This is a genomic window from Bacillus cereus (assembly GCF_002567495.1).
Lineage (GTDB): Bacteria > Bacillota > Bacilli > Bacillales > Bacillaceae_G > Bacillus_A > Bacillus_A cereus_AQ.
Window position 1 is genome coordinate 1 of sequence record NZ_NVAP01000025.1, and the last position, 56,642, is coordinate 56,642.

Below are 56,642 nucleotides of genomic sequence, written 5' to 3' on the forward strand. Positions count from 1 at the left end.
AGCAAGAGAAATCCGGAAAATTAACACGTGAACAAGCGCAAGAGGAATTAACAAAGTTAGGCGTGAAAATGCCAGAGAAGGGTAAGCATAAAGACATACTTGCTAACTTAGATGAAGCAACAAAGGAAAAAGTAAAGTCTATTTTTGAACAAGAAAAGTCCGGAAAATTAACACATGAGCAAGCAAAAGAAGAATTAACAAAACTAGGTGTGAAACTTCCAGAGAAAGAGAAACATGAGGACATCTTTGCGGGATTAGATGAGGCAACAAAAACAAAAGCAAAAGCGATTTTAGACAATGAAAAGAAACAATTAGAGGAATTGAATGTGGACCTTCCGCATCATAAGTTTTTTATGAAAAAAGAAGATAAATAATTGATCTATGTATCTTTCGTGGGGCAACCGGAAGGTACATATGTGAGGAGGCTTTCTTTTTGGAAGTCTCCTCTTACTTATTGTCATTTTTTGTTGGTAAATCGATATATTTTGAAAATCGCTCATATAATTTTTTACCGCTACACTGCTCCAAAGGTACGAGGAAATTAGAGAAGTGTTGTATCTTCTGTTATAATATAAGAAGAGGAATATTTCCTATGTTATATAAAAAAATATATTGATTTTTTCTAACAATTCAATATAATGAACAATAACTACAGAATTCGACATCAAGAAGTGATGATGAGGACATGATCAATTTTTTACGATTCTCAGAGAGGGAGGCCTTTGGCTGTGAGCTTCCTAATACGGAAAAATAGATTACCACCTCTGAACTGCAGCAGTGAAAGGATACCTAGTAATTGCTTGCCGGCAAAAACCGTTATCTAGACTTGAGAAATTGGTGAAGTGTGTCACTTTACGAATTGAAACAAGGGTGGAACCACGAATACGACACTCGTCCCTTTTTTAGGGAGGAGTGTTTTTTTATTTCATTTTTGCATCACACTAGGATTGGAAGGAGGATACGCAGCATGCATCATGATGAGAAGAACAAAATTGGTTTAACAGTGGCACTTTCTATCGTAGTAGGAACGATTATCGGGTCTGGTGTATTTATGAAACCAGGAAGCGTATTAGATTACTCAGGGAGTTCTAATATGGCCATTCTTGCTTGGGTAATTGGTGGTCTGTTGACGTTAGCGAGTGGTTTAACAGTAGCTGAAATTGGAGCGCAAATCCCGAAAAATGGTGGGTTGTATACGTATTTAGAGGAGATTTACGGAAGTTTTTGGGGATATTTATCGGGCTGGATGCAAACAATTGTTTATGGACCAGCTATTATCGGAACATTAGGTTTATACTTTAGTTCTTTAATGATTAATTTTTTCTATTTAGATAAAGTGTGGAATTTACCAATCGCAATCGGAACAGTTGTGTTCCTTGGCTTTGTAAATAGTATGGGAACAAAATACGGAGGTATCGTTCAAACGATCACGACAATTGGGAAAATGATTCCGATTGTATTAATTGTCGTGTTAGGTTTTTGGAAAGGAAACAGTGATATTTTTAACGTAGTAGTGCCGATATCAGAAAATCAAAGTATCGGTATGGCAATTTTAGCAACTTTATTTGCGTATGATGGATGGATTCTACTTGCTTCGATTGGCGGAGAAATGAAGAATCCAACAAAGTTATTACCGAAAGCAATGACAGTTGGGATTTTAATTGTAACTGCTGCTTACGTATTAATTAACTTAGCGTTATTAAATGTATTACCAGCAGCGAAAATTGTAGACCTTGGAGAAAATGCAACAGCGACAGCTGCGGGCATGTTACTTGGGGAATACGGCGGAAAAATTATTAGTATAGGTATTATCGTTTCTATTTTCGGTTGTTTAAATGGAAAAATTTTAACGTTCCCACGTATTCCAATGTCGATGGCAGAGCGTGGACAACTTCCATTTTCTAAGTTTATTGCAAAGGAAAGTCCGAGATTTAAAACACCAGCAAATGCGATTACTGTTGAGATCATTTTAGGAATTATTCTAATGATTATTAGTGATCCGAATAAGCTATCTGAGATTTCCGTATTCATTATTTATATTTTCTATGTAATGACGTTTATTGGTGTCTTCATTTTAAGAAAACGTAATAAGAATAAAGAGCGTGCGTATAGTGTACCGTTATTCCCAATTGTACCAATCGTTGCGATTTTAGGTTCGTTCTTTGTAATCGGTAGTGCGATTATTAATGATCCGGTAAGTTGTTTCTTATCAATTGGAATTGTATTTACGGGGCTCCCGGTGTATTGGTATTTAAATAAGAAGAACAAAAATGAAGTGTCATGATTGAAAGGTAGGCGTATAATACGCCTACCTTTTTTACTGTAAAAAAATTGTACTTGCTTCCACTTTCTATTTTGGTTACTNNAGTAACCAAAATAGAAAGTGTGGGGAAAGACTTGAATTTTCGTGTTTATATTTTAGCTATCGCGGCTTTTGTAGTCGGAACGGTTGAGCTAATTATAGGAGGAACGCTCGATCTAGTTGCCAATGATTTAGGTGTATCTATTAGTGCAGCTGGTCAGCTCATAACAATATTTTCAGTAGTATTTGCTTTATCAGGTCCGGTTTTATTAGCGTTAACAGGGAAGATTGAAAGGAAAAAATTGTATGTTGGGGCCTTATCAATTTTCTTAATTGGAAATATTATTTCAGCATTTAGTTTAAATTACGGGATGTTAATGTTCTCAAGGGTTGTTTGTGCAGCGAGTGGTTCGCTTATTATTGCACTGTCAGTAACACTTGCTTCTAGCGTTGTAGAACCGCATTTCCGTGCGCGTGCAATTGGAATTATTTTCATGGGTATTAGTGGATCGCTCGTACTTGGAGTACCACTCGGTCTTGTACTCGGCAATGCATACGGATGGCGTGCACCATTTGTATTAATTTCGGTATTAACAGTTATGGCAATCGCTTGTATTTCATTATTCTTAACGAAAGTACCACCGATATCGGTGGTATCAATAAGAGAACAAATTGCTACGTTAAAAGATAAAAAAATTGTGAGTGCACAGTTAACGTCATTTTTATTTTTAACAGGTCATTTAACACTATATGCATATTTAACGCCTTTCTTAAAAGATGTGATGCATGTTGAAGCGAATTGGATTAGTGTATTTTACTTCATTTTCGGGATCGCAGCAGTAATTGGTGGCGGCTTAGGTGGCTGGCTTGCGGATAAATGGGGATCAAAGAAAAGTATTATCTCAATTATTATCGTATTTGCGTGTGCTATCTTCATATTGCCGATGATGACATTCTCATTCCCACTGTTCATTATTATGATGGTACTTTGGAGTATGCTGAGCTGGGCTATTTCACCAGCGCAACAAAACTATTTAATTGAAATTGCACCAGAATCAGCTGGTATTCAACAAAGTTTAAATAACTCAGCCCTTCATTTAGGAATTGCGCTCGGTTCAACAGTAGGCGGAGTTGTTATTGAAAAATCATCTGTTATATATAACGCTTGGGTAGGCGGTGGCTTTATTATATTAGCACTGCTTTGCGCGATTTTCTCGATTACGAGAGGACGTTCTACTCAGCTTGCAAAAAAAGAATCTATCGTTTGATAGGTTCTTTTTTCATTTGTAAAAAATTGAAGGTATTGGTAGAAAAATGGAGAAGGTGTATGTAGCGAGGTGATGGAAAATGATGTCTAATTACTCGGTATTCGGCATGATAATGGCACTACTGCCGATATTGATAGTTATTTTTATATTAAGATGGATTCGTTTCATCTATCAAAATTCAGAGAAACAAGTGGAGCAAAATGAGAAAATTATTGAGCTTTTGACGGATATAAAGGAACAGAATGAAAAGGAGTCTAGGTGAAAAACTAGACTCCTTTTTATTATTTAATTAGTACCTCAACTTCATCAATAAACTTTTAATTTCCTCATCTTCCATAAAAAGATCATGGTGTTTCTGGGTAATTTTTGCAAGTGCAACGTCGTGATAGAAGAATTCTGTAAAGAACTTTACGAAAGGTTGTGACATTGTTTTCATCGCTTGCCATGACTCTTGTTCTACGCCAGCAAATAAAATTTCACGATCGTCAACGATGAGTAGTAAGTAGCGCTCTAATGCATTAGGCTCTTCAGCTGGGATTAGAAAATGCATGTTTTCTAAGTCTGTTTCTACTTCTCCAACAATAAGAGATTCAATTTGAACACCTTGTTTTGCTTTTTGTTCTAGTAAAGGAAGATATTCTAAAAGAGTATCATTCCAAGCTGAAATACGGATTGATTCTTTTGCACTTTCAACGAGTTCTTTACTTTGAACTCGAATAGAAGATTGCATCTTTAAGCTCCACACACGGTCATCTGTAAATGATTTTTTTGATATGTTTGTTTCCAGTTCTTTAATATTTGATTGGAATTCTGTCGTTAATTTTTCAATTGCTAGCTTTAGTGGTAATGCTGTATACAGTTTTTTCTTTTCTGAAACAGAATCCATTACCATTCCTTTATCGATTAGGCGTGCTAGCACTTCATATATTTTTGCTTTTGGAACACCTGAATGCTTCACAATTGTTGTAGCATCTAATGGTTCATTGCTTGATACGACAACTTCATAAGCTTGGCTTTCATATTGTGAGAAACCGAATTTTTGTAACATAGTTCCCTCCGAACGAATGAGATTATATTTTAAGGATAATGAACTATTTGTTTTTGCACAAGTGGTAGTCCGTTTTCTAATTGTATTAAGGAGAGAATTAATTTCAATTTTTTAATTTTATCTATTATACTTAATATAATGATTAATAAGTTTTTAATTTAATGCGAAGGGATGCTAGGGGGAAGATGTTAAGAAGTTTACGTTTAAAAATTGCGGTAGTGTTTTCAGTTCTTATTTCTATGATGTTCGTAATATTGGGTACAGCTGTGTATCAATTACAGAAAGAAAAGGAAGTGCGTTCCTTAGACGAGTATTCTCAAAATGCGATGGATCTTGTGACAGAGCAACTTACGACATTTGTTCAAAGAACGGATGAAGATATGGGGTATTATGCGAACAGCGAGATGATTCGTAATGTGCTTCAAGATGGGGTTACTCCAGAAGAGGAAGCGTTTTTAACGAAAGAGTTTGCGGAGTATAAAAAGAATCATCCTGGTATTTTAGATTTATATATTGGTACGAAAGATAAAAAAACATTAAGTGCCAATCTTGCTGAAGGTGGACAAGTGCCAGAAGGGTATGACCCAACGACAAGAGCATGGTATAAAGATTCAGAGGCTAATGTAAAAAAGGTTCATTGGGGACAACCTTCTTATGAAATTGCGACAGGCAAGCTAAGTGTAGGGGTTTCTAAAGCAATTACAGCTCAAGATGGATCTGTATTAGGCGTTGTTGCGATGGATGTATCGCTTGGGACGATTCAGAAGTTGCTTCACAATATTCAATACAATAATGACGGAGAAATGTTTATTATAAATGATAAAAATATGGCTCTTGTTTATCCAGAAAAGATAGGGAAAGATGTTTCTAAAGAGCCACTTATGAAGAGCTTAAATAAAGAGGTAACAAAATATGCTGTCACTACATTAAAAGGTGAAGATGTAGTTGTTTATAGTGATTCATTTGATGCGATGAAATGGAAGATAGGAATCTTTTATCCGAAAGAAACAATCGATGGGCTATTAAATAGTACGAGAAATACAGTCATTATGATGGCATGTATTAGTTTATTAGTTGGAATCGTAGCTTCCTACTTGTTCTCAAGAAGATTAGCAAGACCACTGCAATTATTAACGAATCACGTTCAAAAAGTAGCAGAAGGTGATTTAACGCTGCAAATGAAAGTGACAAGTAAAGATGAAGTTGGAGAGTTGACGAAGCACTTTAATGATATGGTTGAACAAATGAATGAAATGGTAAGTAAAATTAAAAATAGCGTATCAACGGTGCAACAATCAACGAATAGTTTACTTTATTTAACGAACGAAACAGTAGCGGCTAGTAGAGAAGTTTCAGGTGCAATGGATGATGTGAGCGGAGGAGCTTCTACACTTGCGAATAGTGTAGATGAAGTTTCAGCTCAGCTCGAGAATATGGCGGAGTCAGTGGAACAAATGAATAGCTCTGTTGATGAAATAAAAGGAGTGGCTGGCAAAGCGGAAGAGGCATCTAAGCAAGGATTAAATACAATGAGGAATTTAGTACGTACGAGGGGACAATCATCGTCGATTGTCGTTCATACAGAAGAAGCATCGGGTAAGTTAGAACAAAGAGTTGGATCGATTCAAAGTGTTGTTGAGCTTATAAAAGGCATTTCGGATCAAACAAATTTACTTGCTTTAAATGCATCGATTGAAGCTGCCCGTGCAGGTGAGCAAGGTAAGGGATTTGCGGTTGTTGCTGAAGAGGTTCGGAAATTAGCGGAACAATCAAAAGAGGCAACCGGAGAAATCACAACGATGATTGGTGATGTACAATTAGAAGTAAAAAGGGTTGTAGAAGTTGTAAGTAAATTGAAAGACATTGCAGATGTGCAAAATAAAGTGACGACAGAGGCGGAAATGGAGTTCCGCACAATTATGTCAGTTGTAAATACGATTAGTACTTCAGTTGAAAAAATTGTAGAAGAGGTACATAACATAGGTTACGAGCAAGGGGAAATTACAGCGGTAATGCATACAATTGCTGGTACGAGTCAAGAAAGTGCAGCTGTTTCTGAAGAGGTACATGCTGCAACGGAATCACAGGTGAATCATTTAGAAAAGGTAGCTCACACGATGGAAAGTTTGACAGAGCATATGAGAGATTTAGAAAGATTAGTCGAGCAGTTTAAAGTGGAAGAGTAACATATTAGTAAAATGATGAGGATTTCGGTAAAATAGACAATGGATATATAAGAAACGATTATAGGAGGAAGACTACTATGGCAATTGTTGACGTGTCGATTATTCCAGTAGGAACAGGTAATCCAAGTGTTAGTGAATATGTAGCAGAAGTACAAAAGGTGCTCGAGAAAAATGCGGATCGCGTGAAGTATCAATTAACACCGATGAATACAGTTATTGAAGGAGATCTTCCTGTTATTCTAGAAGTAATTCAACAAATGCATGAAGTGCCTTATACGAAAGGTGCACAGCGTGTTGCAACAACAATTCGTATTGATGATCGTCGTGATAAAGTAAGCACAATGGAGAAAAAATTAAACTCTGTTCGATCAAAATTATAAGAAAAAGCAGCGATCTTCGCTGCTTTTTTCATATAGGAGGTAAATGAAATGAGTGAAAAGTTTAACGAGCAGTTTGACGGGTTACTAGAGAAATACACTGAGCTGTTACTTGGAGAGAGTAGTGAAGAGCGAAAAGAACAGGTGCAGAAGTGGGCGCTTTATTCTTACATAGCGAAGACGATGCCAGCTTTAGTGAAGCATTGGAATGAGACATATCCAGATGCGAAAGAAGAGATGGTGCAGTTAATTACGGATATTAAAAAGCTGAATGAAGAGAAGCGAAATGAGCAGTGAGAAAATTTGAGGTGAATGTTACCTCAAGTTTTCTTTATTAATATCCTTATATAATTTACATGGAATATAAAGGGTTTTATAGGCATGTCGAATATTTTCGATATGCCTATTTTTGCCCTAGTAAACCCGTTTTTTCTAAATGTCGAAAAATATTTCCTTCATATTTACATGCGAGAATATAGGGTTTTAAATGTTTTTATAGTATTTTGTAAATTATCTAAATAATTATTTGTATCCAATAATTTTAAACAGTGATATAATTTTGAAGAGGGGTAAAAAACAGATAAATCACAGTCATAGGGGTGAATTACATGGAACAATTAATGCGAAATTCGTTTCTTTTCTTATCTAAAAATAAAGCGCTAACAAAACTGGCTAAAAAGTACGGTTTACGCTTTGGTGCAGGTCGCTTCGTCGCAGGGGAGACGATTGAATTAGCGACAGCTGCCATTCAGGCATTAAATAAGCAAGGACTTTGTGTAACAATCGATTATTTAGGTGAATTCGTTGATAATGAAGCGGAAGCAAATGAAATGGCTAACCAATCGATTGAAGCGATCCGTGCAATTGGAAGAGAAGGTCTGGATTCGCAGCTTTCTTTAAAGATGACTTCTATGGGATTAGATATCTCTGATGAAATCGTAATGAACAATATGCGCCGTATTTTAGAAGCTGCAAAAGAAAATGGTGTGTTCGTTACAATTGATATGGAAGACTATACACGCTGCGGGAAAACAATTGATATCTTTAAACAATTAAAATCTGAATACGATAATATTGGTACTGTTATTCAAGCTTACCTATATCGTACAGAAAAAGATATTGAAGACTTAAACGCTTATAATCCTAATTTACGTCTTGTAAAAGGGGCTTATAAAGAACCTGAAGAAGTGGCGTTCCCGGACAAGAAAGATGTAGATGACAATTATAAAAAAATTATTAAAATGCACTTATTAAATGGGAATTATACTGCAATTGCTTCACATGACGAAGCGATTATTGAATATACAAAAAAACTTGCCGAAGAACACAATATTCCAAGGGATCAATTTGAATTCCAAATGTTATATGGTATTCGTAATGAGCGTCAACTTGAGCTAGTCAAAGAAGGCTACAAAATGCGTGTTTACGTACCTTATGGAAATGACTGGTATGGATATTTCATGCGCCGTCTAGCAGAGCGCCCAGCAAACGTTGCGTTCGTATTAAAAGGTATGGTTAAAAAATAACCAAGGAGAAAATACTCCTTGGTTATTTTAATTGCTGAAATGCGTAATGCGCCATTTTTTTCGTATCAGGATATAGTTGCGTGCGAGTAGAAGATAATACGACGTTAATGACGCGTTTACCGTCTTTTTTATCCACTGTTACGACCGTATATTTACCGAGTGCGGATAGACCGCTTTTACTTCCAATCGCATATCGATCGTCATATAGTTCTTCTCGCCCGTAGTTTGCGATCTTTGGAGAGCGCTCTGAAGTATGTAGAGTTGTATGTGTTGTATTCATATATTCTAAAACAACTGGATACTTTAATGCTTCTTTCGTAATAATAGCAATGTCATATGGTGATACTTTATTTCCAAGTGCATCAGCGCCACTTGCATTCTTGAAAGTCGCATGCTTTGTACCGAGTTCCTTCGCTCTAGCATTCATCATTTTCACAAATTCATTTTTTGATCCTGCGATATGTTCTGCAATTGATTCAGCTATTGGGTCTGCACTAATGATAAGCATAAGTTTTAATGCCTCATCACGCTTTAATTTTTCCCCAGCACGAAGTTTAATTTTCTTACTTTGACTTTCTGTTTTAATTGCGTTTTCTGTAATTGTAATTTCTTCATCCTCTTTTACATTCTCTAGTAAAAGAAGGGTTGTCATCATTTTGGCTATACTAGCCGGATAAGAGCGTTCATCTTCGCGTTTTCCATACAAAACTTCACCTGTGTCTGCATCGATTGTAATTCCGTATTGCCCAGTAATATTAGGTTGATCAGCTCTTACAGCTTGTTGTCTGTGTGCATAAGAGAAGAAAATCATCCCTGTAAATAGTGTGGCAATCATTACAATCATAACTATTGTTCGTTTCATCATCGTTCCCTCTTTTGTTTTCCATATGTACAAATAAATTGGGCAGAAAAAGCAGCCATTACCCATTATGCCACGTTCTCTGCCCAAAAATATAGCGTTATTTTTCGCCCATATTATGCTTCTTATATTGTTGGTTATTACCTTGACGTCCTTTTTCCATGCCATGGTTATGCGGACCTGCGTTTCCACTTACACTAGCTGCACTAATTCCAGCCTTTGAAGGGTTCTTCTTAAGTTTTGCCATATATATTCCTCCAGTTTCGTCAGATTATAAAAAGGAAAAGTGTATTTAAACGAAGAAAATACACATGTATAGCATAGCCAAATGAAAGAAAAATATTTATTTCAGAAAATTTTATCAATAAATATATTGCGAAAATTTAAACAGTATCATATATTTATTAGTAGAGGCTCACTCATTGATTGCGACTTATGTCGAAAAATTGAATGAGCATTCATTCAAGAATAGGGGGAGAATTGGATGTTCCAAATTAAAAAGGCTGCTGTTCTAGGTTCAGGCGTAATGGGTTCGGGAATTGCGGCACACTTAGCTAATATTGGTATTCCGACATTATTGCTTGATATTGTACCACCTGCGCTTACGAAAGAAGAGGAAGCGAAGGGACTTACATTAGAACATAAAAGTGTGAGAAATCGTTTTAGTAATACGGCTGTACAGAAACTATTGAAGCAAAAACCAGCTCCTCTGACAGTGAAAGGAAACCTAGCACTGATTGAAGCAGGTAACTTAGAAGATGATCTTGAGCTTCTTGCTGATGTAGATTGGATTATTGAAGTAGTAGTTGAAAACTTAGATATTAAAAAGAAACTATTTGAAAAAGTAGATGCTGTTCGTAAACCGGGTTCTATTGTAAGCTCGAATACGTCAGGCATTTCAGTAGAAAAAATGGCAGAAGGTCGTTCAGACGACTTCCAGAAACACTTCTTAGGCACACACTTTTTTAACCCACCACGATATTTAAAACTTCTAGAGGTAATACCGACGAAAGAAACAGATCCACAAGTATTAAGTTTCATGAAACTATTTGGCGAAGACGTTCTTGGAAAAGGCGTTGTTATCGCAAAAGATACACCAAACTTTATTGGAAACCGCATCGGTACGTACGGTTTACTTGTTACTCTTCAAGAGATGGTAAAACGCGGCTATAGCATTGGGGAAGTTGATTCTGTAACAGGCCCACTTATTGGTCGTCCGAAGAGCGCAACGTTCCGTACATTAGATGTTGTCGGCTTAGATACATTCGTACACGTTGCAAATAACGTATATGAAAATGTACAAGAAGAAGAGCGTGATGTATTTAAAGTACCAGCTTTCATGCATGACATGCTTGAGAAAAAATGGCTTGGAAGTAAAACAGGCCAAGGCTTCTTCTTAAAACAAGGAAAAGAAATTTTAGAATTAAATCCTGAAACGATGGAATACGAAGCGCGTAAAAAATTAAAAGCTGCATCCGTAGAGTTAAGTAAACAAGAAAAAGGATTAGCGAATAAATTGAAAGCGCTTGTATACGCGAAAGACCGTGCAGGAGAGTTGTTATGGAACATCATTACACCAACTCTTTTATACTCTGCAAAACTTCATAAAGAAATTGCTGACGATATCGTTGCAATTGACCAAGCGATGAAGTGGGGCTTCGGCTGGGAGCAAGGACCGTTCGAAGTTTGGGATGCAATCGGCGTTGAAAAGTCCGTTCAAAAGATGGAAGAAAACGGCGTAGTTGTTCCGACTTGGGTGAGAGAAATGTTAGAGAAAGGTTTCACTACTTTCTATAAACATGATAACGGCGATAGCTACTATTACGATAATGGCGAATATAAGCTAATCGAACGTAATAAAAAAGCAATTTCTCTTAAGCAATTAAAAGCGAAAAATGGCGTATTAAAGAAAAATAGTGGAGCGAGCTTAATTGACTTAGGCGACGGTATCCTTTGTTTAGAATTCCATTCGAAGAGTAATGCAATCGGTATGGATATTACACAAATGATTAATTACGCTGTTGATGAAGTAGAGAAAAATTATAAAGGTCTTGTTATCGGTAACCAATCGAAGAACTTCTGCGTTGGTGCGAACCTTGCAATGATCTTAATGGAAGCACAAGATGACAACTACTTTGAAATTGAGTGGGTTGTGAAAAACTTCCAAGATGCAATGACGAAAATTAAGTATTCTTCTAAGCCAGTTGTAGCAGCACCATATGGTATGACGCTTGGCGGAGGTACAGAAGTTTGCTTACCAGCTGCTAGCATTCAAGCTTCTAGTGAAACGTATATGGGCTTAGTAGAAGTTGGTGTTGGCTTAATCCCTGGCGGAGGCGGTAATAAAGAGCTATACATTAAACACTTAAATAAAATGGCAAACGGTGTAGAGTTTGACCTACAAAAGGTTGCGAATAAAGTGTTCGAAACAGTAGCAATGGCGAAAGTTTCAACTTCAGGACAAGAAGCAGTTTCTCATAACTTCTTAGGTGATAAAGACGGTATTAGTGTAAATGGTGATCACTTACTATACGATGCGAAACAGAAAGCACTTGCTTTATATGAAGCTGGTTATAAAGCGCCAATCCGCAAAAAGATACCGGTTGTTGGTGAAACGGGATATGCAACTCTTGCACTTGGTGTAGAAGCAATGCATTTATCTGGTTACATTTCAGAGTACGATCTTCACATTGCGAAGAAACTTGCATATGTCATTGCGGGCGGAAAAGTGCCGTACGGAACAGAAGTTGATGAGCAGTATTTATTAGATGTAGAACGTGAAGCATTTATTAGCTTAGTAAGTGAGATGAAATCACAAGCAAGAATGCAGCACATGCTTGTAAAAGGAAAGCCATTACGTAACTAATAACGAGGGGAGATATCGTTCATGAGAGAAGCTGTCATTGTTGCGGGAGCAAGAACACCAATTGGAAAAGCAAAGAGGGGTTCATTAAAAACAGTTCGTCCTGACGATCTAGGGGCGTTAGTAGTAAAGGAAACGTTAAAGCGTGCAAATTATGAAGGACCAATCGATGATTTAATTTTCGGTTGTGCGATGCCAGAAGCAGAACAAGGTTTAAATATGGCTCGTAATATCGGCGGACTAGCAGGACTTTCTTACGATGTTCCAGCTATTACAATTAATCGTTACTGTTCTTCTGGTTTACAAAGTATCGCTTATGGAGCAGAGCGCATTATGCTCGGTCACTCTGAAGCTGTATTATCAGGCGGAGCGGAATCAATGAGTTTAGTTCCAATGATGGGACACGTGGTTCGTCCGAATAGTCGCCTTGTAGAAGCGGCTCCAGAATATTATATGGGCATGGGACATACAGCAGAGCAAGTTGCTGTGAAATATGGAATTTCTCGTGAAGAGCAAGATGCATTCGCAGTAAGAAGTCACCAACGTGCAGCGAAAGCATTAGCTGCAGGTAACTTTGCTGATGAAACAGTATCTGTAGATGTAACATTACGTACTGTTGGATCAAATAACAAACTGCAAGAAGAAACAATCATTTTCGCACAAGACGAAGGTGTAAGAGCAGAAACGACGCTAGATATTTTAGGTAAGTTACGTCCAGCATTTAACGTTCGTGGTTCTGTAACAGCTGGTAACTCTTCACAAATGAGTGACGGTGCAGCATCGGTACTATTAATGGATCGTGAAAAAGCAGTGAGCGATGGCATGAAGCCACTTGCGAAATTCCGTTCATTCGCAGTAGCGGGTGTACCACCAGAAGTAATGGGAATCGGCCCAATCGCTGCAATTCCAAAAGCGTTAAAATTAGCTGGCTTAGAGCTATCTGATATCGGCCTATTCGAACTAAATGAAGCATTCGCTTCTCAATCGATCCAAGTTATTCGTGAACTTGGTTTAGATGAAGAAAAGGTAAACGTAAACGGCGGTGCAATCGCACTTGGACATCCACTTGGCTGTACAGGAGCAAAACTAACACTATCTCTTATTCACGAAATGAAACGCCGCAACCAACAATTCGGTATCGTAACAATGTGTATCGGCGGCGGAATGGGAGCAGCGGGAGTGTTTGAATTACTATAAAAAGTGCAGGTGGATCGCTCAGAACAGGAGGGCGTTGGAAGCCCTGACGAAGAGGCGCTTTTTGCCTCACAGGAAGGGGTGAAACGACCGACTGTTCTAGCCACCGGAACTGGATTATGAAAAAAAGTGGAAGCGGCTCGCTCAGAATGTGAGGGGGATGGAGCTTCAGACGTAGAGGCGCTCTTTGCCTCGCAGGAAGAAGAGAAGCCACCGAACATTCTAGCCGCTGGAACTGGATTATAAAAAAGAATGGAAGCAACAAAGGTTTATAAAAAATAAACGGGAGAGCCAGCTTCTTTCAAAAAGAGAGAAGCTGCTCATGAAAATATGAAGGAGGAAATTTTCATGGAAAAAACAGTAGGAAATGCGGTTAAAGGCGGTAGCTTTTTAGTAGATGAGATTACAATTGATCAAGTGTTTACGCCAGAAGATTTTTCATCTGAGCATAAAATGATTGCAAAAACGACAGAGGACTTTATCGTAAATGAAGTTCTTCCAGAGCTTGAATATTTAGAGCAACATGAGTTTGATCGTTCTGTTCGTCTTTTAAAAGAAGCTGGGGAACTTGGTTTATTAGGCGCTGACGTACCAGAAGAGTACGGCGGAATTGGCCTTGATAAAGTAAGCTCAGCGTTAATCGCAGAGAAATTCTCTCGCGCTGGTGGTTTTGCAATTACTCACGGTGCTCACGTAGGTATCGGATCTTTACCAATCGTATTATTCGGTAACGAAGAGCAAAAGAAAAAGTATTTACCATTACTTGCAACTGGTGAAAAATTAGCTGCATACGCATTAACAGAGCCAGGTTCAGGATCTGATGCATTAGGTGCAAAAACAACGGCACGTTTAAATGCAGAAGGTACACATTACGTATTAAATGGTGAAAAGCAATGGATTACAAACTCTGCATTCGCTGACGTATTTATCGTATACGCAAAAATTGATGGAGAGCACTTCTCAGCATTTATCGTAGAGAAAGAATATGCTGGTGTATCTACAAGCCCAGAAGAAAAGAAAATGGGTATTAAATGTTCATCAACTCGTACGTTAATTTTAGAAGATGCATTAGTACCGAAAGAAAACTTACTTGGTGAAATTGGTAAAGGTCATATTATCGCGTTCAACATTTTAAATATCGGCCGTTATAAATTAGGTGTTGGTACAGTTGGATCTGCGAAACGTGCAGTAGAAATTTCAGCACAATATGCAAACCAACGTCAACAGTTCAAACAACCAATCGCTCGCTTCCCGTTAATTCAAGAGAAACTTGCGAATATGGCAGCAAAAACATATGCAGCTGAAAGTTCTGTATATCGTACAGTAGGTCTATTCGAAAGCCGCATGAGCACATTATCTGAAGAAGAAGTAAAAGACGGTAAAGCAGTAGCAGCTTCTATCGCTGAATATGCAATCGAGTGCTCTTTAAACAAAGTATTCGGTTCTGAAGTACTAGACTATACAGTAGATGAAGGTGTACAAATTCACGGTGGTTACGGATTTATGGCAGAGTACGAGATTGAAAGAATGTACCGCGATTCTCGTATTAACCGTATTTTCGAAGGAACGAACGAAATTAACCGCCTAATCGTACCAGGTACGTTCTTACGTAAAGCGATGAAAGGTGAATTACCACTTCTTCAAAAAGCACAAAAATTACAAGAAGAGTTAATGATGATGATGCCAGAAGAAGTAGGCGATGAGCCATTAGCACTTCAAAAATATTTAGTAACTAACGCGAAGAAAATCGGCTTAATGGTAGCTGGATTAGCTGCTCAAAAATACGGTAAAGCATTAGATAAAGAGCAAGAAATTCTTGTAAATATTGCTGACATCGTAAGCAACCTATATGCAATGGAGTCAGCTGTTCTTCGTACAGAAAAAGCAATTAAAACAACTGGTCTTGAAAAGAATAAACAAAAAGTGTTATACACTGAAGTATTCTGCCAAGAAGCATTCAACGAAATCGAAGCAGATGCGAAAGAAACACTTATCGCAGTTGAAAACGGCGACATGCTGCGCATGATGTTATCATCGTTACGTAAATTAACTCGCCACACACCACTTAACGTAATTCCGAAGAAACGTGAAATTGCTGCGAAAATTTTAGAAGATGAGCGTTACACAGTTTAATAGCTGTAAAGAAAAGTAGTCGTATAAACGGCTACTTTTCTTTTTTTTTGTAAAAATGAAATTTTTAGTGACATAAAACTAATGTCATTAGTATAATAAAACTAATAGTATTAGTTTTTGTGAAAAGGGAGATGGAAATATGAGAATGATACATGAAAAAACGGTATATCAATTGTCATTTTTGCCAAGAGTGTTTCCTGTGAATTGTTACTTTGTGGAGGAAGAAGATGGTTTAACTTTAATTGATGCTGCTTTGCCATACAGTGCAAAAGGAATCTTGCAGGCGGCTGAGAAAATAGGGAAACCAATTACGAATATTGTATTAACGCATGCTCATGATGATCACATCGGTGCGTTAGACGCATTAAAGGAAGTACTTCCTAATGTTCCAGTCTATATTTCTAAGCGGGACGCAAAGCTGTTAGAAGGAGATACGACGTTACAAAAGGGTGAACCGAATATACCGATAAAAGGCGGTGTACCTAAAAAAGTAAAAACGGTACCTGATGTGTTATTGGAAGATGGCGACCGAGTTGGATCGCTTCTTGCGATTATGACACCGGGACATACGCCAGGCTCCATGTCGTTTCTTGATGTACGGAATAAAGCTCTTATTGTCGGGGATGCATTCCAAACAAGAGGAGGTATGGCTGTTTCGGGACAAATGAAATTTTGGTTTCCGTTTCCTGCGATGGCAACGTGGAGCAAAGAAATATCATTACAAAGTGCAGAGAAGTTAAGCGCATATGAGCCTTCTTTACTTGTGGCAGGACATGGGAAAATGATAAAGGATCCAGGCGCTATTATAGAGCTTGCTATTAAGGAAGCTAAGCAGAATATAGAAAGTAGAAAAGAGGGTTAATTTATGTCACCGAGAATCGGACTTACATTACAGAAAATTGTAGAAACAGCGGCAGAAATTGCAGATATAAATGGAATACAAGAAGTAACGTTAGCTTCATTAGCACAAAGATTAGGGGTACGTTCGCCCTCGCTATACAATCATGTGAAAGGTTTACAAGATGTACGGAAAAATCTTGGTATTTACGGAATCAAACAGCTGCATAGCAGGCTGGAAGAAGCGGCTGAGGGTAAATATATGGATGAAGCAATTCATTCTTTAGGAAAAGCGTATGTAGCATTCGTACGCAAACATCCTGGACTGTATGAAGCAACTTTTTTACGAGATGAAGAAGTAAGAAAAGCAGGTGACGGAATTGTAAAGCTTTGTCTTCAGGTTTTACAACAGTACGGCTTAGAAGGAGAGAATGCACTTCATGCAACACGTGGATTCAGAAGTATTTGTCATGGATTTGCGTCGATTGAACAGCAGGGTGGATTTGGTATGCCACTAGATTTAGATATAAGTTTACATGTATTATTGGAAACGTTTATTAAAGGATTACATGTGATGCGCAAGTGAATAGGAAGCGAGACAACCAAAAACCTTAGAAGCAATTCTAAGGTTTTTTTGTGCATATGATTCGAAAAGAATGGTAGGCTTTTTCTCATGAAATGATATCATTTTGCAGGTTTGAAAAATGTATATATCGCTAAGAAAAAGCAAACGAAACTGAATGCGATGGGATCTTGATATGGACTAGGTTCAGAGCCCTTCTGGATTTCTGTAAGGAAGTCATGTGTTTTCATGTTCATTGCTCCTTTAACTAATAAGTTTTATATGATACGAGGGTTATGGTGGATAGAAGGTGTTTTTTGAAAATTCATATAATAATCATTGTATAGTAATTTGATTCCAAAAACTATATAATACAAAGCTTTCATGATATGTAAAATTGCATATTATTCTTTTTGAAAAATTTGTTATATTATCTATATATTTGTATTAAAGGGTTTTTATTAAGGTAATGAAAACAAATGGAGGAATAGTATGAGAAAAACAGTATTAGACGCGTATAATGCAAAAAGAGAAGTAGATAACATAACATATAAAAATCTAGTTGTAACGATTGCAAGCATTCTAGGGTTCTCACTCTTAGGGGGATTATTCCTTGCTTTAGCCCTTGGAATTTTTGGAGAAGAGGTATTACGTGCTAATTTAGAGGGATATTATTTACTTCTATTTGATGCAGCTGTTGTTACTATTGTTTTATTTGCTTATAAACCAGTGCTTCATTTTATTAAGAACATATGGGATGTATCTGTTTTAAAAAATGGGAAAACCTACTTGTATTTATTAATAGGTTTTATCATCATTGCATTAACTCAGTATGTAATGTTAGAGTTGTTTAGCTTTGAAAGTGCAGAGCAGCAACGAGATCAATTAGGGAGCTTAGGACTTCAAAATAGTCTACAAAGTATTATATATGTGTTAAGTGTTGCTATAATTACACCAATTAAAGAAGAAATTTTATATAGAGGTATTTTGTATCGATTTTTTGAAAAGAAATATAGTTTTCTAGTTGGTATCATTATTTCTTCCTTTATCTTTGGGATTCTTCATGGTGGTTTTCCGGTTACGGCAATGATTATGGGGATTGTATTTGCTATGTTATATAAGAAAACACAATCTATTGTACCTAGTATCATTTTACATATTGTATGGAACCTACTTGTGAGTATAAGTATGATTGTTTCTTTATAAAATTGAATGAATATTTAGCAGAAAAGATGAATGGCCTAGCTATTCATCTTTTATTTTGTTTATATGTGGGAAAAGTTGATGAATACAATCCAAAAAGAACTAAATACTAATGATGAATGAACAAAGAAAGGCGGGTATGTTATATGCAAAATTTAACAGAGCTTGAAGTAGAAAACTTACGTCATTTAATTGGTGGACACGCAACAATTATTAACAAGTTGGAGCAGTATGCACAGACGTGTACAGATCCACAACTGAAACAAATGTTACAAAAGGATGCGCAAGATGCACGAAATACGAAACAGCAATTAATGACTTTCCTAGGATAGGAGGAAGCGACAGATGAATGAAAAAGATATGGTAAATGATTATTTAGCAGGATTGAATGCAAGTTTAACAAGTTATGCAAATTATATTTCTCAGTCTGATAATGAACAGTTACACCAAACATTAATCCAAATTCGTAATCAAGATGAGACGCGTCAACGTAATGTGTATGAGTACGCAAAGCAAAAGAGTTATTATAAACCAGCAGCACCTGCTAATCCGATGATTGTGCAGCAATTAAAGAGCCAATTAAGTGCAGAGTAGTGTGCAGAAAAAACGAGCGAATGAAGTCGCTCGTTTTTTTGTTTTGTACATGTCAATCAATATATAATAAATATTTTTCCAGTTGTAACAAATATGACGAAAATGGAATATAACAATTCACAAAAAGGACATAAACTTTGCTCAATATTTCACAAAGTATCCATGGTTTCTATCGTGAGAACCTCTATAATTAGGAGTGTAAAGAACAAAAGAAATAGATTATATGATCAATTAGGAGAGATTGCTATGAAACGAAATACAAGAAAAATTGCAATTATCGGTACTGGATTAGTTGGATCAAGTTGTGCGTATTCTATTGTGAATCAAGGAATTTGCGAAGAGCTATTATTAATTGATATAAATCATGAACGTGCAGTTGGGGAAGCAATGGATTTATCACATTGCATTAACTTTACAAATACAAGAACAAAAGTATATGCAGGAAGCTATGGAGACTGCAAAGATATGGACATCGTTATTATTACAGCAGGACCAGCACCAAAGCCTGGACAAAGTCGCTTAGATACTTTAGGAGCGAGTGCTAAGATTATGGAAAGTGTTGTTGGCGGCGTAATGGAAAGTGGATTTGATGGTATTTTCTTACTTGCCTCGAACCCAGTTGATATTATTACATATGAAGTGTGGAAATTATCTGGATTGCCTAGAAATCGTGTGATCGGTACTGGTACATCATTAGATTCTTCTCGCTTAAGAACAATTTTATCTGAAATGTTACATGTAGATCCTCGTAGTATCCATGGGTATTCATTAGGAGAACATGGTGATTCTCAAATGGTTGCTTGGTCACACGTAACTGTTGGTGGAAAACCAATTCTGCAAATTTTAGAAGAGAAAAAAGAGCAATTTGGTGAAATAGATTTAGATGAGATCGTCGAGAAGACTGCAAAAGCCGGATGGGAAATTTATAAACGAAAAGGTACTACTTATTACGGAATCGGAAATTCTCTAGCATATATTGCAAGCTCAATCTTTAATGATGATCACCGTGTAATTGCTGTATCGGCTATTTTAGATGGTGAGTATGGTGAATATGATATTTGCACAGGAGTACCAGCTATTATTACTAGAGACGGTATAAGAGAAGTTGTAGAACTAAATTTAACAGAGGATGAAGAATCTCGATTTGCAAAATCAAACGATATTTTACGTGATTATATGAAAACAATTGGTTACTAACTTATAGGAGAAGGTGAAACAAATGAAGGAATATATAATGTCTCGTGTATTTAAAGCATCAGCTGGAATCGCACAAGGTATTTTCGTATCCCTTGGAATTGGTTTACTGATCGAAAATATAGGAAGAATTGTTGATATTCCATTACTTATTACAATCGGAGTTGTTGCAAAATCACTTATGGCACCGGCGATTGGTGCCGGAATCGCTTTTATGCTCGGTGCAAACGGTCTTGTTATCTTTTCGGCGATGGTAGCTGGAGCGATTGGTGCCGGATCTATTTCAATGACTGAAGCGGGTCTAATCATTAAAACAGGGGAGCCAATCGGTGCATTATTAACAGCAACTTTAGCTGTATATATTGGTAAACGTTTAAGCGGAAAAACTGCTTTAGATATGATGCTCGTTCCATTTGCAGCAATATTAGGTTCTGGTTTAGTAGGTATTTGGTTATCCCATAATATTACTCCCGTATTAAATGCAGTTGGAGCGTTCATTAAAGATAGCTCAGCTGGTAGCCCGTTCATCGCTTCTATCGTTATTGCAGTAGTTTGGGGACTATTACTTATATCTCCAGCTTCATCAGCTGCGTTAGCGATCGCACTTAGCTTAGATGGTGTTGCAGGTGGTGCTGCTCTTGCAGGCTGCGTTGCTCAGTTTATCGGATTCTCTGTCATCTCAGCGAAAGAAAATAATTTAGGTGGCATATTAGCTCAGGCGCTTTGTACTCCGAAAGTACAGTTACCGAACATTACTAAAAATCCAATGATTCTTGTCCCAACTGTCGTCGCCAGTGCTATAGTTGGTCCGGTATCTGCATTAATTTTCCAACTAGAAGCAGGAAAAGAAATTGCAGGTCTTGGATTAAGTTCTCTCATCGCACCAATTAATTTAATTTCCAGCCAAGGATGGGAAGTTCTCCCGGCGATGGTAATTACTTATATCGTCATTCCAGTAGCTGTTTCTTATATACTTTACATTGCTCTTAAAAAATCCGGTCGTATTCATTCTGGTGATATGACTGTACCGCAATCCTAAATTGAAAATCTCCTTACTAATAGATAAAAGCAGACTGAAGCCACAGTCTGCTTTTTTGTTATGCTACATTCTATGATTTTGTTTTACTGGAACTCTTATTGGTTCTTTGGCTAATAAGAGCTGAACGCCGAAGTATAGTATGCTTGCAAGCGTCATTCCAGAAACGGCATCTACAAAGGCATGCTGCTTCGTAAATAGCGTTGATAAAATAATAAGTGTACCGAAGAAAGTAAGGATGTAATATTCAAAAGCATGCTGTTCTCTACGTTTAAAAGCGGCTAACATAATTACAAATGTAGTAAGAACGTGAATGCTAGGGAAACAGTTTACTGGTTGATCGATACTATAAATATAGCGAACTAGTTCAGAAAATACATCTGTTCCAACGACAGTCGGACGCGGTACAGTTGTTTGCCAAAAATAATAAATAGAAAAACAAGCAAGCTTTCCAAAAATAACACTACTTAAAGTGACGTAATATTGCTTTCGGTCAGCAAAGCAGTAATAAATAAGTGCGCCGTATAAGTATGGAAACCAAAGTAAATAAGGAATAATAAATGCTTTTACAAATGGAATCCAATCATCTACTACAGTTGTAACGTCTACTGCGTGAACAGTTGTTTTATTTAATACATCGTAAAGGGGACTTACGAGTACGAGTAGAAGTATATAACTTAACGGAAGAAAAGATGAAAGTTTAAATTTCTTCATGTTGATCTCCTATGTTTAGTAATGTAAGTAAATTCAATTGATTATAATATAGAAACGTGAATTGGGCTATCGATTTTACTTACATTTTCTTGAATTCACCTTACGTTTTTGTCACTTGACTAAAAAGAAGGGGAGGGTGCTAAATGAAGCGTTTATCGTATTTCTTATTTTTTATATTGATATGCCTAGTGAGTGCTGGGTGTGCAAAGGATAAAGAAGGAGAGAAATTAGAATATAACGGAAGAGCACTCGTAATTGGAGTTGTTGGAGAGAAACCGAAAGATACGTTTAGAAATGTAAAGTTTGAAAGTATAAAGTTAGAAGAAATGCAGGAGAAATCAGCAAAAGTTGATGGTTTTTTCGTTATGAAAGAATACTTTAAAGAGGCATCAAAGGAGCAGTATACGGACTTATTTTTATCGTTAAAGAAGCCGGTATTTTTTATTGGTTTGCAAGATAGACCGTATTTAATTTTTACTAACAAGGATTTAGATTATGATAATACCCCGAAGGATAAAACGATGACGTATACGCAAGGGTTTGTAAATATGGGGAACCCTGAAGGTCAATATTGGGGTATGGGATTATATAATGATACTGTTTCCGATCGAAATATTCATAATATGTATATAGTAGTGTTTCAAACCATTTCGGATTACTTAAGTCGATGATGAAGGAGCCTGTAAAAAAGGCTTCTTATTTTTTTATAAACGTTTATGTAAGGTATATGTTCGCTAGGAAAGAATTAATGTAGCTCAAAGGCTAACAGAAGAAAATAAGAAATTAATCAAACGTTTGTTTAAGATGTATGTTCGGTAGGAAGAAACCATTGTAATTCAAAGGCTAACATAGAAAATAGCAAATTAATCAAACGTTTGTTTAAGATGTATGTTCGGTAGGAAGAAACTCATGTAGTTCAAAGGGTAACATAGAAAAATAAGAAATTAATCAAACGCTTGTTTAAGATATATGTTTGGTGCAGAATCTAAAAAAATTTATATATTTATTTTTTCTTAGAAAATGGCGGAAAAATAAGAAAAATTGGCAGGATTATTAAAATTTATCACGAAATAAGTAAAAGTTTAGCGAATAATCGTTTGAAATAATAAAATGTTTTCTATATGATAAAGGTAAAGGTTAGTAAAAAAGTAGGTGAATTTATGACAGTAACATTTTATTCATATCCAAAGTGTGGCACATGTCAAAAGGCAAAGAAATGGTTTGAGGCAAACGATGTAGCATATGAGATGATTCATATTGTTGAAAATCCACCATCAAAAGAAGACTTACGTAATTTACATGAAAAAAGTGAATTACCATTAAAAAAATTCTTTAATACAAGTGGAATGCGTTACCGTGAACTTGGTCTGAAAGATAAGTTGAAAGATGCAAGCGAAGACGAAATGTATGAGCTTTTAGCATCTGATGGCATGTTGATTAAACGTCCAATTGTAACAAATGGAACGAATGTAACACTTGGTTTTAACGAAGAGCAGTTTGAAAGTGTGTGGAAAAAGTACCAATAAGGTATTTTTACATAATTAATACATTCACTGGAGGTACAGTCATGAGCATTCCAAATAATTTACGTTACTCTGAAGAACACGAATGGGTAAAAACTGAAGGTAATGAAGTTGTTATCGGTATTACTCACTTTGCACAAGGTGAGCTAGGCGATATCGTATTCGTTGAACTTCCTGAAGTAGGCGCAACAATCGAAGCTGACGAGCCATTCGGAAGCGTAGAATCTGTTAAAACAGTTTCTGAGTTATACGCACCTGTAAGCGGTAAAGTTGTAGCAGTAAACGAAGAATTAAGTGACCAACCAGAACTTGTTAACGAATCTCCATACGAGGGTGCATGGATGGTTAAAGTTGAACTTTCTGATGCAAGCCAAGTTGAGAAGTTATTAACTGCAGAAAAATATGCAGAAATGACAAACCAAGACTAATTATAGTCGACTAAAGGACAGCCTTTGTGCTGTCCTTTTTTATTTTTTGTTAAATAATGAATGTAGAATCATATACTAATTATCGTGTAGGAGAACGTTTTTTGAAAAAACTTTTCCGTTTAATCTTTATGCAGGTCTAGCCGCTTTTGCTTTTCATTGTATAGATTTTCATGTCTAAGAACCTTCCGCACGAGAAGACAAAAAGCGTCTTCTGTACGGAAGAATCTTAGCCAACAGGGCTAAACAGTCGGTTCCGCTTTTCTTTATTGTCCAGCTCCAGCGGCTAGAACAGTCGGTCATTTCACTCCTTCACTTGAGGCAAAAGGCGCCTCTAGTTCAGGAGTTCCAATGCCCTCCTGTTCTGAACGAGCCGTTTCCGCTTTTCTTTTTGCAAAAATAAACAGGAAACAACATGAAAATAACGAATATACTATATACTAAGTTCAAGGTTGTATAGTATATGGTGATCGGGTGATGACATATGATTTATGTAGAAAAAGTCATTATTGTAGAAGGTACATCAGATAGAAGAAAGATTGAATCTATTATTCGTGAACCGGTGGAAATTGTTTGTACAAATGGTACAATTGGTTTGTCGAAAATGGATGAGCTCGTTGATCAGTTTTTTGATAAGGAAGTGTATGTGCTAGTGGATGCTGATGATGCTGGAGAAAAGTTAAGAAAACAATTTCGAAAAGAATTTCCGCAAGCAGAGCATATCTATATTGATCGCTCGTACCGAGAGGTGGCAACTGCGCCATCTACACACTTAGCAAATGTATTATGGGGAGCCGACATTGACGTTTATACAGAATATTTACGGTAAGGAATGATAGAAGTGATTGACTGGACAGGAACCGAAGCTACAGCCCTAATAGAGAACGAAGAAAAAACAGTATTATATGTATATACTCCAATGTGTGGAACATGCCAATTAGCAAAAAAGATGTTAACAGTCGTTGAGATGACCATTGAAGGCCTCAAAATTGGGATGTTAGATTTAAATTATGCTCCGCATTTAGCGAAAGAGTATGGAATCGAAAGTGTACCGTGTTTACTTGTTTTTGAAAATGGGACACTCATGAAGAAGATATATGCATTTCATTCGGTTGAATATTTATATATGGAATTAAAGTAGGCGGCAAAGTTTTTGCCGCCTCGACATATTTCTCGGGAAATATGTCGAGATGCAGGATGGATACAGTATTTGTCGAGCGAAAATAACAGGATTGCTCTTTAGTGAGAGGGAATGATATGTAATAGAAAGTGATATGAAGGATGTGATTTAGGATGAAATTATATTCTTTGCTGCAATCATTTGTAAATTACGCTAATGGTCAATATCATTTAGAACCGCTTTTAAGACAAGAAGAAAAAACTGTTAATTTCCGCTTTGGAGATGAAAGTTGTTCGTTACAAATTTCAAGAGATTATATAGAGCTGCTACATGAGGAAAGAGGAACGGAACAAATCATTTGTTTAGATGAAAAGGATATAGAACAATTGGTGAATGGCAATGTAAGATTGCAAATGTTAATGAATGATGGACGTGTACAATATTCGGGAACGTATCGAACGATGCTATTAGTTGAATCAATGTTTCATATATGTAAACCGATGTCAGTAGGTGCTTAAAATTCTGAAGTTTCATTTTTTACGAAAATTTCTGTTGACATGGTGAGTGTATATTGATACAATTCAATTCATAAAATATAGACAATTTCATAAATTACAAATCAGACGAAAATGTAATCTGATTTCTCTTATCAAGAGAGGTGGAGGGACTGTGCCCTGTGAAGCCCGGCAACCGTCAACTTATGTTGAAATGGTGCCAATTCCTGCAAAGCAAATGCTTTGAGAGATGAGAGAGAGGGATAATGTTGTTATATACGCATATAAACCTTTCTGCTTCTCTAAAGCGGAAAGGTTTTTTTATTGTTTGAATGTGGAGGACATTCAAATAATAAAAGTAGTGATAACGGTGGACTACACGCATCAAAAATAAAAATTGCGGAGTCGATCTAAACAAAAAAGGGGTGATACACCATGATTCTATTAGAGAATGTAAAGAAAATATATAAAGCAAAAAGCGGTGATGTCACTGCTGTAGATAACGCCAACTTAAAAATAGAAAAAGGCGAAATATTTGGTGTTATCGGATATAGCGGCGCTGGGAAAAGTTCTTTAATCAGATTGTTTAATCAGTTAGAGAAACCGACTTCTGGCCAAATTACAATTGCGAATCGTGTCATTTCAGCCATTACAGGAAGTGAACTTCGTAAGGCAAGGCAAGAAATCGGAATGATTTTTCAACACTTTAACCTACTTTGGTCACGAACTGTACGTGAAAATATCGAGTTTCCACTTGAAATTGCAGGTGTTGATAAAGCGAAGAGAAGAAAACGTGTTGATGAATTAATTCATCTTGTTGGATTAGAAGGAAGAGGAGACGCGTATCCGTCTCAGTTAAGTGGTGGACAAAAGCAACGTGTTGGTATTGCAAGAGCATTAGCTAACAATCCACAAGTGCTTTTATGTGATGAAGCAACGTCAGCTCTTGATCCAGAAACGACAGATCAAATTTTGGATTTACTATTAGACATTAATAAGCGTCTTGGTTTAACAATTGTACTCATTACACATGAGATGCACGTAATTCGAAAGATTTGTAACCGAGTGGCGGTAATGGAGAGAGGAAAGATTGTAGAAACGGGTCCAGTACTTGATGTATTCCGTAATCCGAAGCAAGACATTACAAAGCGATTTGTACAGCAGTTAACAGATTCTGAAGATACAAATGAAACGATTGAAAGTTTAATTGAAAAATATCCAGATGGAAAAGTAATTCGCTTGCAGTTTGTCGGCGAAGCTGTAGAAAGACCAGTGCTTCAAAGATTGATGCAACGCAATGATATAGAAGTTAGCATTTTGCAAGGAAATATCGCACAAACGAATAACGGTTCTTACGGTAGTTTAGTTGTTCATTTAAATGGTGAGGAAACAGCAATCCAGCAAGCAATAGAAGGAATTCATCAAGATCAAGTAGAGCTGGAGGTGATTGCACATGGATAAGTTACTCGCAAATGTTGATTGGAATCAAATGTTAGAAGCAACTGGTGAAACGTTATATATGACGGCAATCGCAGCTCTTGCGACATTTGTTTTAGGACTAATTTTAGGATTGTTACTTTTCATGACAGCAAAAGATAATTTATGGGAAAACAAATCGATTAATACGGTGATTGGAGCATTCGTAAACATATTCCGTTCTATACCATTCATCATTTTAATCATTTTATTAATCCCATTTACAAAGATTCTTCTTGGAACCATTCTTGGAGCGAGTGCAGCGCTGCCGGCTTTAATTATTGGAGCGGCACCATTCTACGCGAGAATGGTTGAAATTGCACTTCGCGAAATTGATAAAGGTGTAATTGAAGCTTCCAAAGCAATGGGGGCAAAAACGAGCACAATTATTTTGAAAGTGCTAATTCCAGAATCGTTACCCGCATTAGTGTCTGGTATTACGGTTACGACAATCGCTTTAGTAGGTTATACAGCAATGGCGGGAGTTGTTGGTGCTGGTGGCCTTGGGACACTTGCTTATTTAGAAGGATTCCAGCGAGGAAATAACGATGTAACAATCGTTGCGACAATTTGTGTATTACTAGTTGTATTTTTAATTCAGTGGATTGGTGATAGCTTAACGACTCGAATAGATAAAAGATAATGAAAAACGGGAGGGTATTTACAATGAAAAAATTATTACTTACAGCACTTATTTCAACTTCAATTTTTGGGTTAGCTGCTTGTGGCGGGAAAGATAAAGATGAAAAGAAACTTGTTGTTGGTGCTTCTAACGTACCGCACGCTGTTATTTTAGAAAAGGCAAAACCGTTACTTGAGAAAAAAGGAATTGAATTAGAAGTGAAAAAATTCCAAGATTATGTTTTGCCAAATAAAGCATTAGCGGATAAAGAAATTGATGCGAACTACTTCCAGCACATTCCGTATTTAGAAAAAGAAATGAAAGATAAAAAATATGATTTTGAAGTAGCAGGGAAAATTCATTTAGAACCGATTGGTGTATACTCTCAAAAATATAAGAGCTTAAAAGAGCTTCCAGATGGAGCGACAATCATTATGAGTAATTCTGTTGCTGATCATGGACGTGGTTTAGCAATTTTACAAAAAGAAGGCATTTTAAAAATTAAAGACGGTGTAGATCCAGTTAAAGCAACTCCAAAAGATATTGCAGATAATCCGAAAAACTTAAAATTCAAAACGGATATCGAGCCTGGTTTATTGCCACAAGTGTATAACAATAAAGAAGGCGATGCTGTTCTAATTAACTCTAACTATGCAATTGATGCGAAATTAAACCCAGAAAAAGATGCAATTGCAATTGAAGGAAATGATTCACCGTACGCAAACGTAGTAGTTGTTCGTAAAGGCGATAAAGATAAGAAAGAGATTAAGGCTCTTGTGGAAGTATTGCATTCTAAAGAAATTGAAGACTTCATTAAAAAAGAATATAAAGGGACAGTTGTTCCTGTAAAAGAATAATTTTACAAAGAGGGCTGGTCTGATGCCAGCTCTTTTTCATAACTACATAACTATTGGGGAGAAGGGGACATCATATGAAAAAGATTATACTGTCAGTTGTTACAGCACTATCTGTATTTACGTTAGCTGCCTGCGGGGGGAAAGATGAGAATAAGCTTGTTGTTGGAGCTTCTAACGTGCCGCACGCTGTTATTTTAGAGAAAGCACAGCCGATATTAGAGAAAAAAGGTATTAAATTAGAGATTAAAAAATTCCAGGATTATGTCCTACCAAATAAAGCATTAGCGGATAAAGAAATTGATGCGAACTATTTCCAGCACATTCCGTATTTAGATAAAGAAATTCAAGAAAAAGGATACAAAATTGTAAACGCAGGAAAAATCCATTTAGAGCCAATGGGTATTTATTCTAAGAAATATAAAAGCTTAAAAGACTTACCAGATGGTGGAACGGTGATTATGAGTAATAACGTGGCTGAACGTGGACGTATGTTAGCGTTGTTACAAAAAGGTGGCGTGATTAAGCTTAAAGATGGTGTAGATGTGGTTAAGGCGACAGTAAAAGATGTAGTCGAAAATCCGAAAAACTTAAAATTTAAAACAGATGTTGAACCTGGACTTTCACCGAAATTGTATGAAAACAATGAGGGAGACGCTTTATTCATTAATTCGAACTATGCGATTGATGCAAAATTAAATCCAACAAAGGATGCAATTGCGATTGAAGGAGCAGATTCTCCATATGCAAACATCATTGCAGTTCGTAAAGGTGATGAGAAGAAAAAAGAAATTAAAGAACTAGTAGAAGTGTTACATTCAAAAGAAATTCAAGATTTTATTAATAAAGAATATAAAGGTGCTGTACTTCCAGTAAGTGAATAAATATAAGGAAAGGACTGGGAATTTACCAGTCCTTTTTTCTTTATATAAATAAGAAGAAAGGTGTATCATAGAAGGATGTAAAGGAAATACTTATATACATTTGTGAAAAAACGGTTACTTTTTTTCGCCGTTTGCGATATCATTTTATTTGATATAAAATTAGAATGAGAATAAAATGAGAATATGAACGTTTTAGGAATTTTTAAAATGTATATATAGGATTAATGGAGGTATTGAGATGGCTGGTTCTACATTAACGGTTAAAGACTTACACGTATCAATTGACGGCAAAGAAATTTTAAAGGGTGTAAACCTTGAAGTAAAAGGTGGAGAAATCCACGCAATTATGGGACCTAACGGAACAGGTAAATCAACTTTATCTTCTGCAATTATGGGTCACCCAAAGTATGAAGTAACAGAAGGTAGCATCATCATCGACGGTGAAGATGTATTAGAAATGGAAGTAGATGAGCGCGCACAAGCGGGTCTATTCTTAGCAATGCAATATCCAAGTGAAATTAGCGGAGTAACAAACGCTGACTTCTTACGTTCTGCAATTAACGCACGTCGTGAAGAAGGCGATGAAATTTCTCTTATGAAATTTATCCGTACATTAGATAAAAACATGGAATTCCTAGAAATGGATCCAGAAATGGCACAACGTTACTTAAACGAAGGTTTCTCTGGTGGAGAGAAAAAACGTAACGAAATTCTTCAATTAATGATGATTGAGCCAAAAATCGCAATCTTAGACGAAATCGACTCAGGTCTTGATATCGATGCATTAAAAGTTGTATCTAAAGGTATTAACCAAATGCGCGGCGAAGAGTTCGGTTGCCTAATGATTACGCATTACCAACGTTTATTAAACTACATCACTCCAGACTTCGTTCACGTTATGATGAACGGTCGTATCGTTAAATCTGGTGGCCCTGAGCTTGCACAACGTCTAGAAGCTGAAGGTTACGACTGGATTAAAAAAGAATTAGGTATTGAAGACGAAACAACAGAGCAAGAAGCGTAAGAGAGGAGCATAAACATGACAATCGGTACATTACCTTTCGATCAAGAAACAATCCGTCAACGCGCAAGCGAAGTAAACGAAGCTGCTTGGTTGACTGAGTTCCGCTTACAAGCTCTTGCACAAGCAACTGAACTTCCAATGCCAACGCCTGATAAAACGAAAATTGAAAAATGGGACTTTATCGGAAAAGGCGACGCTGCTAAGCAAGAGCCTGTAAGTTCTTTAACAGAGCTTCCAGAAGCAGTGAAAAACTTAATCGATGAAAATAACAGCGTATTAGTACAACGTACTGGTACAACTGCGTTCGTTTCTTTAGCAGACGAAGCAAAAGACAAAGGTGTTATTTTCACAGATATCGTAACAGCTGCAACAGAGCATGCTGAACTATTACAAAAGTATTTAATGAAAGACGGCGTGAAAGTAGACGAGCATCGTTTAACTGCACTTCATGCTGCATTAATCAACGGCGGTGCATTCGTATATGTTCCAAAAAACGTTGTTCTTGAAACTCCACTTCAAGCTGTATTCTTAGTAGACGGCGAAGAAGCTAACGTATATAACCACGTATTATTCGTAGCTGATGCGAACAGTACTGCAACTTATGTAGAAAACTACGTTGCAAATGAAAATGCTAAAGGTATTGCAAATATCGTAGCAGAAGTAATTGTGGAACAAGGCGCACAAGTGAAATTCGGTGCGGTTGATCTACTAGCAAAAGATGTAACAACTTACGTTAACCGCCGCGGTGTTGTAGGACGCGACGGCCGCATTGATTGGGCTCTAGGCCTTATGAATGACGGAAACACAATTTCAGAGAACGTTACAAACTTAATGGGCGACGGTTCATATGCTGATACGAAAACAGTAACAATTGGCCGTGGTAACCAAACACAAAACTTTACAACTAAAGTTGTTCACTTCGGTAAACACTCTGAAGGTTGGATTTTAAAACACGGTGTACAAAAAGATAGTGCAACATCTATCTTTAACGGAATTGGTAAGATTGAACACGGTGCATCTAAATCAAATGCACAACAATCTTCTCGCGTTCTTATGTTAGATGAAAAAGCTCGTGGGGATGCAAACCCAATTCTTTTAATCGACGAAGATGATGTAATGGCAGGTCACGCAGCTTCAGTAGGTCGCGTAGATCCGTACCAATTATACTACTTGATGAGCCGTGGTATTCCAAAACGCGAAGCAGAACGTTTAGTCATCCATGGATTCTTAGCACCTGTAGTAAATGAGCTTCCAATTGAAGGAGTAAAAGCACAGCTTGTTGAGGTAATTGAAAGGAAAGTTCGCTAATGAATATTCATGAAATACGCAAACAGTTTCCAATTCTTGATCAAAAAGTGAACGGCAAACAACTTGTATATTTCGATAGTGCAGCAACTTCTCAAAAACCAATTCAAGTCATTGAAACGTTAGAACGTTACTATAAAGAATATAATTCTAACGTGCATCGCGGTGTTCATACGCTCGGTACGAAAGCTACCGACGCGTATGAAGGTGCACGCGAGAAAGTTCGCAAGTTTATTAACGCGAAATCAATGGAAGAGATTATTTTCACGCGCGGAACGACAACTGCATTAAATACAGTAGCGGCTAGCTATGGCCTTGAAAATGTAAAAGAAGGCGATGAAATCGTTATTTCTTACATGGAGCACCATAGTAACATCATTCCGTGGCAACAAGTTGCGAAGAAAACTGGCGCAACTTTGAAATACCTTCCGCTTCAACCAGACGGTACAATTTCTTTAGAAGATGTTCGTCAAACTGTTACACCGAATACAAAAATCGTTTCTATTATGCAAGTATCAAACGTACTTGGAACGATTAACCCTGTAAAAGAAATCGGAGCAATCGCACACGAAAACGGTGCAATTATGGTCGTTGACGGTGCACAAAGTACACCTCATATGAAAGTAGATGTACAAGATTTAAACTGTGATTTCTACGCATTATCTGCTCATAAGATGTGCGGACCTACAGGTATCGGCGTATTATATGGTAAGAAAGAATTGCTAAACAATATGGAGCCAATTGAATTTGGTGGTGAAATGATTGATTTCGTAGATTTACAAGAATCTACTTGGAAAGAGCTTCCGTGGAAGTTTGAAGCAGGTACACCGATTATCGGTAATGCAATCGGACTTGGTGCGGCAATTGATTTCCTAGAAGAAATCGGTCTTGATAATATTGAAAAGCATGAGCATGAATTAGCGCAATACGCTTTAGAAAGACTATCAGAAGTAGATGGCGTTACAATTTATGGTCCAAAGCATCGCGCTGGTCTTGTTACATTTAATATTGAAGACGTACATCCTCACGATGTAGCGACTGTATTAGATGTAGAAGGCATTGCAGTTCGCGCAGGACATCACTGTGCACAACCGCTTATGAAGTGGCTAAAAGCTTCTTCAACAGCACGTGCGAGCTTCTATTTATATAATACAAAAGAAGAAATTGATACATTTGTTGAATCGCTAATCAAGACAAAGGAGTATTTCACAAATGTCATTTAATAATTTAGATACGTTATATCGTCAAGTTATTATGGATCATTACAAAAATCCTCGTAACCATGGCGTGTTAGAAGATAGTGTTACCGTTAACTTGAACAACCCAACTTGCGGCGATCGTATTCAACTTACGATGAAAGTAGAAGAGGGTATTGTACAAGAAGCGAAGTTTGAAGGAGAAGGATGTTCTATTTCAATGTCTTCAGCTTCAATGATGACACAAGCAGTAAAAGGTAAGAAAATTGAAGAGGCACTTCAGCTTTCTAAAATTTTCTCTGACATGATGCTAGGAAAAGAGTACGATGACAGCATCGATTTAGGAGATATTGAAGCATTACAAGGCGTATGCAAGTTCCCTGCACGTATTAAATGTGCAACATTAGCGTGGAAAGCGTTAGAAAAGGGCTTAAACGAAGATAAGTAATGTTAAAGGTTCCTAAAAACGAGGTTATCTAAGGAGGGACACACCAACATGGCGAAGCAACTGCCAGATATCGGCGATTACAAATATGGTTTCAAAGACAAAGACGTTTCGATTTTCCGTGCTGGACGCGGTTTAACAAAAGAGATCGTTGAAGAGATTTCACGTATGAAAGAAGAACCACAGTGGATGTTAGACTTCCGTTTAAAATCACTGGATAAGTTCTATGAAATGCCAATGCCACAATGGGGCGGCGACTTAAACGACTTAGATTTCGATGAAATTACGTACTACGTAAAACCATCTGAGAAATCTGAGAAGTCTTGGGATGAAGTACCTGATGAAATTAAAGCGACATTTGATAAATTAGGTATTCCAGAAGCTGAGCAAAAATATTTAGCTGGTGTATCTGCACAGTACGAATCTGAAGTTGTATACCACAACATGAAAGAAGACCTAGAAGCTCTAGGAATCGTCTTCAAAGATACAGATAGCGCATTAAAAGAGAACGAAGATATTTTCCGTGAGCATTTCGGAAAAGTAATCCCACCAACAGACAACAAATTCTCTGCATTAAACTCTGCAGTTTGGTCTGGTGGATCATTCATCTACGTTCCAAAAGGTATTAAAGTTGATACACCACTTCAAGCGTATTTCCGTATTAACTCTGAAAATATGGGACAATTCGAGCGTACGCTTATCATCGTAGACGAAGGCGCACACGTACACTACGTAGAAGGTTGTACAGCACCTGTTTACACTACTAACTCACTTCACAGTGCAGTAGTAGAAATCATCATTAAGAAAGATGCTTATTGCCGTTATACAACAATCCAAAACTGGGCGAACAACGTATACAACCTAGTTACAAAACGTGCGGTTTGTGAAGAAAACGCAACGATGGAATGGATTGACGGTAACATCGGATCTAAATTAACGATGAAATACCCAGCAGTTATCTTAAAAGGCGAAGGCGCTCGTGGTTTAACATTATCTATCGCGATTGCTGGTAAAGGCCAACACCAAGATGCTGGTGCGAAAATGATTCACTTAGCACCAAACACGTCTTCAACAATCGTTTCTAAATCGATTGCGAAGCATGGTGGTAAAGTAACTTACCGTGGTATCGTACACTTCGGACCAAAAGCGAAAAACTCTCGCTCTAACATCGAGTGTGACACGTTAATCATGGATAACCAATCTACATCTGATACAATTCCTTACAACGAAATCAAAAACGATTACGTTTCACTTGAGCACGAAGCGAAAGTATCGAAAGTATCAGAAGAACAATTATTCTACCTAATGAGCCGTGGTATTTCTGAGCAAGAAGCTACAGAAATGATCGTAATGGGCTTCATCGAGCCATTCACTCGCGAACTTCCAATGGAATACGCAGTTGAAATGAACCGCCTAATCAAGTTTGAGATGGAAGGTTCTATTGGTTAAATAGAAATGCGGAGCCGACTGTCCAGACCCGTTGGCTAAGGTTCTTTCGCACAGAAGATGCTTTATATCTTCTCGTGCGGAAGGTTCTTAGACATGAGGGTCTAGGAGGCGAAGCTGGACAATATTTAAAGTGGAAGCGGCTCGTTCAGAATGTGAGGGGGATGGAGCTTCTGACGTAGAGGCGATTTTTGCCTCATAGGAAGAAGCGAAGCCACCGAACATTTTAGCCGCTGGAACTGGATAATAGATAAAGTAGAAGCGCCCTGCACAGCAGGGCGCTTTTTTATGTTGTGTGTCTGGGACGGGGATACCCAAGTGGTGTTCAGCTAAATATATCGACTTATCAACAAATTAGTACGTGAAGAGAGGGGGATATACCCCGAACCTAAATCGTATCCACCTTATCCACAGACTTAACACGTTCCCAAATATACTTCATCCCAACAAAAGAACTATACCCAATTAAAGCACCTAACATATTCAGTATGATGTCATCAATATCGAAAACACCAGTAAAAGTAAGGAGTTGTAATGATTCAATTAATAAAATAAACTTAATAAAAATTTTGGATGCCATTTTAACGTTGTTTATTTGTTTAAATAATAAAGGTAGCAGGAATCCGAATGGGATGAATATGATGACGTTTCCTAATGTATTCATAAGTACGATATCTATATTATAAGGGTCTAGTAAATGAGTAGGATCGAATCCACTTAAATAGCGGATTGTACTTTTGAGCGGAATTAAGTTTATTAACCCACCGTGTATAGAATGCCAGTCACCTGTTTCAAAGAAGTACTTCAAATTATAAAAGTAAACGGGTGACCTTCCGAGCAACAATTTAAATAACAAAACAAATGAATACGGTAAAAACAATCCCCAGCCAATCCACTGTACATATTTTTGCGTAGAAGATTGCATCGCTTTTTCAATTTCAGTTCCTAAAGTAGAGGCTTCTCCAAAATTTTGAATGGCTAATGTTGTAGCTTCTTCTTCAGATTTTCCTTGATCGAGAAATTCTTGTTTTAAACTTGTAAGGTGATCGTAAATTTCGAAGTATAGCTCGTCTCTATCAGATTGCGATAGGTTTGTTTTTTGAACAATACTCTTTATGTATTTTTCAATCGTCATTAACTTAAAGCTCCTTTCTGACAAGTTTTAATAAGAGCAGTAACTGAATCCCATGCTGTTAGTTTTTCTTCTAATATCTTTTTTCCGTTTGTAGTAATACGATAAAATTTTCGTTTCATACCAGTTTCAGATTCACCCCAGTAGGAACTGATTAAATCCTTTTGTTCCAAACGTTTGAGTGCGGGATAGAGGGTGCCTTGGCTCATCGTGTATAAATCATTGCTGTTTTCTTTTAGCTTTTGAATCATTTCATATCCGTACGTATCGTGTTGTTTAATGATGGAGAGAAGTAAAATATCAATACTTCCTTTTAATATCTCTTTATCCATTTTATGGTTCACCACCTTATAACGAGATTGTAACACGACATATGTCGTGTTACAAGGTATATATGCAGAATCATCCGCCATATAGGCGTTGGTAAAACACTCTTCGGCAAGTCGCCCGGCAAACTTCCTGACAAATATTTCCCTTCTGACTAATCCACAGATTTGAAAAAATAAAGTTTCTTATATGAAAAGGACAATCTTTTGCTTTTTCTCACAATGCGAGTACAATGTAAAATAGCAAGAAAAGACGAAAAGTATTTACAGGATTATTGTGTGCGCATAGCGTAAATGGCAGTAAGGAACTGAGAGGAGGTTTTTTCTCTGAATACAAATAAAGAAACAATCATCCACCTTTATCATACAAACGATATACATAGTCATTTTGAAAATTGGCCGCAAATTTCTCGGTTTGTTCTAGGGGAGAAAAAGCGAAGACAGGAAGCGGGAGAGACTGTTTTGACGGTTGATATCGGCGATCATGTGGATCGTTTTCATAGTATTTCGGAAGCGACAAATGGGCTTGGGAATACGAAGCTTTTAAATGAGGCGTTATATGATTATGTAACGATTGGAAATAATGAAGGCATTACGTTAGCGAAGGAGCATTTAAATCGTCTATATGATGATGCTGGATTTGAAGTGCTTGTCGCAAATCTATTTGAAAAAGAAGGTGTACGTCCATCATGGGCAAGGCCTTATAAATTGCATACAACGACGGATGGGGTTACGATCGCTTTTATCGGATTGACGGTAGCTTATCCAGAGTTTTATCATATGCTCGATTGGCATATTGAAGATCCGCTTATTCATTTAGAATCCATTTTAGAAGAAGTGAAAGATGAGGCACATATTACAGTTGTCCTATCTCACCTTGGGAAAAGTATGGATGAGTATATGGCGGAGCATTATGATATAGATGTGATTTTAGGTGCGCATACGCATCATTTATTTGAGCGTGGTGTTCTAATGAATAATACTTTACTTTGTTGTTGTGAAAAGTGGGGACGTTACGTTGGGCACGTACAGCTTACTGTGGATAAAGAGACGAAGAAGTTATTGAAAAAGGACGGTAGAGCGATTAAGACAGAACGTTTAGGCGCTTATAGTAAGCCGTTATCCACAATTGAAATGCTGCAGGAAGAAAGTAAACAGATCATGGAAGAGCCTGTTGTTCATTTAAAGGAATCATTACCGGTTGATTGGTTTCATGAGACGACATTTTCGCACATGTTAGCAAATGCGCTGAAAACGTGGTGTGGTACCGAGATTGGAATGGTGAACGCTGGTGTACTTCTTGAAGGATTAGAAGAGGGTGTTGTAACGCGCGGAGATATTCACAGAATTTGTCCACATCCAATTAATCCGTGTGCTTTGAAAGTTCCAGGAAAGATATTAAGAGAAGTTATTTTGAAAGCACGTAAGCCGAATATGGAGAATCTTGAGGTGAAAGGATTCGGATTTCGGGGGAAAGTGATGGGGAAAATGATTTATGCTGGTGTTGAAGTAATTCCAGATACGGTTCCTGGGAATAAAATTTTACTAGAAGATGTATTGATTAACGGCGAATCGCTGGAGTTAGACCGTATATATACAGTAGGAACGATTGATATGTTTACGTTTGGATACTTATACCCAGAGCTATCCACACTTTCGGATAAACAATATTATATGCCAGAACTACTTAGAGATGTGTTAACAGATATGTTAATAACTCATACATCTTCCGTTAAACTATAGGCTAGTTAACCTGTAACACTCATTTTTCTCTTGTCATACAGATAAGAAAGAGAGGAGTGTGAACTATGGTTAATGTGGAGCCAATTATAATTGATAACTATACGTTTATTGCGGTTAGCGTCAAACTTCCAAAGACGAATTTGCTAGCTGTAATGAGCGATAAAGGATATATTATGTGTGGTGCATTAGATGTAGGTCTTTTAAATGAAAAGTTAGGTGATCGAGGAATTATTGCTGGCCGTGCGGTTGGTGTAAGAACGATTGAACAACTTCTTGAAGCGCCACTAGAATCGGTAACGACTGGAGCAGAAGCGTTAGGTATTCCAGTAGGAACGATTGGAAAAGAAGCATTATTAAAAATGAGATAAGCATATATCGTCCCTCCTTCTTGCATAGAAATGATATAAGAAGGAGGTTTTTTTATGAGTATATTTCGCTCGAAAAATTCGCGGTTTCGAAGGGGACCTATTGCCTTTCGGTATATACTGCTTATGTCGTTTATTCTTTTTGTGATATTACTTACGCAAGGGTTGTGGATTGTGAATAATAGTATTCAGCCGACCTTAATTAAATATGGGGAAGCAGAGACGCATAAAATGGCGATGGCAATTATGACGAAGGCGGTAAAGGATCAAATTAATGAAGGATTCGATGTCGATTCATTAATGAAAGTACAGAATGATAAAAATGGGAAAGTATCCACAATTAATTTAAATACAAAGCAAGTAAATGAAATCGTAACGTCAACGACCACGTACATAGAAAAATATTTGCAGCAAGTAGAACAAGGGAATTTGAAAGAGCTAGGTATTTCTGAAAAAAACGGGGCGACTATGGCAGTGCCTTTTGGGCGTGTAACTGATAATGCGCTTCTTGGTAATATAGGACCAGATATTCCGATTCATTTCACGCCAATTGGGCATGTGAATACAGATATTAAACAAAAAATTGAGCCGCATGGGATCAACACTACAGCAATTCAAATTGTTATGGAAATGGAAGTAACGTTGCAAGTGATTATTCCATTTCATACGAAAGAGATAACGGTGAAACAAAATGTTCCGATTGCGACACGTATCGTTCAAGGGGAAGTGCCTACGTATTATGGAAGCGGAAGTGTTGCTGTACCTGATAAAAAGAAAACAGATAGTTAGTTGTATATAAAGTGAAACTTGAATCGGTCGGGATTCTTCATCTACAACTGATTATTAGCCCTCACCAATCAGGCTTTTACTGGATAAAAAATAACCGTAGCGATGCGCTACGGTTATTTTTTTGTACTTGCTCGTTCTTTTCGTTCCCAAAGGCTTAAATGCATGTATGGATCGAAGGCCCATTCTGTATAGCCATTGTCTTTATATATGCCAAAATGTAAGTGGGGTGGAAATTTTCCAGCTGTGCCAGGAGGCCCATAGCCGGTGCTACCAACAAATCCGATTACTTTTCCTGGCTCAACAATTTGTCCAAGCTGTATTTCTTTTGAGAACCCGCCTAAATGAGCGTAATAATGGTAATTGTTATGAAGGTCACGAATACCAATACGCCATCCACCAAGGCGGTTCCAACCTTTCGTTTCAATAATGCCATAGCAAGTGGATCTTACAGGCACGCCATATCTTGCAAAAATATCGGTTCCTTCATGAACCCGTCTGCCCCCAAAACTTCTTCCAGCACCGAAAGTACTACGGTAGCTATGGTCACTGTGAATTGGGAGAGGAAAAGCATTTCCTTCTAAATTAATACGTCCATAATGTTTATAAATTTGGGCATATTCGCTAATCAAATCAACTGTTTTTGCACGTCTATAATATTCCCAAAGCATAATTTTAATACGGTCTTCTGACGTTCCTTGTTTCCTTAAAATAGTCGCTGCGGTATGCAGAAGATCACGGTCGCTATTTGCATTTGCAAATCCATCTTTGTCACCATCTAAACCTATTCCACCAAATAGAGAAATCGTATGGGGGAGAGTATCGTTACTATTAACAGGTCCAGCCCATATTTCTGGTTTGAAATAAAGGGAAATGATGGCATCTGGTTTTTTCGGAATATCTTTTCTTACGCTCCGTATATTTCTTTCATATTGATCCATTGCAGCTAAGTAATACCACGGAATGCCTGAAGACTGCTCGGTTTCTTTATATAGTGCCATGCGCTTTTCGTATATGCTTTGCTGATTATCTTCACCGTAAGCGATGTTTTGGTGGAGAAGAAAGCAAATTGAAAGCAAAAGAGAAATTTTTCGAAGCATGAAATAGACTCCTTTCACAACATCACTCTTTTTAGTGTGGGATATACGGAGTATTTCATTATAGGGAACGATTGGAAAAAATCTTAGAATCTTCATTTGAGCAAATCGCTTTCATACGTTAGAATAGATATGTTACATTGAAAGAAGCGAACACGGTAAACTATTTCATATTGTGCGGAGTTGATAACCATGACAAAACAAACAGAATATAAGCGCAAGCCCGAATGGTTGAAAATTAAGTTAAACACGAATGAAAACTATACAGGCTTAAAGAAAATGATGCGTTCTAAAAATCTTCATACGGTTTGTGAAGAGGCAAAATGTCCGAATATTCATGAATGCTGGGCTGTAAGAAAAACAGCAACATTTATGATATTAGGTGCGGTTTGTACACGTGCTTGTCGTTTTTGTGCGGTTAAAACAGGCTTACCAACTGAGCTTGATTTACAAGAACCAGAACGCGTAGCAGATTCAGTAGTACAAATGGGCTTAAAGCACGTTGTTATAACAGCGGTTGCACGTGATGATTTAAAGGACGGCGGAGCAGCTGTTTTTGCTGAAACAGTACGAGCAGTACGTCGTAAAAACCCATTCACATCTATCGAAGTATTACCATCTGATATGGCTGGGGTAGAAGAAAACTTAAAAATGTTAATGGATGCAAAACCAGATATTTTAAACCATAACATTGAAACAGTACGTCGATTATCTAACCGAGTTCGCGCTAGAGCAAAATATGATCGTTCATTAGAGTTTTTACGTCGAGCAAAAGAAATGCAGCCTGATATTCCAACTAAATCGAGCATTATGCTGGGCTTAGGTGAAACAAGAGAAGATTTAATTGAAGCAATGGATGACCTACGTGCAAACAATGTAGATATTTTAACTCTTGGACAATATCTACAACCATCTAAGAAGCATTTACCAGTTATTAAATATTATCCACCAGCAGAATTTGCAGAGCTTAAAGAAATTGCACTTAGCAAAGGATTTAGCCACTGTGAAGCTGGACCACTTGTGCGTTCTTCTTACCATGCGGACGAGCAAGTACGTTCTGCAAAAGAAAAAACAGCAGAAGCGAAATAATGAAAAAAGAGAGCTAGCGATTAGCTCTCTTTTTGTTTGTACTCTAAAACGGTATTTGGACATGTTAATAAAATCTTTTTTAATTCTTCTGTGGATAATTCAATTGTGAATTCAGGTACACCAGGTGTAATTAAAATTTTATTGTACGTATAAACGGAGCTGTCCACAATAATTGTTACATCTTGTGAATAACCAAAAGGAGCGACACATCCTGGAGTACAGCCAGTTTCCATTCTTAGTTCATCAGGAGAACAGAGCGATAAACGTTCCCCAGTTATTTCTTTCATCTCTCCTCGGTTAAGCCGAGTTCCTTCTAACGTAAAAAACACGTAAAAATTTCCAGAATCTGATTTTAAAAATAAGCTTTTACTTGGAGTACCTTGTAAGCCAAGTCTTTCACGTACAATCCGATCTGTCTCATAATCGAGTACCGGTTCGTGTTCAAATTTTTCATAAGAAACATTTGTTTTATGTAGTAAAGCAAGTACGTCTTCGTACATATGAAATGATACCCCTTTCTATTGTTAGAACAGTCTCTTCTCGTGGCGTCAACTAAATGTTTTGGAAAGGGATATTACTTGGACGATGCTTCCCATAATCGTTTTATAATACATTGTTCGTCGATTGTAATTTCGTAAATATCGGGATTTGTTAAAGTTCTCCATTCATTAAAGCCAATCGTATGATTAAAATGCTTTAAAATGAGCGTGAGTAAGTTGCCGTGTGTAACAAGTAGTGTTGTCGTATGGTTTAATTGTAAAACGTCTTGAATAAGCGATATGGCACGGTCTGTTGCTTGTTTTGTTGACTCACCGCCTGAAAAAGCAATATCTATGTTTGTAAAAGTGGATTCTAGTTTTTGCATCCAATCATCCATCGGAACGTTGCTTAGTATGCGCTCAGTTAATCGTTCATCTTCTTGGATAGATAAGTTAGCTTGGAGTGCATAAGGCCGAATAGAATCGATAGCTCGGGCAAATGGGCTTGAAATAATATGATCTATTTGTAGATTGTTTTCTAAGAGGAATGTAGCAAGGGTGCTTGCTTGGTCTTTTCCGGCAATGGTTAATTCGGCATCACGTTCTTGGCCAGTTGCTGAACAATGTCGTATTACAATAAGTTTCTTCATAATTCATCCCCATCTTTCAAGTTGACGCTATATACTTCGACAAATGTAGGGGAATTCCTTTTTATTGGAAACTGCATAGTGATCTAAGCATGTGGAAAAGTAATGTGGATAATAAAAAATTGAGGTGTCACTATGAAAAAAATGATGTGCATTGTATTCATGATTTGTTTTCTTACGCAATTGTCCACAACATATGCAGAATCAAATCAAAAATTAGAATATCCGAGCAATTTCACTAAAACATTTGTGAATGAAAATGTGTTTTATGAACAATTAGATAAGAAAATCTATAAAGAGTACAAACATGCAGCATATAGTGTTCGTAAAAAAATCTCATTTAAAGAAGTGGCCGATGAGGAATTTATTTTTAGGCAAAAAACAGCTGTCGGCTGTCGCAGTAGAGTGGTGCTGCAAGATTCGTTTATTCATCCTGATCGCCAAGTATACTTTTTTGCTTCCTTTTCTCAAAATGAAGTAGAGGAGTTGCATAAGTATATCGTTATAGACGCAGAAACAAGGAGGGAGCTACAAGAGGGGAAAAGTTATCATCATTGTGATAATCCATAAAAAATAACCCACCAACTGGTGGGTTATTTTTTACTCCGGCATACTCATTAATTTCGCTTTCATTTTGCGAATAAGAACGACAGCGCCAATTGTGAAGAGAAGTGTAATTCCTTCTGCAACAAAGATATTGATTGTCTTCGTTTGGTAAAGTGCCGCGAAGAAGTCTACAAATGCGTGGAATAGTATAGCGTATACTAGGAAGATATATTTCTTCTGTTTTACTGCGTATAAAACAAGCATTGTAAAGGCGATTTGAAGCACGAGTGCCATAATTCTTTCTAAGCTACCAAGGAAGTATAAGTAGGCAGGTTGCTGAATTAATACGTCCTGTAAAATGCTGAGCTCAGGTTTCTGTTCAACAAGTCGAGCGAAGCTACCATCGTTAATAGAATTTGCAAATATAAGAGCTTGTAATGCAGAAAAGCCCCCAACTAAAATAGATTCTATTCCGCCGTGACCAATTCCGTATGCAAAGCCATCTTTATATTCTAGATATTTTTTTAGTAGAAAGAAAAAGGCAACGAAGCGTCCTAATTCTTCAAAAATACCAGCAGTCAATCCGCCATAAATTGCGAAAACAAACGGATTTTCTAAAAATGGAGCGATTGCTGGGTTTCCGCGCATAAATAAGTGGAACGGTGTTTCGAGAATTTGAGTAAATCCGATAAAGATAAGAACACCAACTCCGACTACTTTCCAATTAATATTATATTTCTTACGGAAATAAACGAGTACAATAATTGGGACCAGAATCGAGATAATGAGTTGAAAGGTGATGCTGGCAATTACAGTATTTGAAACCATACTTTCACCGCTTTCTAATATATGTACATATCTATTATGCATGAAATATGGGAGAGATGAAACTTTTAGAGGTAAAATGAATTTACTTATTGACTCTAACGTTGCGTCATACTTTATCGTATGTACTAAGGGGGAGATACAAATGACAATGAGAGTAAAAGAAGTAGCTGATTTAGTTGGAATTAGTGTGCGCACACTGCATCATTACGATGAAATTGGGTTGCTAACCCCAGACGAGACGACAGAGTCGGGATATCGTTTGTATTCCAATGAAAATTTAGAGACATTGCAGCAAATTTTGTTTTTTAAAGAGCTAGGCTTCCCTTTGAAGAAAATTAAAGAAATTATCATGAGTCCATCATTTGATCGAGAAGAGGCACTACAGCTTCATAAGAAAATGCTTCTTGAAAAGCGTGCCAGGTTAGATAAGGTGATTGCGACAATTGATAAAACCATTCAGCATACAAAAGGAGAGATTGAAATGACGAACAAAGAGAAATTTGAAGGATTCGATTTCAGCCATAACCCATATGAAGAAGAAGCGAGAGAAAGATGGGGAGATGTAGCTGTAGATAAAGCGAACGAATATGCAAAAGGTATGTCAAAAGAAAACCAAGAAGAGTTTAATACTATTTATAGAAATTTAGCGGCGCTTAGACATGGTGCTCCAGATTCTAAAGAAGCGCAGTCCGCTATTAAAGTATGGTACGATTACTTGCAAAACTTTGGAGAATATTCATTAGATGCTTTTAAGGGACTCGGTCAAATGTACGTCGCTGATGAGCGCTTCACGAAAAATATCGATAAGTTTGGCGAAGGATTAGCACAGTTTATGTGTGATGCGATGGAGGTTTATGCGAATTGTAATAAAAAATAGGAAATAAAAAAGGCGGAGGTTTTCTCCACCTTTTTTATTTTTTAATCATATCATTCAAAGTTTGATCCCCTGTATTGTTCAAATGAGGATTTTTACTCATTTCTCGTTTTAGCATATCGATGCTTTGTGTATATTCTGTATCATTTAGTGCACCGGATTGAAGCCCTTGAATTTGAGAAATCAACTTTTGGTTTGTTGATACATATGCTTTATAATAGCGAGGGACGATGGACAAAGCGGTTTTATATACTTGATCTGCTACGAGTTTCTGATCCGTTGTGTTTGCACGGTATACAACGAACACTTCATCATCGGTAACGAGTGTAGCAGCGTTTGTAACGTCAGGAAGTTTGACTGTCATGCTTGTAATCATTTCAGCGACTTTCTCGCGGTTAATGGCCCCTACTTGTTTGTTAGATACTTCATGTTTTTGTTTAGAAGAATAACCAACTCTTGTGAGTCGTGTATTTGTATTTTCTGTATGATACATGTCGTTTTTATTGGAAACAAGAACACGGCTTCCTTCTTCACGTTCCATTTCAGCTTTGTTCGCTGATTGGCAGCCTGCAAATAAGGAAAGAGTGAGAAGGGAAAGCAAAATTTGTTTTTTCACGATGTATCACCTCCTTCTCCATAGCATGTACTAATTTGCAATTTTTTGTATTTGAAATTGTTGGTTGTTATGCTTTGTGATACGATAAAAAGAAGAATGCTTAGAGAGGAAGTTAATGATGGAGCAAAAGCAAGAGATTCATGCTACGGTGAGCATTAATAATGTTCAGTACGAAGTAATTAAAAACTTTCGTGACGGTTTTAATGAAGAAGCATTTAAAGAGCGCTATGCAGAAATTTTAAATAAATATGATTATATCGTTGGGGACTGGGGATATGAGCAACTTAGATTGCGCGGATTCTTTGATGATAGTAACCAACGTGCGACATATGATACGAAAATTAGTACGTTAACGGAGTATTTATACGAGTACTGTAACTTCGGCTGTGCACATTTTGTATTACGAAAAGTGAAGAAGTAAAAAAATCCTCTTACGATTGTAAGAGGATTTTTTCATAGCAGTTATACCAATTGTGAGGAGGCTGTTTACTTGAAAAGTAAACAGCACCTCGGCAAATATAATGATTCTTTTCATACAAACGCAATGAAACAGGATTGCCAGTGAAAGCATCTAATCGTATACCGGTATAGTTTTTTCGTTTCGCTTCACTTTCCCAAAAGGATAAAAGTACTTTGCTATATCCTTTTCCTTGGGCGAAAGGATGGATGACGAAAGAGTGGACGATAAGAAAACATCCATCTGTTTCTGACCAATTAATAAGCGCGTATTCAGGAGATTGCCATTCGTTCAATACAACAGCACCAACAAGCGAATCATGCTCAAATAGGCAATAGAGTTCACCTTGTTCTAAGTGATAGGAAATATGTTCTCGAGTCGGATATGAATCATCCCATTGATAAATTTTCTTTTGTAAGAGCGCTTTTTTACATTCTGTATACATTGCATCTAATTCGTCTAATAAATTCATCGTACCTTTTCTCACATTTAGCATGAGACTCCCCCTTATAAACAAATTGAAATAGAATCACCTTCAGAAAGTATTGTATTTGGTTTCATTTGTCGTCCGTTCAATTGAATACCCCCATTTTTAATTTTATCCACAATGCGTGTACGGCTCCAATCAGAGATATATGTGGACAATGCCTTATCCATTCGGTGGGAACCGAAAACGATGTCTAATACAACCGTAATTTCGGCTATGCCACTTTCTTTATGCTGTGTAATGGAAATGGTAGTAGTTGTTTCTGTTTGATCTTCCTGCGCCATATCGACTGTCTCTACATGATCAGTAAAAGCTTTATAAATACGAAGTTTTTGATTCCACGTATGATCTTTCGGGCATTTAAAGATAGCAAAGCGGTATATGTTTTTTCCGTTGGCGTTATGCCTGCGAATATTTGTATCGGTAAATAGGGTAGTGCGTCTGCAATTTTTACAATACTTTTCGATTGTGTTTTGCTCATTTTCATATAAACTCCAAGAAAGTTGTACTTTCTGCATTTTCCTTCACCTCTTATAGTAGTGGTAAAGGAACGTAATACAGCTATTTGGATGTCTTGTAGTATGAAGACATGATAAAAAGACAAAAATAAAAGGAGCTTCCCTTAGGAAGCTCCGTAAACATCATACTACAGATGCGTTACGCTCCTTTGTAATGGGAATGGGCAGACTACTCCCTTGAAAAAGCACGGTGCTTTTTTGAGAGTAATGCTATCCAATTGCTGGTCCATTACAAAGTAAATGTTGGCATACGTAGATAACGTCCTTTCTATCCAAATAGATTTATTCTTAATTATAACACAGAAGATTGAAAATTCAAAACTCTTATGATGAAAATACACCAGCTAAAATAGCTGGTGCATACGATAAATTATATAAGTTCAAATAAAAATGAGCGTAATTCTTCTGCAATTTCTTCAGTCATAGAAAATGCGTGCTCTAAGTAGCCTGGTTCGTTTAAATCGTCAGCACCGATGATTGCAAATTTATTACTTTGCATATCAAGTACAATTGTTTTACCGTAATGACGATCGGAGTATAAAAGCGCTAAATCATGACGCTCATTTTCTCCCATAAAGCTAACGAAACGCGTTTTTGTAGCGACGGTATCGTCGTACAGAAAGAAACGTTCTTCCATACACATGGCTCCTTTATTAAATATCTAAGTTTAAGTGTGGTTTATGATCTAAATGGTGATGCGTTTTAATGAATCGTACCGTTCTTGTTTTGTAGCGCATAACGATAGAATATGTTTCAGCTAAATCTCCGCCAAGGAATTTCACACCGTCTAATAACTCACCAGCAGATACGCCAGTTGCTGAGAAGATTGCATCATCACCAGATACTAAATCTTCTAACATAAGAAGTTGACGAGGGTCTTCTAATCCCATTTCACGACAACGAGCTTCTTCTTCTTCGTTCATTGGAACTAAGCGTGCTTGCATTTCACCTTCAAGGCATTTTAATGCTGCTGCAGAAATAACACCTTCTGGAGCTCCACCAATACCTACGAATAAATCAATACCCGTTCCAGGTAGTGCTGTTGCGATTGACGCACCAACATCACCATCACCAAATAATTTTACACGTGCACCTTTTGCACGAACACGGTCAATAATATCTTGATGACGTTCACGTTCTTGAACGATAACCGTTAGGTCACGAATCTTTTTATTGTTAGCTTCTGCTACAATTTCAATTGTTTTTTCAATTGGATCATCTAAGCTAATTTTACCAGCTGCTTTTGGACCAACCGCGATTTTTTCCATGTACATATCAGGAGCATGAAGAAGGTTCCCTTTGTCTGCGATTGCAATAACTGCCATTGCATTTGCAAGACCTTTTGCAACGATGTTTGTACCTTCTAATGGATCAACGGCGATATCTACTTCTGGACCGTTACCTGTTCCTAGTTCTTCACCAATATATAACATCGGTGCTTCATCAAGTTCTCCTTCACCAATTACAACTGTACCTGCCATGTTTACTGAATCGAACATATCACGCATTGCTGTAGTTGCTGCATCATCTGCTTCATTCTTCTTTCCGCGGCCCATCCACTGTGCGGATGCTAATGCTGCTGCTTCTGTTACACGGACAATTTCTAGTGCGAGTTCACGTTCCAAGATTCCATTCCTCCAATTTCAAAAATCATACAAATATAACTATAACAAATAAAGGAGAAAAGGTGAATTCGAAAAATTGTCGATTTTTTCAGAAGAAAGCGTTACAATTAAAATGTAAATGCTTTAATTTCCAGGTAGGTGACATTCATGTATTTTGTAGACAGAAAGAAAATAGAACAAATGCTAGTATGTTTAGAACGAGCAACAAGTACATTTCAAGAGAAAAAGATATATGAAACCGAGTTTGAATTTTATGCATTAGAGCGCATAGCCCATCTTATGATTGATTGTGTATTAGATGTAGGGAATGCGATGATTGATGGATTTATTATGCGCGATCCAGGAAGCTATGAAGATATCATTGATATTTTAATGGATGAGCGAGTGATAAGTGAAGAAGATGGACAAGGGATGAAAGCAATTATCCTTCTTCGAAAAATGCTTACGCAAGATTATATTCAAATGAATCATGATGAATTATATAAGACGATTCAAAAACATATTGCAGTGGTAGAGAAATACCCAGCAAATATTCGCAGTTATTTAGAAAAGGAATTAGGACCTGTATCTGCATTTGTACCAGAATAATTATGCTTATAAGATCCCCAAGGTACCTTTTTGGGGATCTTATATTGTATGGGAGAAAGAAAAGGGAGAAGGGTGAAACATGGGGGAAGCACGTACTACGAAGGACGAGATTGTACAATTGTTGAAAGTAAAGGGAGAGCATACAGTAGCTGAATTGGCTGATGTTTTAGAGATTACAGAAATGGCGATTCGAAGACATTTAAGTAATCTTGAGAAAGACGGACTCATTTATTCTAAGATGGTAAGACAACATGTCGGAAGACCAACTTATTTGTATGGATTAAGTGAAAAGGGAGAAGATACATTCCCGAAAGAGTATAAGCAATTTGCGATTGATATGTTAGAAGATTTAGCTCGAATGGGCGATGAAAAAATACTTCGTTACGTTTTAAAAGAGAGAACGAAGCGCATGGAAGAACAGTTACAAAAGAGAGTAAGTAATCAAAAGAATTTAGCGTATAAAGTGCAAGAGATAGCAGCTATGCAAGAGAGAAACGGCTATATGGTTCAAATAAAGAAAGATGGAGAGAACTCTTTCGTAATTGAAAAACAAAACTGTCCGTTAAAAGAAATTGCAGAGAGATTCCCGCAAGTATGTGAAGATGAAAAAGAGATGTATAAGCGTTTATTTACGAACGCAGATGTGAAAACGCTAGCAAACATGTGCGAGGGCGATTGTAGTTGTTCTTATCAAATAAAAGAGAAAAAATGAACGTTATGGGGCGCTTTAAGGTAAAGCGTTTTTTTCTTTTGGAAAAGCGGGTAATATAAAAGTGGTATGATAAGGTGAGAACGTTAGCATAGAAGGAGAGACATAATCGATGTATAAAGGTTACTTAATTGACTTAGACGGTACGATGTATCGCGGAGAAGAACAAATTGAAGAAGCGAGCGACTTCGTAAAATCATTAGGAGAGCGCGGCATTCCTTATTTATTTGTTACGAATAATTCAACTCGTAAACCAGAACAGGTAGCTGAAAAACTTGTTCGTTTCGATATCCCAGCGAAAGCGGAGCAAGTATTTACAACAAGTATGGCGACAGCGAATTTCATTTATGAACGTAAGCAAGATGCAACTGTATATATGATTGGTGAAGAGGGCTTACATGATGCTCTTGTGGAAAAAGGATTTGAACTTGTGGATGAAAATCCTGATTTCGTTGTTGTTGGTTTAGATCGTGACATCACATATGAAAAATTAGCAAAAGCGTGTCTTGCTGTACGTAACGGCGCAACGTTTATTTCAACAAATGGGGACATTGCCATTCCGACTGAGCGCGGATTATTACCAGGAAACGGTTCATTAACATCAGTTGTAGCAGTATCAACAGGTGTGGATCCAATCTTTATCGGAAAACCAGAATCAATCATTATGGAACAAGCGTTAAAAGTGCTTGGTATCGGAAAAGATGAAGCGTTAATGGTTGGGGATAACTACGATACAGACATTTTAGCGGGAGTAAATGCTGGCATGCATACGCTTCTTGTCCACACTGGAGTCACAACTGTGGAGAAGTTAACAGAATATGAAGTACAACCGACGCAAGTTGTGCATAACTTGACGGAGTGGATTGAGAAGATGTAATGGAAAACAGGTAACCGAAGAGGTTACCTGTTTTTTTATGCATAATTACATATGTACTATAGATATATATAGAATGTAAAATTTAAATGTAGTGATATAAAGGAGGGATAAGAATGTACTGGATGTCATGTGTTATGCTTGTTTTTACATTATGTGTTTTGTTCTTTGTTCTATGGAAAATATATAAAATAAATGAAATGAAAAAAAGCGCAGGAAAACTTATTGCAATGTATCCTCGGATGAAAAGACGTTGGATTGCATTACTTGGACCAGCATATTTCATTGGACAATGTATGTATATATACGCTCAGTACGTAAGTGGCGATATTGATACAGTTGAACAGTTTTTCATTCAGCTAGGTATTCATGCTGTAGCAAGTTGTTTTATGACTTTAATAGCTATACATCTTATTAAAAGTGTAAAAATATATGAAAAAGGTGTAATAGATGGATTAAACTTTTATTCATATGAAGAATTAAAAGGCTATAAAACATCAACATGGGAAAATCCAAAAGAAAATATATTTTTATATCGCGGGCGAGAAAAAATGAATGACAATGTGAATTTACTTATTAGACAGGAAGATATGAATGAATTAGAAAACATTCTTAAAAGATATATTCCGAAATTGATGATGAAATAAAAAACACCGGTTTTAATAACCGGAGTTTTTTATTAAAAAGCACGATTCACAACATCTTTAACTTCTTCAAGATATTGTTTACGCACACTGTCATCCACAGAAGGAACACTTGTATAGAATGAATGCTCAATCGTTTCAATGCCTGTAAATTCAAAAATACCAACATCCGATGTTTTCTTCATTGCGTCAAACATACCGCCTGCTGTGTATACTTCTTTCGTATTACCCATTGTAGATAATAATAATCCTTTTTTACCGTTTAATAACTGTTCAAGGCCGTTTTCGCCGTAAGTATATGCAAAGCCAAGGCTAAATACACGATCAACGTATCCTTTTAAAATAGCAGGAAGTCCTGACCACCAAACTGGGTAAATGAATGTAATACTATCCGCCCAAGAGATATGTTTTTGTTCTTCTTTAATATCTTCTGGTGTGTTTCCTTGAGAAAATGAGATGAAATCGGAAGCGGCTAATACTGGATTGAAGTTTAATTCGTATAGATCGCGAACGCGTACTTCATGACCTTTTCCTTCTAATTGACTTTTTACAGTTTCTAAAATTGCATGGTTGAAGCTTTCTTTATTGGGATGTGCATAAACGATTATATGTTTCATTGTTTTTCCTCCTATTCGTACACCTGTAACCATTATGGTTACTCCTGTTACGGAAGTCAAGTAAGACATATGTATGTATAAAAAGACGCCCAAAGATCGTCTTTTTATACCCCACTCATACAAAGAACAAAGAAGACAAATAAAATGATGACGAGACCGATGCCGAAGTTAAATACGAGAGTACTATCCATATATGTAGCCTCCTTGTTTGAAAGTAAAAAGCACTCTAGTTAAGAGTGCTTTTTTATTTTGAATCTACTTCATAACTTTTAGAAAGTGATTTATGCGTGTAACGATTTACATTATTTTATGTATTTATACTTTGAAAGGAGTAAGTCCTTGTGGAATATAGAAAAAAAGACACTCTTTCGAGTGTCTTTTAAGATGACAAAATGTGCCAATTGCTTGAGGTTGATAAGACGCTAATTTCCGTGTTAACGCCTTTTCTTTAATCAAGAAGTGTAGCAACAGCGATTCAAATAAATTGTACCATTTGTTTAATTGTGGTGCGTATGCAATTGTGCATATTTTGATCATGAGGTAGGTAATGAACTGTGAATAATTTGAAGTGATTTATTTACGATTTCTTCTGCGGCATATATGCCGATTGCGTCTGTTTTTAAAATATGGGGTTGTAAGTGATCATGCATTGCCCCTAACTCACCATGAAGTGGTGCGAAGGCATGGTTCGCCTTTTCAAGCATGCATAGATCAAGTAAAGAATCCCCAGCTGTAATAATCGTATCTATTTGCAAAATTTCTTTTATATATTGCACGGCGTCCCATTTATTAATTGGTTTTGGTACAAAGTATAGCTTTCTACCTTGAAGTGAATGATTCCAGCCTTGTTTGTCTAACCAGGAAGTGAAGGATGATAATTCATCATAAGGAATGTTCTCCCGTTTAATAATGCAATAATGGAATAGATCATCAGCTGTTTTTTGTGATATAACCCAATCTTTATGAGCTATTTGTCCAAATTCCTTTAGTATGTCGTTTCTCTCTATACATTCAACCGATAGTCTTTCTTTTACTGTCCTGTTCCAAGTACCATCTTGTTTCCCGTTATGAAGGATATTGCCGCCGTTACTTGTAATGGCGTATTCGGGAATGATTTCGTTTTGGAATAAAGCAATACGCTGAAACTGCTCAATAGTTCTTGTTGTAACTGGGATGAAATGTGAATGGAGTTGCAATTTTTTTAGTAGTGAAATGGTTTTATGTGATATGAAAGAAATTTCTTTCCCATCTAAAGTTTCAATGAGTTGAATTGATTCATCTTCTATAGGGGCACGAAACGATTTCCGGGAATAAATAAGCGTCTGATCAAGATCACTGGCGAAAATCATATCGTTTCCCTCTTAAGAGGCTTAATGAGCCCACAACATGAATAAGCCATATTCTCATAGATTTCAATAGGGACATTCTTTTCGTTAGCAAGAAGTAAAATATGCTTTAAATCGGGATTGTTTTGCTTACGTATTAAAATTTTCCACGGTATTCTCCGGAGTAATACGCGAGTTGTTTCACCGACTCCTGGTTTAATTAAGTTAATATCGTCAATTTTAAAGTGATTTTGGATAGACTGTATATCTTTTAATCCTTGCCAAGAGGGATCGGTGTAAGTTGAAGCAATATAACGTAATTGATTATCTATATGAGAATGAACAGAAGGGAATAAACCTGTTACCTCATCAATGAAGAAATTTGATAAGTCTTCTTGTTCTAGCTCTTTATAATATTTAACACCATGAAAATCATTTGGACCGATATAGGTGTCATTTAGTACAGTGCGGCTAATGAGTCCAGAGACAGTTGCATTTAAGCAAGCGCTAGGAATAAGAAAATCTTCACGTGTACCGTAAATTGAAGTACAGTAACCGGGATCAGCAAGCACAGCCATACAATGAGAAATGTGTGTATTATTTCGTTCGTTAAATGTGTGTACGGCATATTCTAATTCTTTTTTTATTGCACCTTTCCCAGTCCATCCATCAATGAATTGAATTGTTTCTTTAGGGTGATGTTCCAAAATATAATGGAGTGCATTTTCATCAATACTGCGTCCGCGAACAATAGAAATACAATAGTGAGGTACATCAAGGTTGTATTGATAGCGTATGTAGCGTTTTATAAGAATGCCAATAGGTGTACCAGCACGAGCTAATGAAACGAGGACAAGGTTCGTTCCTTTAGTCTGTATAATTTGTTCGGCGACAACTCCAACAGCAATGGCTAGTTTGTGTTTGTATTGTTGCAGGGAAGAAAAGAATAAATCCATATATGCTTTAGATGGTTTATATTCCATTGGTAACATTTCGGAATAGTGTGTGCCAGCTTGAATTGCTTGTTCTCTAGTTTCTGTGGAACTTTCTTTCATTAAATCACTAATATCTTTTAATAGAAAAATAGCATCATTTGGATCATAACTACTAATATGAGAATTTACTTTTACCATAATTATCAACCTTCCTTTTCTATGCTATTTGAAAATGAGACGATATGAATAAAGGGAATAACTGTTTGTAACTGCTGTAGAAGAGGAGATAGGGCTTCTTCTCCTAAATCACGTTCAATAAAAACAAATGCTTCATCGTAATCATGAGGTGAAATATTATAGAAGTAATTTGTAATAGTAGAATCTTCAGGACTTGGATATGAGAAATGATTATGAATGGCGTAGTTCACATCATTTGAAACAGGATGGATAGGGCTTCGTGTTGTAGATTGATATAAAATATTTTCACCCATTTCAGCAGCGATTTTCATTGGGATATACATAAATTCACCCGTTCCGAGACAAAGTGTTCGTTTTCCAATTCTTTCTCTATTTAAAGTTCTTCCTGCTTCTTGAGCGAAAGAATGAATGTACTTTTGTTCATATGCTGAAATGCCGAATCGCCCAGTATATTTTATATAATTTGATGTATAGGGTAATGTTGGGCAGGTAAGGGTATGCTTTTTGAAATCAGGTTTTGTTTCTTCAATTTGAATATCTGTTTTTGAAATATTCAATGGTTGGCCAGTTGTATGAATACTGCCTTCTAATAAAGAAATAACATGAATCTTAATTTGAAGTTCTTCTTCTAATTGTTTAAATTGTCTTCTATTCGTATGAGAACGCCAGTCTAATAAAGAAGCAATAATATATTCTTCTCGTGGGAATTTATTTTGAATCGATCTAATAATATTTAATGCTGTTTTTCCTGTTGTCATCTCATCATCTACGAGAACAATTGGATTGCTGTTTTGAAAAAAGCTTTCATCCACATAACAACGGTGCGATGTTGCATGGGAGTGTTCTTCCTCAAATGTAATGACAGATTCTAGGTTGGGTATCGATTCCCTAGTTGTATGTACATACTTTGCATTTTGAAAGCATTGAAACATAGAATGACCAAGTGCTGTCGCTGTTTCAGCGAATCCGATGAACAAAACCTCTTCTTGCAAGGGATATTGATAACGGAATACTTCCTCTGGGATTTCATCAATCTCTAATGAAATGAGATTTAAAATTTCTTTTTGAAATGGATGAGAAGTATTATGTAGTATTTCCATATATCTTGCAGCGAGAGCAAATCCACTTGATAGAGAGATTGCAGGTTTAATAGGAAGATGCTTTCCAAGGATTGTACTCACAAATAAAAAACTACGTTTCTTATTTATTCGCGCAGCCATTTGAAAAAGATTGTCTAGCGCTAAGTTATATGGATTATCACGTACTTCTACATGAACTTGTATATTATTTAAAACGTTATACGTGTTGTTTTGCGTTTGTAATAAGGAGATCGGTGAATTGTTTGTTTTCATGTAGCACCCCGTAAATATTAGATTTTAAAATGGTTTTGCGAGCCCAGCCATAATGTGGCTTTACTTCATTCATTTTGTTAGAAAAACTACTTTTTAGCACTCCATTATACGTATCTGCATTTTGTAAAATTGATCTCGCATCTAAATAATCTTCCATTGTGACAATATGCATTGCCTGTACAACTTTAATATGAGATGGATGAATAACTGTCTTTCCAATTAAGCCATTTGCATGGTCGAGTGATACCTCTTGGATGAGCCCTTCTTCATAATCATTAGAAAAATATTCCCATACACATCCTGAAATAATATATTCATTTGTTGCCCTTGAGAAAACGTTAATAATGTCTGAAATACAATCACGAACAACAGTAATATGATAGATAGGTGTGTATTTATTGCGCCGAATACTAAATATACTTGAAAAGTCAGTAGCACCAATACGTACATTTAAGATGTGATCACGATAGGAATCTAGTAAATCTTTTATTTGTAATAATGATTCTATCCGTGTTTCTTTATACATAATTTCTGGTGATTCTAAAATAGGCATTCCATAAAGTGATAATGAGTATAACTCGTTTATATATGCAAGCTGATCGATATAAGCCTTTCCATTAATCGGTGTGAATTTTGGAAAGACAAAACCACATAAACAATGAACAGCACTACCTAATTCAGTAACAATTGTCTTCATTTGGCTTGGGCGTCGAACTCTAATAAAAAGAAGTGGGATGTCTGCTTGCTTTAGTAGGTTGGCACTGACTAAGTTGGCGATTTGTTGTATTTGAACGACGATGTTTTGCTCTGCAAGTTTTACTTCCTCATCGCTGATAGCGTCTTCTAGACAAAGAATAATTGAGGTAGCATCCACATGTTTCTTTCTAATAATATCTTCCGCAATCGTTTCTTTCGTGCCAGGAGTATATAGTGTAGCGCCTAGTGCGTAAGCTAGTTGTTCTTTTCCTATATTTTTTGAAAAACTAAGTGGTTCTTTATAGAAAAAATTTTGCCGTTCTTCTAAGGAGAGGTAAGAAAAGTAATTCACATTGTCACCACCTTATTCGTAATGATT

At 36.8% G+C, this 56,642-nt stretch carries 63 protein-coding genes, 2 pseudogenes, 1 riboswitch and 1 other annotated feature; of the genes and pseudogenes, 45 read left to right on the forward strand and 20 right to left on the reverse strand.

The features are described from left to right. The 4 genes and pseudogenes from COK05_RS11550 to COK05_RS11565 all read left to right on the forward strand — a co-directional run. Positions 1-374 (forward strand): annotated as a pseudogene (locus tag COK05_RS11550) (hypothetical protein); the annotation flags it as partial. Between the two features lie 291 nt (positions 375-665). Then, positions 666-902: a binding site (T-box leader), on the forward strand. 65 nt (positions 903-967) lie between these two features. Further along, positions 968-2,284: an APC family permease gene (locus COK05_RS11555; protein WP_098612692.1), complete on the forward strand. Its 1,317-nt coding sequence runs from the start codon at positions 968-970 to the stop codon at positions 2,282-2,284. Positions 2,285-2,385: 101 nt separating this feature from the next. Continuing rightward, positions 2,386-3,570, forward strand: coding sequence for an MFS transporter (locus tag COK05_RS11560; protein ID WP_141539060.1), 1,185 nt, complete (start codon positions 2,386-2,388; stop codon positions 3,568-3,570). A gap of 79 nt (positions 3,571-3,649) precedes the next feature. Continuing rightward, a complete protein-coding gene (locus tag COK05_RS11565) occupies positions 3,650-3,832 on the forward strand; it encodes a hypothetical protein (RefSeq protein ID WP_098612694.1) in 183 nt (60 codons plus the stop codon). Between the two features lie 27 nt (positions 3,833-3,859). On the opposite strand, the gene COK05_RS11570 is transcribed toward COK05_RS11565, so the two are convergent. After that, positions 3,860-4,618, reverse strand: a complete 759-nt coding sequence (locus COK05_RS11570; RefSeq protein WP_098612695.1) for a TrmB family transcriptional regulator — start codon at positions 4,616-4,618, stop codon at positions 3,860-3,862. A gap of 242 nt (positions 4,619-4,860) precedes the next feature. Between COK05_RS11570 and COK05_RS32160 the strand changes: the two are divergent. The 5 genes and pseudogenes from COK05_RS32160 to COK05_RS11590 all read left to right on the forward strand — a co-directional run. Next, a pseudogene (locus COK05_RS32160) lies at positions 4,861-5,856 on the forward strand (cache domain-containing protein); the annotation flags it as partial. 123 nt (positions 5,857-5,979) lie between these two features. Continuing rightward, positions 5,980-6,804 carry a methyl-accepting chemotaxis protein gene (locus COK05_RS32165; RefSeq protein ID WP_440898750.1) on the forward strand — a complete coding sequence of 275 codons (825 nt, stop codon included), beginning with the start codon at positions 5,980-5,982 and terminating at the stop codon, positions 6,802-6,804. Between the two features lie 77 nt (positions 6,805-6,881). After that, positions 6,882-7,184 carry an MTH1187 family thiamine-binding protein gene (locus COK05_RS11580; protein WP_001018862.1) on the forward strand — a complete coding sequence of 101 codons (303 nt, stop codon included), beginning with the start codon at positions 6,882-6,884 and terminating at the stop codon, positions 7,182-7,184. Between the two features lie 48 nt (positions 7,185-7,232). Next, positions 7,233-7,478: a YusU family protein gene (locus COK05_RS11585; RefSeq protein WP_098612697.1), complete on the forward strand. Its 246-nt coding sequence runs from the start codon at positions 7,233-7,235 to the stop codon at positions 7,476-7,478. 311 nt (positions 7,479-7,789) lie between these two features. Continuing rightward, complete coding sequence (locus COK05_RS11590; protein ID WP_000436780.1) at positions 7,790-8,707, forward strand: proline dehydrogenase family protein; 918 nt, start codon at positions 7,790-7,792, stop codon at positions 8,705-8,707. Positions 8,708-8,729: 22 nt separating this feature from the next. Here the strand turns inward: COK05_RS11590 and COK05_RS11595 are convergent, their stop codons facing one another. Together COK05_RS11595 and COK05_RS11600 are read right to left on the reverse strand one after the other, a co-directional pair. Continuing rightward, positions 8,730-9,569: a D-alanyl-D-alanine carboxypeptidase family protein gene (locus tag COK05_RS11595; protein WP_098612698.1), complete on the reverse strand. Its 840-nt coding sequence runs from the start codon at positions 9,567-9,569 to the stop codon at positions 8,730-8,732. Between the two features lie 97 nt (positions 9,570-9,666). Further along, on the reverse strand, positions 9,667-9,813 hold the full coding sequence (locus COK05_RS11600) for a YuzL family protein (RefSeq protein ID WP_098612699.1): 147 nt from the start codon (positions 9,811-9,813) through the stop codon (positions 9,667-9,669). A 237-nt stretch (positions 9,814-10,050) separates the two neighbouring features. Here COK05_RS11600 and COK05_RS11605 point away from each other — a divergent pair, with 237 nt between their 5' ends. The 10 genes from COK05_RS11605 (at position 10,051) to COK05_RS11655 (ending at position 21,185) form a co-directional block, all read left to right on the forward strand. Beyond that, complete coding sequence (locus tag COK05_RS11605) at positions 10,051-12,432, forward strand: 3-hydroxyacyl-CoA dehydrogenase/enoyl-CoA hydratase family protein (RefSeq protein ID WP_098612700.1); 2,382 nt, start codon at positions 10,051-10,053, stop codon at positions 12,430-12,432. A gap of 21 nt (positions 12,433-12,453) precedes the next feature. Next, entirely contained in the window at positions 12,454-13,626 is a 1,173-nt protein-coding gene (locus COK05_RS11610) for an acetyl-CoA C-acetyltransferase (protein ID WP_001206343.1), read from the forward strand. A gap of 345 nt (positions 13,627-13,971) precedes the next feature. Then, positions 13,972-15,756, forward strand: coding sequence for an acyl-CoA dehydrogenase family protein (locus COK05_RS11620; RefSeq protein WP_000416287.1), 1,785 nt, complete (start codon positions 13,972-13,974; stop codon positions 15,754-15,756). A gap of 139 nt (positions 15,757-15,895) precedes the next feature. Next, the gene (locus tag COK05_RS11625; RefSeq protein ID WP_098612702.1) at positions 15,896-16,618 is read left to right on the forward strand and encodes an MBL fold metallo-hydrolase; all 723 of its coding nucleotides are present in this window, start codon (positions 15,896-15,898) and stop codon (positions 16,616-16,618) included. A gap of 3 nt (positions 16,619-16,621) precedes the next feature. After that, complete coding sequence (locus tag COK05_RS11630) at positions 16,622-17,179, forward strand: TetR/AcrR family transcriptional regulator (protein ID WP_098612703.1); 558 nt, start codon at positions 16,622-16,624, stop codon at positions 17,177-17,179. Between the two features lie 468 nt (positions 17,180-17,647). Continuing rightward, complete coding sequence (locus tag COK05_RS11635) at positions 17,648-18,361, forward strand: CPBP family intramembrane glutamic endopeptidase (RefSeq protein ID WP_098612704.1); 714 nt, start codon at positions 17,648-17,650, stop codon at positions 18,359-18,361. A 143-nt stretch (positions 18,362-18,504) separates the two neighbouring features. After that, on the forward strand, positions 18,505-18,690 hold the full coding sequence (locus COK05_RS11640; RefSeq protein WP_001180555.1) for a hypothetical protein: 186 nt from the start codon (positions 18,505-18,507) through the stop codon (positions 18,688-18,690). Positions 18,691-18,703: 13 nt separating this feature from the next. Beyond that, the gene (locus COK05_RS11645; RefSeq protein ID WP_098612705.1) at positions 18,704-18,952 is read left to right on the forward strand and encodes a spore coat protein; all 249 of its coding nucleotides are present in this window, start codon (positions 18,704-18,706) and stop codon (positions 18,950-18,952) included. Between the two features lie 246 nt (positions 18,953-19,198). After that, on the forward strand, positions 19,199-20,149 hold the full coding sequence (locus COK05_RS11650; RefSeq protein ID WP_098612706.1) for an L-lactate dehydrogenase: 951 nt from the start codon (positions 19,199-19,201) through the stop codon (positions 20,147-20,149). Between the two features lie 22 nt (positions 20,150-20,171). Further along, on the forward strand, positions 20,172-21,185 hold the full coding sequence (locus tag COK05_RS11655; protein WP_098612707.1) for a PTS transporter subunit IIC: 1,014 nt from the start codon (positions 20,172-20,174) through the stop codon (positions 21,183-21,185). Positions 21,186-21,248: 63 nt separating this feature from the next. On the opposite strand, the gene COK05_RS11660 is transcribed toward COK05_RS11655, so the two are convergent. Next, a complete protein-coding gene (locus tag COK05_RS11660; protein ID WP_098612708.1) occupies positions 21,249-21,896 on the reverse strand; it encodes a phosphatase PAP2 family protein in 648 nt (215 codons plus the stop codon). Between the two features lie 143 nt (positions 21,897-22,039). Between COK05_RS11660 and COK05_RS11665 the strand changes: the two genes are divergently transcribed. The 15 genes from COK05_RS11665 to sufB all read left to right on the forward strand — a co-directional run bounded on the left by COK05_RS11665 (position 22,040) and on the right by sufB (position 34,713). Beyond that, positions 22,040-22,567 (forward strand): hypothetical protein, encoded by a 528-nt coding sequence (locus COK05_RS11665; RefSeq protein ID WP_098612709.1) that lies wholly within the window; start codon positions 22,040-22,042, stop codon positions 22,565-22,567. 489 nt (positions 22,568-23,056) lie between these two features. After that, positions 23,057-23,422, forward strand: coding sequence for an arsenate reductase family protein (locus COK05_RS11670; protein ID WP_000218969.1), 366 nt, complete (start codon positions 23,057-23,059; stop codon positions 23,420-23,422). A gap of 41 nt (positions 23,423-23,463) precedes the next feature. After that, the gene (gene gcvH, locus COK05_RS11675) at positions 23,464-23,847 is read left to right on the forward strand and encodes a glycine cleavage system protein GcvH (protein WP_000026896.1); all 384 of its coding nucleotides are present in this window, start codon (positions 23,464-23,466) and stop codon (positions 23,845-23,847) included. Between the two features lie 481 nt (positions 23,848-24,328). Then, positions 24,329-24,673, forward strand: coding sequence for a toprim domain-containing protein (locus tag COK05_RS11680; protein WP_000640870.1), 345 nt, complete (start codon positions 24,329-24,331; stop codon positions 24,671-24,673). Positions 24,674-24,676: 3 nt separating this feature from the next. Further along, a complete protein-coding gene (locus tag COK05_RS11685; RefSeq protein WP_098612710.1) occupies positions 24,677-24,985 on the forward strand; it encodes a thioredoxin family protein in 309 nt (102 codons plus the stop codon). A gap of 152 nt (positions 24,986-25,137) precedes the next feature. After that, positions 25,138-25,482, forward strand: coding sequence for a hypothetical protein (locus tag COK05_RS11690; protein ID WP_098612711.1), 345 nt, complete (start codon positions 25,138-25,140; stop codon positions 25,480-25,482). Positions 25,483-25,607: 125 nt separating this feature from the next. Beyond that, positions 25,608-25,715, forward strand: a riboswitch (SAM riboswitch). A gap of 178 nt (positions 25,716-25,893) precedes the next feature. Then, positions 25,894-26,919 carry a methionine ABC transporter ATP-binding protein gene (locus COK05_RS11695; protein ID WP_098612712.1) on the forward strand — a complete coding sequence of 342 codons (1,026 nt, stop codon included), beginning with the start codon at positions 25,894-25,896 and terminating at the stop codon, positions 26,917-26,919. Beyond that, positions 26,912-27,577: a methionine ABC transporter permease gene (locus COK05_RS11700; protein WP_000359401.1), complete on the forward strand. Its 666-nt coding sequence runs from the start codon at positions 26,912-26,914 to the stop codon at positions 27,575-27,577. The genes COK05_RS11695 and COK05_RS11700 overlap by 8 nt, the downstream gene beginning before the upstream one ends. Before the next feature lie 23 nt (positions 27,578-27,600). Beyond that, positions 27,601-28,413 carry a methionine ABC transporter substrate-binding lipoprotein MetQ gene (gene metQ, locus COK05_RS11705; protein WP_098612713.1) on the forward strand — a complete coding sequence of 271 codons (813 nt, stop codon included), beginning with the start codon at positions 27,601-27,603 and terminating at the stop codon, positions 28,411-28,413. Between the two features lie 74 nt (positions 28,414-28,487). After that, on the forward strand, positions 28,488-29,294 hold the full coding sequence (gene metQ, locus COK05_RS11710) for a methionine ABC transporter substrate-binding lipoprotein MetQ (RefSeq protein ID WP_098612714.1): 807 nt from the start codon (positions 28,488-28,490) through the stop codon (positions 29,292-29,294). A gap of 238 nt (positions 29,295-29,532) precedes the next feature. After that, positions 29,533-30,318 carry a Fe-S cluster assembly ATPase SufC gene (gene sufC / locus COK05_RS11715; protein WP_000929163.1) on the forward strand — a complete coding sequence of 262 codons (786 nt, stop codon included), beginning with the start codon at positions 29,533-29,535 and terminating at the stop codon, positions 30,316-30,318. Positions 30,319-30,333: 15 nt separating this feature from the next. Next, a complete protein-coding gene (gene sufD / locus COK05_RS11720; protein WP_000152173.1) occupies positions 30,334-31,626 on the forward strand; it encodes a Fe-S cluster assembly protein SufD in 1,293 nt (430 codons plus the stop codon). After that, positions 31,626-32,846 (forward strand): cysteine desulfurase SufS, encoded by a 1,221-nt coding sequence (sufS, locus tag COK05_RS11725; protein WP_001020767.1) that lies wholly within the window; start codon positions 31,626-31,628, stop codon positions 32,844-32,846. The genes sufD and sufS overlap by 1 nt, the downstream gene beginning before the upstream one ends. Further along, a complete protein-coding gene (gene sufU, locus COK05_RS11730) occupies positions 32,836-33,267 on the forward strand; it encodes a Fe-S cluster assembly sulfur transfer protein SufU (RefSeq protein WP_000009523.1) in 432 nt (143 codons plus the stop codon). The genes sufS and sufU overlap by 11 nt, the downstream gene beginning before the upstream one ends. Before the next feature lie 48 nt (positions 33,268-33,315). Further along, positions 33,316-34,713, forward strand: coding sequence for a Fe-S cluster assembly protein SufB (gene sufB, locus COK05_RS11735; RefSeq protein ID WP_001118824.1), 1,398 nt, complete (start codon positions 33,316-33,318; stop codon positions 34,711-34,713). A gap of 385 nt (positions 34,714-35,098) precedes the next feature. Here the strand turns inward: sufB and COK05_RS11740 are convergent, their stop codons facing one another. Both COK05_RS11740 and COK05_RS11745 read right to left on the reverse strand, forming a co-directional pair. Next, positions 35,099-35,845, reverse strand: coding sequence for a VanZ family protein (locus tag COK05_RS11740; RefSeq protein WP_098612715.1), 747 nt, complete (start codon positions 35,843-35,845; stop codon positions 35,099-35,101). Further along, a complete protein-coding gene (locus COK05_RS11745; RefSeq protein ID WP_098612716.1) occupies positions 35,845-36,174 on the reverse strand; it encodes a PadR family transcriptional regulator in 330 nt (109 codons plus the stop codon). Before COK05_RS11745 ends, COK05_RS11740 begins: the two co-directional genes overlap by 1 nt. A 345-nt stretch (positions 36,175-36,519) precedes the next feature. On the opposite strand from COK05_RS11745, the gene COK05_RS11750 reads away from it, so the two are divergent. From COK05_RS11750 to yunB, 3 genes are all read left to right on the forward strand, one after another. Then, positions 36,520-37,911 carry a bifunctional metallophosphatase/5'-nucleotidase gene (locus COK05_RS11750; RefSeq protein ID WP_098612717.1) on the forward strand — a complete coding sequence of 464 codons (1,392 nt, stop codon included), beginning with the start codon at positions 36,520-36,522 and terminating at the stop codon, positions 37,909-37,911. Positions 37,912-37,976: 65 nt separating this feature from the next. Beyond that, positions 37,977-38,279, forward strand: a complete 303-nt coding sequence (locus tag COK05_RS11755; protein WP_000248467.1) for a YunC family protein — start codon at positions 37,977-37,979, stop codon at positions 38,277-38,279. Between the two features lie 54 nt (positions 38,280-38,333). Next, positions 38,334-39,065: a sporulation protein YunB gene (gene yunB / locus COK05_RS11760; protein ID WP_098612718.1), complete on the forward strand. Its 732-nt coding sequence runs from the start codon at positions 38,334-38,336 to the stop codon at positions 39,063-39,065. Positions 39,066-39,178: 113 nt separating this feature from the next. Here yunB and COK05_RS11765 read toward each other — a convergent pair whose 3' ends face one another. Beyond that, on the reverse strand, positions 39,179-40,162 hold the full coding sequence (locus COK05_RS11765; protein ID WP_098612719.1) for a M23 family metallopeptidase: 984 nt from the start codon (positions 40,160-40,162) through the stop codon (positions 39,179-39,181). A gap of 189 nt (positions 40,163-40,351) precedes the next feature. On the opposite strand from COK05_RS11765, the gene lipA reads away from it, so the two are divergent. Continuing rightward, positions 40,352-41,248, forward strand: coding sequence for a lipoyl synthase (lipA, locus tag COK05_RS11770; protein WP_098612720.1), 897 nt, complete (start codon positions 40,352-40,354; stop codon positions 41,246-41,248). A gap of 20 nt (positions 41,249-41,268) precedes the next feature. On the opposite strand, the gene COK05_RS11775 is transcribed toward lipA, so the two are convergent. After that, positions 41,269-41,748, reverse strand: coding sequence for a YbaK/EbsC family protein (locus COK05_RS11775; protein WP_098612721.1), 480 nt, complete (start codon positions 41,746-41,748; stop codon positions 41,269-41,271). 74 nt (positions 41,749-41,822) lie between these two features. Beyond that, positions 41,823-42,377, reverse strand: coding sequence for a histidine phosphatase family protein (locus COK05_RS11780; protein WP_098612722.1), 555 nt, complete (start codon positions 42,375-42,377; stop codon positions 41,823-41,825). Between the two features lie 141 nt (positions 42,378-42,518). On the opposite strand from COK05_RS11780, the gene COK05_RS11785 reads away from it, so the two are divergent. Beyond that, positions 42,519-42,944, forward strand: a complete 426-nt coding sequence (locus COK05_RS11785; RefSeq protein WP_141539062.1) for a hypothetical protein — start codon at positions 42,519-42,521, stop codon at positions 42,942-42,944. 30 nt (positions 42,945-42,974) lie between these two features. Here the strand turns inward: COK05_RS11785 and COK05_RS11790 are convergent, their stop codons facing one another. Then, complete coding sequence (locus COK05_RS11790; protein WP_141539040.1) at positions 42,975-43,790, reverse strand: YhfC family intramembrane metalloprotease; 816 nt, start codon at positions 43,788-43,790, stop codon at positions 42,975-42,977. 100 nt (positions 43,791-43,890) lie between these two features. Between COK05_RS11790 and COK05_RS11795 the strand changes: the two genes are divergently transcribed. After that, positions 43,891-44,625: a MerR family transcriptional regulator gene (locus COK05_RS11795; RefSeq protein WP_098612725.1), complete on the forward strand. Its 735-nt coding sequence runs from the start codon at positions 43,891-43,893 to the stop codon at positions 44,623-44,625. A gap of 34 nt (positions 44,626-44,659) precedes the next feature. Here COK05_RS11795 and COK05_RS11800 read toward each other — a convergent pair whose 3' ends face one another. Next, entirely contained in the window at positions 44,660-45,238 is a 579-nt protein-coding gene (locus COK05_RS11800) for a YhcN/YlaJ family sporulation lipoprotein (protein ID WP_098612726.1), read from the reverse strand. A gap of 118 nt (positions 45,239-45,356) precedes the next feature. Between COK05_RS11800 and COK05_RS11805 the strand changes: the two genes are divergently transcribed. Continuing rightward, entirely contained in the window at positions 45,357-45,659 is a 303-nt protein-coding gene (locus COK05_RS11805) for a YutD family protein (protein WP_139304617.1), read from the forward strand. A gap of 10 nt (positions 45,660-45,669) precedes the next feature. On the opposite strand, the gene COK05_RS11810 is transcribed toward COK05_RS11805, so the two are convergent. The 4 genes from COK05_RS11810 to glpX all read right to left on the reverse strand — a co-directional run bounded on the left by COK05_RS11810 (position 45,670) and on the right by glpX (position 48,325). After that, a complete protein-coding gene (locus COK05_RS11810; protein ID WP_098612727.1) occupies positions 45,670-46,191 on the reverse strand; it encodes a GNAT family N-acetyltransferase in 522 nt (173 codons plus the stop codon). Between the two features lie 11 nt (positions 46,192-46,202). Further along, complete coding sequence (locus COK05_RS11815) at positions 46,203-46,700, reverse strand: RNA-binding S4 domain-containing protein (protein WP_098612728.1); 498 nt, start codon at positions 46,698-46,700, stop codon at positions 46,203-46,205. A gap of 370 nt (positions 46,701-47,070) precedes the next feature. Beyond that, on the reverse strand, positions 47,071-47,337 hold the full coding sequence (locus COK05_RS11825; protein ID WP_000392611.1) for a DUF3055 domain-containing protein: 267 nt from the start codon (positions 47,335-47,337) through the stop codon (positions 47,071-47,073). Between the two features lie 16 nt (positions 47,338-47,353). Next, the gene (glpX, locus tag COK05_RS11830; RefSeq protein ID WP_000439091.1) at positions 47,354-48,325 is read right to left on the reverse strand and encodes a class II fructose-bisphosphatase; all 972 of its coding nucleotides are present in this window, start codon (positions 48,323-48,325) and stop codon (positions 47,354-47,356) included. Between the two features lie 147 nt (positions 48,326-48,472). Here glpX and COK05_RS11835 point away from each other — a divergent pair, with 147 nt between their 5' ends. From COK05_RS11835 to COK05_RS11850, 4 genes are all read left to right on the forward strand, one after another. Beyond that, a complete protein-coding gene (locus COK05_RS11835; RefSeq protein WP_098612730.1) occupies positions 48,473-48,913 on the forward strand; it encodes a DUF86 domain-containing protein in 441 nt (146 codons plus the stop codon). A 79-nt stretch (positions 48,914-48,992) separates the two neighbouring features. Next, on the forward strand, positions 48,993-49,625 hold the full coding sequence (locus tag COK05_RS11840; protein ID WP_098276846.1) for a helix-turn-helix transcriptional regulator: 633 nt from the start codon (positions 48,993-48,995) through the stop codon (positions 49,623-49,625). 109 nt (positions 49,626-49,734) lie between these two features. Beyond that, the gene (locus tag COK05_RS11845; RefSeq protein ID WP_098612731.1) at positions 49,735-50,499 is read left to right on the forward strand and encodes a TIGR01457 family HAD-type hydrolase; all 765 of its coding nucleotides are present in this window, start codon (positions 49,735-49,737) and stop codon (positions 50,497-50,499) included. Between the two features lie 113 nt (positions 50,500-50,612). Further along, a complete protein-coding gene (locus tag COK05_RS11850; protein WP_098612732.1) occupies positions 50,613-51,143 on the forward strand; it encodes an iron ABC transporter substrate-binding protein in 531 nt (176 codons plus the stop codon). 32 nt (positions 51,144-51,175) lie between these two features. On the opposite strand, the gene COK05_RS11855 is transcribed toward COK05_RS11850, so the two are convergent. The 5 genes from COK05_RS11855 to COK05_RS11875 form a co-directional block, all read right to left on the reverse strand. Continuing rightward, a complete protein-coding gene (locus COK05_RS11855) occupies positions 51,176-51,757 on the reverse strand; it encodes an NAD(P)H-dependent oxidoreductase (RefSeq protein ID WP_098612786.1) in 582 nt (193 codons plus the stop codon). A gap of 533 nt (positions 51,758-52,290) precedes the next feature. Further along, positions 52,291-53,106 (reverse strand): HAD family hydrolase, encoded by an 816-nt coding sequence (locus COK05_RS30915; RefSeq protein WP_141539044.1) that lies wholly within the window; start codon positions 53,104-53,106, stop codon positions 52,291-52,293. Then, entirely contained in the window at positions 53,103-54,215 is a 1,113-nt protein-coding gene (locus COK05_RS11865; RefSeq protein ID WP_098612733.1) for a cysteine protease StiP family protein, read from the reverse strand. Before COK05_RS11865 ends, COK05_RS30915 begins: the two co-directional genes overlap by 4 nt. Before the next feature lie 5 nt (positions 54,216-54,220). After that, entirely contained in the window at positions 54,221-55,567 is a 1,347-nt protein-coding gene (locus tag COK05_RS11870) for a phosphoribosyltransferase family protein (RefSeq protein ID WP_098612734.1), read from the reverse strand. Next, positions 55,512-56,615: an HpcH/HpaI aldolase/citrate lyase family protein gene (locus COK05_RS11875; protein ID WP_098612735.1), complete on the reverse strand. Its 1,104-nt coding sequence runs from the start codon at positions 56,613-56,615 to the stop codon at positions 55,512-55,514. Before COK05_RS11875 ends, COK05_RS11870 begins: the two co-directional genes overlap by 56 nt. Positions 56,616-56,642: the final 27 nt, after the last annotated feature.

What these genes read in the sequence shown, in the direction of transcription:
- COK05_RS11585 (WP_098612697.1), top strand. Translation starts at nt 7,233, where the DNA reads ATGAGTGAAAAGTTTAACGAGCAGTTTGACGGGTTACTAGAGAAATAC.
- COK05_RS11650 (WP_098612706.1), top strand. Translation starts at nt 19,199, where the DNA reads ATGAAACGAAATACAAGAAAAATTGCAATTATCGGTACTGGATTAGTT.
- COK05_RS11645 (WP_098612705.1), top strand. Translation starts at nt 18,704, where the DNA reads ATGAATGAAAAAGATATGGTAAATGATTATTTAGCAGGATTGAATGCA.
- COK05_RS11740 (WP_098612715.1), bottom strand. Translation starts at nt 35,845, where the DNA reads ATGACGATTGAAAAATACATAAAGAGTATTGTTCAAAAAACAAACCTA.
- COK05_RS11610 (WP_001206343.1), top strand. Translation starts at nt 12,454, where the DNA reads ATGAGAGAAGCTGTCATTGTTGCGGGAGCAAGAACACCAATTGGAAAA.
- sufS (WP_001020767.1), top strand. Translation starts at nt 31,626, where the DNA reads ATGAATATTCATGAAATACGCAAACAGTTTCCAATTCTTGATCAAAAA.
- COK05_RS11745 (WP_098612716.1), bottom strand. Translation starts at nt 36,174, where the DNA reads ATGGATAAAGAGATATTAAAAGGAAGTATTGATATTTTACTTCTCTCC.
- COK05_RS11590 (WP_000436780.1), top strand. Translation starts at nt 7,790, where the DNA reads ATGGAACAATTAATGCGAAATTCGTTTCTTTTCTTATCTAAAAATAAA.
- lipA (WP_098612720.1), top strand. Translation starts at nt 40,352, where the DNA reads ATGACAAAACAAACAGAATATAAGCGCAAGCCCGAATGGTTGAAAATT.
- metQ (WP_098612714.1), top strand. Translation starts at nt 28,488, where the DNA reads ATGAAAAAGATTATACTGTCAGTTGTTACAGCACTATCTGTATTTACG.
- COK05_RS11600 (WP_098612699.1), bottom strand. Translation starts at nt 9,813, where the DNA reads ATGGCAAAACTTAAGAAGAACCCTTCAAAGGCTGGAATTAGTGCAGCT.
- COK05_RS32165 (WP_440898750.1), top strand. Translation starts at nt 5,980, where the DNA reads ATGGATGATGTGAGCGGAGGAGCTTCTACACTTGCGAATAGTGTAGAT.
- COK05_RS11790 (WP_141539040.1), bottom strand. Translation starts at nt 43,790, where the DNA reads ATGCATAATAGATATGTACATATATTAGAAAGCGGTGAAAGTATGGTT.
- COK05_RS11605 (WP_098612700.1), top strand. Translation starts at nt 10,051, where the DNA reads ATGTTCCAAATTAAAAAGGCTGCTGTTCTAGGTTCAGGCGTAATGGGT.
- COK05_RS11620 (WP_000416287.1), top strand. Translation starts at nt 13,972, where the DNA reads ATGGAAAAAACAGTAGGAAATGCGGTTAAAGGCGGTAGCTTTTTAGTA.
- COK05_RS11765 (WP_098612719.1), bottom strand. Translation starts at nt 40,162, where the DNA reads ATGCTTCGAAAAATTTCTCTTTTGCTTTCAATTTGCTTTCTTCTCCAC.
- COK05_RS11660 (WP_098612708.1), bottom strand. Translation starts at nt 21,896, where the DNA reads ATGAAGAAATTTAAACTTTCATCTTTTCTTCCGTTAAGTTATATACTT.
- COK05_RS11825 (WP_000392611.1), bottom strand. Translation starts at nt 47,337, where the DNA reads ATGGAAGAACGTTTCTTTCTGTACGACGATACCGTCGCTACAAAAACG.
- COK05_RS11640 (WP_001180555.1), top strand. Translation starts at nt 18,505, where the DNA reads ATGCAAAATTTAACAGAGCTTGAAGTAGAAAACTTACGTCATTTAATT.
- COK05_RS11570 (WP_098612695.1), bottom strand. Translation starts at nt 4,618, where the DNA reads ATGTTACAAAAATTCGGTTTCTCACAATATGAAAGCCAAGCTTATGAA.
- COK05_RS11695 (WP_098612712.1), top strand. Translation starts at nt 25,894, where the DNA reads ATGATTCTATTAGAGAATGTAAAGAAAATATATAAAGCAAAAAGCGGT.
- COK05_RS11850 (WP_098612732.1), top strand. Translation starts at nt 50,613, where the DNA reads ATGTACTGGATGTCATGTGTTATGCTTGTTTTTACATTATGTGTTTTG.
- COK05_RS11595 (WP_098612698.1), bottom strand. Translation starts at nt 9,569, where the DNA reads ATGAAACGAACAATAGTTATGATTGTAATGATTGCCACACTATTTACA.
- yunB (WP_098612718.1), top strand. Translation starts at nt 38,334, where the DNA reads ATGAGTATATTTCGCTCGAAAAATTCGCGGTTTCGAAGGGGACCTATT.
- COK05_RS11840 (WP_098276846.1), top strand. Translation starts at nt 48,993, where the DNA reads ATGGGGGAAGCACGTACTACGAAGGACGAGATTGTACAATTGTTGAAA.
- sufB (WP_001118824.1), top strand. Translation starts at nt 33,316, where the DNA reads ATGGCGAAGCAACTGCCAGATATCGGCGATTACAAATATGGTTTCAAA.
- COK05_RS11680 (WP_000640870.1), top strand. Translation starts at nt 24,329, where the DNA reads ATGATTTATGTAGAAAAAGTCATTATTGTAGAAGGTACATCAGATAGA.
- COK05_RS11625 (WP_098612702.1), top strand. Translation starts at nt 15,896, where the DNA reads ATGAGAATGATACATGAAAAAACGGTATATCAATTGTCATTTTTGCCA.
- COK05_RS11665 (WP_098612709.1), top strand. Translation starts at nt 22,040, where the DNA reads ATGAAGCGTTTATCGTATTTCTTATTTTTTATATTGATATGCCTAGTG.
- sufC (WP_000929163.1), top strand. Translation starts at nt 29,533, where the DNA reads ATGGCTGGTTCTACATTAACGGTTAAAGACTTACACGTATCAATTGAC.
- COK05_RS11655 (WP_098612707.1), top strand. Translation starts at nt 20,172, where the DNA reads ATGAAGGAATATATAATGTCTCGTGTATTTAAAGCATCAGCTGGAATC.
- COK05_RS11870 (WP_098612734.1), bottom strand. Translation starts at nt 55,567, where the DNA reads ATGAAAACAAACAATTCACCGATCTCCTTATTACAAACGCAAAACAAC.
- COK05_RS11635 (WP_098612704.1), top strand. Translation starts at nt 17,648, where the DNA reads ATGAGAAAAACAGTATTAGACGCGTATAATGCAAAAAGAGAAGTAGAT.
- COK05_RS11855 (WP_098612786.1), bottom strand. Translation starts at nt 51,757, where the DNA reads ATGAAACATATAATCGTTTATGCACATCCCAATAAAGAAAGCTTCAAC.
- COK05_RS11780 (WP_098612722.1), bottom strand. Translation starts at nt 42,377, where the DNA reads ATGAAGAAACTTATTGTAATACGACATTGTTCAGCAACTGGCCAAGAA.
- COK05_RS11755 (WP_000248467.1), top strand. Translation starts at nt 37,977, where the DNA reads ATGGTTAATGTGGAGCCAATTATAATTGATAACTATACGTTTATTGCG.
- COK05_RS30915 (WP_141539044.1), bottom strand. Translation starts at nt 53,106, where the DNA reads ATGATTTTCGCCAGTGATCTTGATCAGACGCTTATTTATTCCCGGAAA.
- metQ (WP_098612713.1), top strand. Translation starts at nt 27,601, where the DNA reads ATGAAAAAATTATTACTTACAGCACTTATTTCAACTTCAATTTTTGGG.
- COK05_RS11805 (WP_139304617.1), top strand. Translation starts at nt 45,357, where the DNA reads ATGGAGCAAAAGCAAGAGATTCATGCTACGGTGAGCATTAATAATGTT.
- COK05_RS11845 (WP_098612731.1), top strand. Translation starts at nt 49,735, where the DNA reads ATGTATAAAGGTTACTTAATTGACTTAGACGGTACGATGTATCGCGGA.
- COK05_RS11565 (WP_098612694.1), top strand. Translation starts at nt 3,650, where the DNA reads ATGATGTCTAATTACTCGGTATTCGGCATGATAATGGCACTACTGCCG.
- sufD (WP_000152173.1), top strand. Translation starts at nt 30,334, where the DNA reads ATGACAATCGGTACATTACCTTTCGATCAAGAAACAATCCGTCAACGC.
- sufU (WP_000009523.1), top strand. Translation starts at nt 32,836, where the DNA reads ATGTCATTTAATAATTTAGATACGTTATATCGTCAAGTTATTATGGAT.
- COK05_RS11700 (WP_000359401.1), top strand. Translation starts at nt 26,912, where the DNA reads ATGGATAAGTTACTCGCAAATGTTGATTGGAATCAAATGTTAGAAGCA.
- COK05_RS11670 (WP_000218969.1), top strand. Translation starts at nt 23,057, where the DNA reads ATGACAGTAACATTTTATTCATATCCAAAGTGTGGCACATGTCAAAAG.
- COK05_RS11555 (WP_098612692.1), top strand. Translation starts at nt 968, where the DNA reads ATGCATCATGATGAGAAGAACAAAATTGGTTTAACAGTGGCACTTTCT.
- COK05_RS11865 (WP_098612733.1), bottom strand. Translation starts at nt 54,215, where the DNA reads ATGGTAAAAGTAAATTCTCATATTAGTAGTTATGATCCAAATGATGCT.
- COK05_RS11835 (WP_098612730.1), top strand. Translation starts at nt 48,473, where the DNA reads ATGTATTTTGTAGACAGAAAGAAAATAGAACAAATGCTAGTATGTTTA.
- COK05_RS11815 (WP_098612728.1), bottom strand. Translation starts at nt 46,700, where the DNA reads ATGCAGAAAGTACAACTTTCTTGGAGTTTATATGAAAATGAGCAAAAC.
- COK05_RS11785 (WP_141539062.1), top strand. Translation starts at nt 42,519, where the DNA reads ATGATGTGCATTGTATTCATGATTTGTTTTCTTACGCAATTGTCCACA.
- COK05_RS11795 (WP_098612725.1), top strand. Translation starts at nt 43,891, where the DNA reads ATGACAATGAGAGTAAAAGAAGTAGCTGATTTAGTTGGAATTAGTGTG.
- COK05_RS11775 (WP_098612721.1), bottom strand. Translation starts at nt 41,748, where the DNA reads ATGTACGAAGACGTACTTGCTTTACTACATAAAACAAATGTTTCTTAT.
- COK05_RS11630 (WP_098612703.1), top strand. Translation starts at nt 16,622, where the DNA reads ATGTCACCGAGAATCGGACTTACATTACAGAAAATTGTAGAAACAGCG.
- COK05_RS11810 (WP_098612727.1), bottom strand. Translation starts at nt 46,191, where the DNA reads ATGCTAAATGTGAGAAAAGGTACGATGAATTTATTAGACGAATTAGAT.
- COK05_RS11690 (WP_098612711.1), top strand. Translation starts at nt 25,138, where the DNA reads ATGAAATTATATTCTTTGCTGCAATCATTTGTAAATTACGCTAATGGT.
- gcvH (WP_000026896.1), top strand. Translation starts at nt 23,464, where the DNA reads ATGAGCATTCCAAATAATTTACGTTACTCTGAAGAACACGAATGGGTA.
- COK05_RS11580 (WP_001018862.1), top strand. Translation starts at nt 6,882, where the DNA reads ATGGCAATTGTTGACGTGTCGATTATTCCAGTAGGAACAGGTAATCCA.
- COK05_RS11685 (WP_098612710.1), top strand. Translation starts at nt 24,677, where the DNA reads ATGATAGAAGTGATTGACTGGACAGGAACCGAAGCTACAGCCCTAATA.